44 protein-coding genes are annotated in these 57,671 nt (G+C 48.6%); 17 read left to right on the forward strand and 27 right to left on the reverse strand.

Annotated elements, in window-relative coordinates:
- Positions 1-20 precede the first annotated feature (20 nt).
- The 3 genes from dnaA to gyrB all read left to right on the forward strand — a co-directional run bounded on the left by dnaA (position 21) and on the right by gyrB (position 5,329).
- Positions 21-1,367: a chromosomal replication initiator protein DnaA gene (dnaA, locus tag DESTI_RS00015; RefSeq protein WP_014807912.1), complete on the forward strand. Its 1,347-nt coding sequence runs from the start codon at positions 21-23 to the stop codon at positions 1,365-1,367.
- 324 nt (positions 1,368-1,691) lie between these two features.
- Complete coding sequence (gene dnaN / locus DESTI_RS00025) at positions 1,692-2,786, forward strand: DNA polymerase III subunit beta (RefSeq protein WP_014807913.1); 1,095 nt, start codon at positions 1,692-1,694, stop codon at positions 2,784-2,786.
- A 113-nt stretch (positions 2,787-2,899) separates the two neighbouring features.
- Complete coding sequence (gene gyrB / locus DESTI_RS00030) at positions 2,900-5,329, forward strand: DNA topoisomerase (ATP-hydrolyzing) subunit B (RefSeq protein WP_014807914.1); 2,430 nt, start codon at positions 2,900-2,902, stop codon at positions 5,327-5,329.
- A 158-nt stretch (positions 5,330-5,487) separates the two neighbouring features.
- Here the strand turns inward: gyrB and DESTI_RS00035 are convergent, their stop codons facing one another.
- From DESTI_RS00035 to DESTI_RS00100, 12 genes are all read right to left on the reverse strand, one after another.
- Complete coding sequence (locus DESTI_RS00035) at positions 5,488-6,192, reverse strand: hypothetical protein (RefSeq protein ID WP_014807915.1); 705 nt, start codon at positions 6,190-6,192, stop codon at positions 5,488-5,490.
- 218 nt (positions 6,193-6,410) lie between these two features.
- Positions 6,411-7,124: a rhomboid family intramembrane serine protease gene (locus tag DESTI_RS00040; protein ID WP_014807916.1), complete on the reverse strand. Its 714-nt coding sequence runs from the start codon at positions 7,122-7,124 to the stop codon at positions 6,411-6,413.
- A 375-nt stretch (positions 7,125-7,499) separates the two neighbouring features.
- Positions 7,500-8,363 carry an Mrp/NBP35 family ATP-binding protein gene (locus DESTI_RS00045; protein WP_014807917.1) on the reverse strand — a complete coding sequence of 288 codons (864 nt, stop codon included), beginning with the start codon at positions 8,361-8,363 and terminating at the stop codon, positions 7,500-7,502.
- A gap of 340 nt (positions 8,364-8,703) precedes the next feature.
- The gene (locus DESTI_RS00055; RefSeq protein ID WP_014807919.1) at positions 8,704-9,597 is read right to left on the reverse strand and encodes a CoB--CoM heterodisulfide reductase iron-sulfur subunit B family protein; all 894 of its coding nucleotides are present in this window, start codon (positions 9,595-9,597) and stop codon (positions 8,704-8,706) included.
- A 36-nt stretch (positions 9,598-9,633) separates the two neighbouring features.
- Positions 9,634-10,095, reverse strand: a complete 462-nt coding sequence (locus tag DESTI_RS28145; RefSeq protein ID WP_014807920.1) for a 4Fe-4S dicluster domain-containing protein — start codon at positions 10,093-10,095, stop codon at positions 9,634-9,636.
- On the reverse strand, positions 10,092-12,533 hold the full coding sequence (hdrA2, locus tag DESTI_RS00065) for a CoB-CoM heterodisulfide reductase HdrA2 (RefSeq protein ID WP_014807921.1): 2,442 nt from the start codon (positions 12,531-12,533) through the stop codon (positions 10,092-10,094). Before hdrA2 ends, DESTI_RS28145 begins: the two co-directional genes overlap by 4 nt.
- A gap of 146 nt (positions 12,534-12,679) precedes the next feature.
- Positions 12,680-13,246, reverse strand: coding sequence for a 2-oxoacid:acceptor oxidoreductase family protein (locus DESTI_RS00070; RefSeq protein ID WP_014807922.1), 567 nt, complete (start codon positions 13,244-13,246; stop codon positions 12,680-12,682).
- On the reverse strand, positions 13,243-14,166 hold the full coding sequence (locus DESTI_RS00075; protein WP_014807923.1) for a thiamine pyrophosphate-dependent enzyme: 924 nt from the start codon (positions 14,164-14,166) through the stop codon (positions 13,243-13,245). The genes DESTI_RS00070 and DESTI_RS00075 overlap by 4 nt, the downstream gene beginning before the upstream one ends.
- Before the next feature lie 130 nt (positions 14,167-14,296).
- Positions 14,297-15,445, reverse strand: a complete 1,149-nt coding sequence (locus DESTI_RS00080; protein WP_014807924.1) for a 2-oxoacid:acceptor oxidoreductase subunit alpha — start codon at positions 15,443-15,445, stop codon at positions 14,297-14,299.
- 56 nt (positions 15,446-15,501) lie between these two features.
- Complete coding sequence (locus tag DESTI_RS00085) at positions 15,502-15,840, reverse strand: 4Fe-4S dicluster domain-containing protein (protein WP_014807925.1); 339 nt, start codon at positions 15,838-15,840, stop codon at positions 15,502-15,504.
- A gap of 565 nt (positions 15,841-16,405) precedes the next feature.
- Positions 16,406-16,615: a hypothetical protein gene (locus DESTI_RS00095; protein ID WP_014807927.1), complete on the reverse strand. Its 210-nt coding sequence runs from the start codon at positions 16,613-16,615 to the stop codon at positions 16,406-16,408.
- Between the two features lie 277 nt (positions 16,616-16,892).
- Positions 16,893-18,857 (reverse strand): magnesium chelatase subunit D family protein, encoded by a 1,965-nt coding sequence (locus DESTI_RS00100; protein WP_014807928.1) that lies wholly within the window; start codon positions 18,855-18,857, stop codon positions 16,893-16,895.
- 502 nt (positions 18,858-19,359) lie between these two features.
- On the opposite strand from DESTI_RS00100, the gene DESTI_RS00105 reads away from it, so the two are divergent.
- From DESTI_RS00105 to DESTI_RS28150, 3 genes are all read left to right on the forward strand, one after another.
- Complete coding sequence (locus tag DESTI_RS00105) at positions 19,360-19,929, forward strand: SGNH/GDSL hydrolase family protein (protein ID WP_014807929.1); 570 nt, start codon at positions 19,360-19,362, stop codon at positions 19,927-19,929.
- Between the two features lie 135 nt (positions 19,930-20,064).
- Positions 20,065-20,337: a hypothetical protein gene (locus tag DESTI_RS30510; RefSeq protein ID WP_157212057.1), complete on the forward strand. Its 273-nt coding sequence runs from the start codon at positions 20,065-20,067 to the stop codon at positions 20,335-20,337.
- A complete protein-coding gene (locus DESTI_RS28150; protein WP_014807931.1) occupies positions 20,330-21,100 on the forward strand; it encodes a YdcF family protein in 771 nt (256 codons plus the stop codon). Before DESTI_RS30510 ends, DESTI_RS28150 begins: the two co-directional genes overlap by 8 nt.
- A 70-nt stretch (positions 21,101-21,170) precedes the next feature.
- On the opposite strand, the gene DESTI_RS00120 is transcribed toward DESTI_RS28150, so the two are convergent.
- From DESTI_RS00120 to DESTI_RS00175, 12 genes are all read right to left on the reverse strand, one after another.
- A complete protein-coding gene (locus DESTI_RS00120; RefSeq protein WP_014807932.1) occupies positions 21,171-22,031 on the reverse strand; it encodes a formyltransferase family protein in 861 nt (286 codons plus the stop codon).
- 48 nt (positions 22,032-22,079) lie between these two features.
- Entirely contained in the window at positions 22,080-23,273 is a 1,194-nt protein-coding gene (locus tag DESTI_RS00125) for a glycosyltransferase (RefSeq protein WP_014807933.1), read from the reverse strand.
- 32 nt (positions 23,274-23,305) lie between these two features.
- Entirely contained in the window at positions 23,306-24,640 is a 1,335-nt protein-coding gene (locus DESTI_RS00130) for a glycosyltransferase family 4 protein (protein ID WP_014807934.1), read from the reverse strand.
- Positions 24,641-25,354: 714 nt separating this feature from the next.
- Positions 25,355-26,497, reverse strand: coding sequence for a glycosyltransferase family 9 protein (locus DESTI_RS00135; RefSeq protein ID WP_014807935.1), 1,143 nt, complete (start codon positions 26,495-26,497; stop codon positions 25,355-25,357).
- Positions 26,494-27,306, reverse strand: coding sequence for a DUF268 domain-containing protein (locus DESTI_RS00140; RefSeq protein WP_014807936.1), 813 nt, complete (start codon positions 27,304-27,306; stop codon positions 26,494-26,496). The genes DESTI_RS00135 and DESTI_RS00140 overlap by 4 nt, the downstream gene beginning before the upstream one ends.
- A gap of 33 nt (positions 27,307-27,339) precedes the next feature.
- Complete coding sequence (locus DESTI_RS00145) at positions 27,340-28,638, reverse strand: DUF8712 domain-containing protein (RefSeq protein WP_157212059.1); 1,299 nt, start codon at positions 28,636-28,638, stop codon at positions 27,340-27,342.
- 246 nt (positions 28,639-28,884) lie between these two features.
- Positions 28,885-29,814, reverse strand: a complete 930-nt coding sequence (locus DESTI_RS00150) for a CgeB family protein (RefSeq protein ID WP_157212060.1) — start codon at positions 29,812-29,814, stop codon at positions 28,885-28,887.
- A 201-nt stretch (positions 29,815-30,015) separates the two neighbouring features.
- The gene (locus tag DESTI_RS00155) at positions 30,016-30,744 is read right to left on the reverse strand and encodes a class I SAM-dependent methyltransferase (RefSeq protein ID WP_014807939.1); all 729 of its coding nucleotides are present in this window, start codon (positions 30,742-30,744) and stop codon (positions 30,016-30,018) included.
- A 6-nt stretch (positions 30,745-30,750) separates the two neighbouring features.
- On the reverse strand, positions 30,751-32,019 hold the full coding sequence (locus tag DESTI_RS00160) for a CgeB family protein (protein WP_041285842.1): 1,269 nt from the start codon (positions 32,017-32,019) through the stop codon (positions 30,751-30,753).
- Positions 32,020-32,102: 83 nt separating this feature from the next.
- A complete protein-coding gene (locus DESTI_RS00165) occupies positions 32,103-33,614 on the reverse strand; it encodes a lipopolysaccharide biosynthesis protein (RefSeq protein WP_014807941.1) in 1,512 nt (503 codons plus the stop codon).
- A 314-nt stretch (positions 33,615-33,928) separates the two neighbouring features.
- The gene (locus DESTI_RS29615; protein WP_014807942.1) at positions 33,929-35,344 is read right to left on the reverse strand and encodes a glycosyltransferase; all 1,416 of its coding nucleotides are present in this window, start codon (positions 35,342-35,344) and stop codon (positions 33,929-33,931) included.
- A gap of 778 nt (positions 35,345-36,122) precedes the next feature.
- The gene (locus DESTI_RS00175; RefSeq protein ID WP_157212061.1) at positions 36,123-36,734 is read right to left on the reverse strand and encodes a HAMP domain-containing protein; all 612 of its coding nucleotides are present in this window, start codon (positions 36,732-36,734) and stop codon (positions 36,123-36,125) included.
- Between the two features lie 579 nt (positions 36,735-37,313).
- Between DESTI_RS00175 and DESTI_RS00180 the strand changes: the two genes are divergently transcribed.
- Positions 37,314-39,878 (forward strand): hypothetical protein, encoded by a 2,565-nt coding sequence (locus DESTI_RS00180; protein WP_157212062.1) that lies wholly within the window; start codon positions 37,314-37,316, stop codon positions 39,876-39,878.
- A 218-nt stretch (positions 39,879-40,096) separates the two neighbouring features.
- Here the strand turns inward: DESTI_RS00180 and DESTI_RS31685 are convergent, their stop codons facing one another.
- The 3 genes from DESTI_RS31685 to DESTI_RS28155 form a co-directional block, all read right to left on the reverse strand.
- Positions 40,097-40,237 (reverse strand): ankyrin repeat domain-containing protein, encoded by a 141-nt coding sequence (locus tag DESTI_RS31685; RefSeq protein ID WP_353743191.1) that lies wholly within the window; start codon positions 40,235-40,237, stop codon positions 40,097-40,099.
- Between the two features lie 137 nt (positions 40,238-40,374).
- A complete protein-coding gene (locus tag DESTI_RS00185; protein ID WP_014807944.1) occupies positions 40,375-40,710 on the reverse strand; it encodes a hypothetical protein in 336 nt (111 codons plus the stop codon).
- A gap of 665 nt (positions 40,711-41,375) precedes the next feature.
- Positions 41,376-43,967 (reverse strand): FAD-binding and (Fe-S)-binding domain-containing protein, encoded by a 2,592-nt coding sequence (locus tag DESTI_RS28155; RefSeq protein ID WP_014807945.1) that lies wholly within the window; start codon positions 43,965-43,967, stop codon positions 41,376-41,378.
- 702 nt (positions 43,968-44,669) lie between these two features.
- On the opposite strand from DESTI_RS28155, the gene DESTI_RS00195 reads away from it, so the two are divergent.
- From DESTI_RS00195 to DESTI_RS28165, 10 genes are all read left to right on the forward strand, one after another.
- The gene (locus tag DESTI_RS00195) at positions 44,670-45,137 is read left to right on the forward strand and encodes a chemotaxis protein CheW (RefSeq protein WP_014807946.1); all 468 of its coding nucleotides are present in this window, start codon (positions 44,670-44,672) and stop codon (positions 45,135-45,137) included.
- Positions 45,130-46,680: a CheR family methyltransferase gene (locus tag DESTI_RS00200; RefSeq protein WP_014807947.1), complete on the forward strand. Its 1,551-nt coding sequence runs from the start codon at positions 45,130-45,132 to the stop codon at positions 46,678-46,680. The genes DESTI_RS00195 and DESTI_RS00200 overlap by 8 nt, the downstream gene beginning before the upstream one ends.
- Positions 46,677-47,330, forward strand: a complete 654-nt coding sequence (locus DESTI_RS00205; protein ID WP_014807948.1) for a chemotaxis protein CheW — start codon at positions 46,677-46,679, stop codon at positions 47,328-47,330. Before DESTI_RS00200 ends, DESTI_RS00205 begins: the two co-directional genes overlap by 4 nt.
- Positions 47,331-47,418: 88 nt before the next feature.
- Positions 47,419-49,806 carry a hybrid sensor histidine kinase/response regulator gene (locus DESTI_RS00210; protein WP_014807949.1) on the forward strand — a complete coding sequence of 796 codons (2,388 nt, stop codon included), beginning with the start codon at positions 47,419-47,421 and terminating at the stop codon, positions 49,804-49,806.
- A 17-nt stretch (positions 49,807-49,823) separates the two neighbouring features.
- Entirely contained in the window at positions 49,824-50,897 is a 1,074-nt protein-coding gene (cheB, locus tag DESTI_RS00215; protein ID WP_014807950.1) for a chemotaxis-specific protein-glutamate methyltransferase CheB, read from the forward strand.
- 20 nt (positions 50,898-50,917) lie between these two features.
- Positions 50,918-51,892, forward strand: coding sequence for a response regulator (locus DESTI_RS28160; RefSeq protein WP_014807951.1), 975 nt, complete (start codon positions 50,918-50,920; stop codon positions 51,890-51,892).
- A 358-nt stretch (positions 51,893-52,250) separates the two neighbouring features.
- Positions 52,251-52,973 (forward strand): response regulator, encoded by a 723-nt coding sequence (locus DESTI_RS00225; protein ID WP_014807952.1) that lies wholly within the window; start codon positions 52,251-52,253, stop codon positions 52,971-52,973.
- A 165-nt stretch (positions 52,974-53,138) separates the two neighbouring features.
- Entirely contained in the window at positions 53,139-53,747 is a 609-nt protein-coding gene (locus DESTI_RS00230) for a GTP-binding protein (RefSeq protein WP_014807953.1), read from the forward strand.
- A 42-nt stretch (positions 53,748-53,789) separates the two neighbouring features.
- Positions 53,790-56,123: a PAS domain S-box protein gene (locus tag DESTI_RS00235; protein ID WP_014807954.1), complete on the forward strand. Its 2,334-nt coding sequence runs from the start codon at positions 53,790-53,792 to the stop codon at positions 56,121-56,123.
- 443 nt (positions 56,124-56,566) lie between these two features.
- Entirely contained in the window at positions 56,567-57,589 is a 1,023-nt protein-coding gene (locus tag DESTI_RS28165) for a PRC-barrel domain-containing protein (protein ID WP_157212065.1), read from the forward strand.
- Positions 57,590-57,671 lie beyond the last annotated feature (82 nt).

The following is a 57,671-nucleotide window of genomic DNA, read 5'->3' on the forward strand; positions in this document are numbered from 1 at the left end:
TATTCTTTTAAAGAAACAGCATGAGCGCTATTTGGGCACGATGTAAAGAACTGCTTCGGACCAGGGTAAACGATCACACCGTGAATACCTGGTTCGAACCCATCATCTGCGAAGAAATATCGGACAATCGTTTGGTCCTGTCTGTTCCCAACAGTTTTTTTGTGGCCTGGATAAAAGAACGATATTCCAAAGTGTTATCAGAGTGTCTCGCTGAAGCAGCCGGAAAGGAATACGAGTTCGATTTTCAAAGCCGAGATGAAGTGTTGGACAACGCTATTGTCGTTCCCGATGAATTTGCTGATTCTATAAAGTGTGAAGACATAAGCGTTACTGCGGAATTGGCTCTGCAACGTAATCTGAATCCGCGATACAGCTTTGAGAGTTTCGTAGTGGGAGGGTGCAACCAGTTCGCACATGCCGCGGCAATGTCGGTCTCTGAGAACCTGGGAAAAAGCTATAACCCGCTTTTTATTTACGGCGGTGTCGGATTGGGCAAGACTCATCTCATGAGCGCCATTGGGTACGCTGTCCTTAAAAAGGACAAATCGAAAAAGATCTCGTTCAGTACGTCGGAAGAATTCACGAACGAATTGATCAATGCGATCCGTTTCGATCGAATGTTGGATTTTAGAGGCAAGTACCGGAATGTTGACTTGCTGCTCATTGACGACATTCAATTTATAGCGGGAAAAGAGAGGACTCAGGAAGAGTTTTTTCATACATTTAATAGTATTTATGAAGCCGGAAAGCAAATTGTTATCACATCTGATCGATTTCCCAGGGAAATCCCTGAACTTGAACATCGTCTCAAATCCCGTTTCAGTTGGGGACTCGTTGCAGATATGGGAGTCCCGGATTTGGAAACAAAAGTAGCAATTCTGAGACGAAAAGCTTCAGAAGACAAAATGGAGATTCCTGACGAAGTCTCCTATTTTCTTGCGGAACAAGTAGAATCGAATGTCCGTGAATTGGTCGGATATCTTGTGCGAGTCGTAGCCATGAGTACGCTTCAGGGGCTTCCTCTGACGAAGAGCCTTGCACAAACCGCTCTGAAGGAAATACTTCACCGACCGAGAAAGAACATTTCCGTTGATGATATAATCTCTGTCGTTTCAAAAGCTTATAATGTGAAACCTGCTGATATAAAATCAAAGAAGAGACATAAGTTGTACGCACAGCCAAGACAGGTGGGTATGTACCTGGCTCGAGAACTCACTGAGCTTTCGTATCCGGAAATTGGGGCATCTTTCGGCGGGAAAGATCATTCAACTGTCATTCATGCTACCAGAAAGATTGAAAAAAAGATGGAACAGGACAGCTCTCTCAAGAATTTCATCGATGGTTTGAAAAAGGATATTCGTCTGTGAACATCGTGTTGAAAACTTGTTCAAGAAAAGTGAACATCCCTGCTTCATGCAGTGACGCACTTTTTTCGCGAGTACTTATCAACATGTATTTCACAACCGGGAATCGCTGTCAGACTTCTCTGGAATGGGATTTCCACATTTTCACAAGACCTACTACGACTACTTCTTTATTTCTTTCTATGCAAAGAAAAAGAATAAACGGAGTCAAAGCACTCCAAAGTTTTTTGCAGAGAAAATTGAAGTCGATTTCACATATCCTCTTTCCATACAACAGATTTGAATCTCTCAACATATTTTGTTTCTAGGCACTATAAAGGAGCTTCCATGTTGTTTGAAATCGCTCGGGACATGTTTTTTGAAGGTTTATCCAAGACAGTTCCCATTACGGAAAAAAGATCCACTCTGCCCATCTTGTCTCACATTCTTCTGAATGCCAGTAATTCCAGTCTGTTGATTACAGCCACAGACCTGGAAGTCGGGCTTCAAATGATGTATACTTGTTCTATAAGCAAGGAAGGGATGATCACGGTCCCTGCCAAAAAAATCTTCGAAATTGTAAGGGAACTACCTTCCGGCGATCTCACCGTCGAACTTCAAGAGAATGGAAGGATAAAGATCAGTTCGGGAAGGAGTGTATTTGAGCTTGCCGGGATGGATGCATCGGAATATCCGGTTTGGCAGGCTGCGGAGGAAGTCGAAACTGCAACGATTCCAAGTGCTGACTTGATTTACTTGATCGACAAGACGTTATTCGCTTCTTCAAACGACGATTCCCGCTTCAACCTGAATGGAGTGCTCTTTGAACGAAATGAGGGAAAGACCAGATTGGTTGCAACGGATGGTCACAGGCTTGCACTGGCAGATGGTGAAGTTTTACTGCCTATCGAATCCAAGGTCTTGATCCCGAAGAAGAGCTTGATGGAGCTAAAACGATTGCTGGAAAGCGTGAAAGAAGATGTGAGCATTGGATTCGAACCGAAGAATATGGTGCTAAAAACGGACAAGTTTTTCATGACGCTTCGGCTCATCGAAGGAGATTATCCGGATTACCGGAAAGTGTTGCCTCCTCCCGGTGAAAAGAAGATAACAGTGCCGAAAACGAGTTTTCTCCATTCTTTGAGGAGAGTAGCCGTATTGGCTGCCGAACGGAATAAGGGCATAGTCTTGGACGTTCAACCAGGGAGAATCGAGCTCAGTGCAACGCATCCGGATCTCGGCACGGCCAGCGATGTAGTGGAAACAGAATATTCCGGAGATCCCATCACCGTGGTCGTGAATGTCGCGTATCTTATAGAGGCTCTGGGAGCCATCGATTCCGAGCAGGTTTCTCTCAATTTTCTCCAGGAAGGTGCGCCCATAGTAATCAGTCCGGAACCCGTTGCATCCTATTTTAACCTCGTCATGCCCATGCGGAAATGAATCCGCTATAGAGTTCCTGAAAAGAATACACCGGGTCAGCAAAATACGATCCGCAAGGTGGTTCAGAAGCCCGGGCAAATCAACCAATTTTACGTTGGAGAGGAAATTACGCTGTGGAACAACAACAGCAAGTTCATAGCTATGGTGCAGAACATATTAGAGTTTTGGAGGGCCTTGAGGCAGTCAGAAATACGCCGGGAATGTACATTGGCAACACCGGTACTGAAGGTCTTCATCAATTGGTTTGGGAAGTTGTTGACAATGCTGTCGATGAGGCCCTGGCAGGTTTCTGCCACAATATAGATGTCATCGTTCACCTGGATTCGTCAGTCACCATCGAAGATGACGGCCGCGGTATTCCCACGGAAATGCATCCGTCCGAAAAGATCCCCGCAGCGGAAGTAGTCATGACTATGCTGCATGCAGGGGGGAAATTCGATAGCAATACGTACAAAGTATCCGGAGGACTCCACGGGGTCGGTGTTTCGGTCGTGAATGCATTGTCCGAAGTGCTCAAACTCGAAATACGGCGAGGCGGCCAGGTTTATCGCCAAACATACCGGCGAGGAAAAAAAGACAGCGATCTTGAAGTCGTAGGCACTACCAAGAGAAACGGTACAAAAATAACTTTTAAAGCCGATTCGACAATATTCGGCAATCTCGAACTCGGCTATGACATTATAGCTGCCCGTTTACGAGAGCTTGCCTACCTGAATAAGGGCCTCAGGATCAGTTTTGAAGATGAGCGATCCCAAAAGGCGCCAGCCGTTTTTGAGTACGAAGGCGGAATAATCTCTTTCGTGGAACATCTTAACCGGGCCAAAAAGACAATGGATGGGAACCCCATCTATATTATCGGAGAAAAAGACTCCAATTTTATCGAATGCGCCATCCAGTACAACGACGGCTATTCAGAGACAGTATTTTCATACTGCAATAATATCAACACCTTCGAAGGTGGAACACACCTTTCCGGTTTTCGGGCCGCGTTAACGAGGACCGTGAATCAATATGCCAGTTCTAAAAACCTGCTAAAAAACGGAAAAAGTCAGGTGAGCATAAGCGGTGAGGATCTTCGGGAAGGGCTCACGGCTGTTCTCAGTGTCCGAATGCTGAATCCGCAATTTGACAGTCAGACCAAGTCAAAGCTCGGCAATATGGATATCCGCGGAATAGTCGAGCAGTTCGTCAATGACAAGCTTTCTCAATACCTGGAGGAAAATCCCGCTACAGCTCGATGGATAGTGCAAAAGGCTTTAGAAGCCGGTCGCGCCCGTGAGGCGGCCAAGAAAGCCAGAGAACTGACTCGCAGAAAGAGCGCTCTCGAAATATCGGCACTCCCCGGAAAACTGGCCGATTGCCAGGAAAAAGACCCTGAGCAAACAGAGCTTTTCATTGTGGAAGGCGAATCGGCCGGCGGTTCGGCCAAACAGGGTCGGGAGCGAAGAACCCAGGCTGTGCTACCGCTCAAAGGCAAGATTCTCAACGTGGAAAAGGCCCGATTTGACAAAATTATCCAAAGTCAGGAAATACGGACGCTTGTGACCGCTCTTGGAACGGGAATTGGTGAAGAAGATTTCGATGTCTCCAAAATCCGCTATCACAAAATCATCATTATGACTGATGCAGATGTGGATGGATCCCATATCCGAACACTCATCCTGACTTTCTTTTTCAGGTGGATGCCGGATGTTATCAACAGAGGATACCTGTATTTTGCGCAACCGCCTCTTTTTAAAGTGAAAAAGGGAAAACACGAATTCTATGTAAAGGATGAAAGCGATCTTGAGAATATTGTCCTGGATAACGGTTTGGAAAACGTCAGAATTGAAAAAAGCAACGGCGAGCTTCTCGAAGGCACCATACTCGTCAATATAATCAAGAACTTGATGAGAATGGAGAAGATCCTTGATATGTATGAACGAAAGAACATGGAAAGGATCGTTCTCAAAGCTTTTGTGAGAGAAGGGCTTACAGCGGATTCTCTGAGCAGTGAAGATACGGTGCGGGAACTGATGCAAAAAGTGCTCGCCAGACTGGAAACCAAACACCCGTACATCCGACCTGTGATTATGAATATGGAAAAAGACGAAGAAGAATCGAAATACTACGTGGATGTGCAATCGCGACACAATGGATTGACCAGACGTACGAGAATCGATTTTGATATGACCGAGTCCCCGTCCTTTGAAGAGATCGTTTCTATCAACAAACGAGTCACGCTGGTTGGAGAACCCCCCTTCATAATGAAGACGGATGAACGGAGAATCGAAGTCCCGTCATTTTCCAATCTTGTCGAGTTGATAGTGGAAAACGGAAGAAAGAAACTTGCTATTCAGCGTTACAAAGGTCTCGGCGAGATGAACGCCGATCAGTTGTGGGAAACCACCATGAATCCTGAAAACCGGAAGATTCTTCAAGTAGCCATTGAAGATGCGGTCAAAGCCAATGAGATTTTTTCTACACTTATGGGCGATCAAGTGGAGCCGAGACGGGAGTTCATAGAGAAAAACGCGCTGAATGTGGTGAATTTGGATTATTAAAGGCTGCAAAAAAAGGAGGTTGCCTGAGCAACCTCCTTCGATATCATATCCGATTGAAGATTAAAAATATTAGAAGATTAAGAAAATTAGTGGATGCCGGTCTCCACTAATATCTTGTCTTGGAGCTTCGGATAAACGTCAAAATTTCGACAATCGCTTTAACGTTTCGGTTTCTGTGCAAGAAAATCCTTCCAGAGCTTAAACCCGGATTCTGCAGGAGATCCTTTATCGTTCCACCACTGAATAAATTCTTGATAGGTTGTCAAAAACTCATTCCAGTTTCCTGAGGGAGAAACATTCTTTTTCCAATCGGGATACAAGTCATCGTTCGCAAGCGAAAATTCATCCTGACCGAAATTCGGAAATGCCCGCTTGAAAGCGCGTAATTTTTCTTCGGTAGTTAATTCCTTTGTTTCTTGAGGTTTGGTTTGTTGAACAGATGGCGTGCTTGGAATTTGGGTTTCTTTTTCCGCGAGGGGTTCCTCTTTACCAGAAGGAACCGGTACAGCCGCATCCGGAACATTCACAGAAGGCGGCATCATTCCGGGATGACCGCCGCCGGGCATTTGCATTGCCATAGAAGAAGGATCCATGCCCGACATTTGGGGAGGCTGCATCTGCTGGAGTTGTGCTGTAATCCATCCTTTGGAAGGATCGAATTCCTGAATACCTCCAAAAAGCTTGTCTATTCTATAAGCTTTTCCCAGGCCCAAGGGGCTCAAGTAGTGGTATCTATTCTGGATACCGATCATCAGAAGCCCTACTGCCACAATACCCAGGAATATCCATGAATGCAGCGTAGTCCATCCGCCTGTTTGGTTGTTTTCCGAAACGGGACGACGTGTTTCCTCGTTTCCCAGCATGCGGAAGCCTCCTTGTAAAAACGTTCTCGTTTAGATGTCTGGATAAATTAAAAATATCACATTTGATTTTGTTTGTAAACACCGTTACATGTACTGCTTTTCAGCTACGTGCACGGAAATTATCAGTAACTGTGCGAAGCACAGCATACACTTTTGCAGCGGGAATCTCTACGGCAAATGTCGGATAAAGGAAACAAATATCCGCAATCCTGATGCTGTCACCATCTGCGCGAGAGTGCAGGGCGTGAATGAGGCTGTGGAGCAGGTTTCTTGGGAAATAACAATAGCAGAACAATCCCCACCACGAATCCACCCATGTGAGCCCAATATGCTACCCCACCGGCGTCTTGCTGAACGGAGGCCAGCGATGCACTGCTTATGAACTGGAACACAAACCAGAATATCAGAAAAGCGAACGCAGGAATTTCAACAATACGAATAATGATGACGATAATGAAGAGCGTCAAAACTCGGGCATGAGGAAAGCTGATCAGGTACGCTCCCAGAACTCCGGATATCGCGCCGCTTGCCCCGATAGTAGGAATTCTGGACTCCGGACTGGACATTACGTGTATGACTGAAGCGCCTATTCCACAAAGGAGATAAAAGAGGAAAAATTTGAAATGTCCTAATCTACCTTCGATATTGTCACCGAAAATCCACAGGAACCACATATTCCCAATGATGTGCATCCATCCTCCATGCATGAAGATGGAGGTAAACATCGGGATCAAGGCATTTCCTATGAACCCTCCCCGAAAATGGTCGTAAGCAACCACGTGTAGGGGAATCAGACCATATTGCCAGAGAAAATTTTCGAGTCTCGGTCCGAGTGAAATTTCGTACATCCACATAAATGAATTGAGAATGATGATGAGAATAGTAACAAAGGGAAAACTCTCAGATTGAATGTCATCTCTCAGCGGAAACATGTATCATACCTCTTTATCCACTTACGAGTTGCTTCACAATTATTTGTATCGTTGATTGAGATTACAGTTCCGATTTACATCGTAATTCCATTATATGGATCATTTCGCAATTAGAACAAGTGTATAAAACAGTGTCCAATTGCGAAAAGCACTTCTCGACAATTGGTAGGTGCCGTGCCTCCGTGCCGGCACATTTTTCAAACACAAATCAATCTCTTCGGGCCAGCAGGGACGCCGGGCCCTTCCCGTTCATTAAAGCACAATGTGTTCAAAAGTAAGAAATTTCGTCAACTGCTGTAAAAATAGCGGGAGTCATTAAGAAGAGGTTCGGGGAAGCGGGGAAACCCTCCTGATAAGAAGGGTTTCTTCGCTAGATTAGTGCTTTTTCATTCTGGGCGGGGACAATGCCAGAATTGGCTCGATCATCCGGTCAAAGGCCTTTGCGGCAGCCGAAGTTGGATATTCCAACACAAACGGTTTTCCTTCATCCGAGGCAGTGACCAGTCGAGGATCCAACGGTATGCGTCCCAGGAATTTAAATCCCGTTTCTCTTGCAAGCCGTTCTCCACCACCACTCTTGAATAACTCGTGTTCCGTACCACAATTGGAACACACAAAACCGCTCATATTTTCGACTATGCCGAAAATAGGCATTTCCACGGCCCTGCAAAAACGAATGGATTTCTTCACATCCTGCAAAGCCAGCTTTTGCGGAGTGGTAACGATAATCGCCCGAGATCGCGGTGGAGCCATCTGACAAATTGAAAGCGGCTCGTCTCCAGTTCCGGGAGGAGCATCCACGATGAGAAAATCGAGATTGCCCCAGTCAACTTCAGCGATGAATTGCTTTATCAAACGATGTTTCATGGGGCCGCGCCATATGACTGCTTCATGGGCCTGGTCTTTGAGGACAAACTCCACGGACATAACCTTCAGATTGTTGTTGTACTGAATGGGACTCATGCCCCGTTGCGATTGTCCCTGGACAGAAGCGCCTTCCAACTTCAACAGAGTAGGTATGCTCGGCCCGTGAATGTCTATATCCAGCAACCCGACCTGCCTGTCGGATGCAGCCAGAGCTGCAGCAAGATTTACTGCGACAGTACTCTTTCCCACGCCTCCTTTTCCCGAAAGAATCATAAGCGTGTTTTCGATTCTGGTGAGACTGTCTGCAAGCATGAGTTCTTCGCGCAATTCCTGTAATTCTTCTTTGGATAAAGGGGGTTTCTTCTCTGCCATTCTACATTACCTTATTCTAAGACTGGTTCGTTCTGTATACCTTTAGGATTTTGCATCTCCTGGTCGGAAAAGTGTGTAGCAGTCGAAATAACACCTGACTTTTTGAACAACTTACCTTTTATGAGAAACAGTAGGGCCCAGCGTCCCTGCTGGGCTGAACTGATCGATTTGTTTGGACAAATGTGCCGGCACGGAGGCACGGCACCCACCAATTCTTGAATGTCGGCTACTGCCAACTAGACTACTCCGGCTGAATGCAGGAAGGGATTGGCAATATTTAAAGAACTGCATAACAGATTGAAAAATCTATCATGGTTCCTGTAAATATTTGCCATGGCATTCAAGCAATCTCAATGGCTTCCAGGATCTTTCTCGGTTTTACCCTGTGGACGTCCAGACCGATCTGCTTGGGATTGAAGCCGAGAGCCAGGCCGACAAGCTGAGTCAAATAGAAAGTGGGAACTTTCTCTTTCTCTTTCGTTTTGCGACCAAGCACGATTTGTCCCATGTCGAACTGCTCGAAACATGAAGGACAGATCACCGACAGTGCATGAATGTTGCGTTCCCGAATGTACGAGAGCTTTTGCCGTGTAATTTCGTATCCTGCATCCTGGTCCATATTAGCGCCCAGAGGAGATCCGCAACACAGGAATTTTCGGGAATACTCCACCGGTTCTACCCCGATGATCGACAAGAGATGATCCATCTTCACAGGAACGTACGATTCCGCATCGGACAATTCTCCGGGATACATGATCTTTGGAGGCCGGAAATAATGGCAGCCATAATGGCAGCCAATCCGTAGCGGAACATCCCGGACTCGTTCTTTCAACAGTCGTTCCACCACAGAATCCTGATAGAGCACATCCAGGATATGCGTTACATTGATTGTTCCCTTGAACTGATGATTGTACTCTTCCAGGATGCGATTGACCTTGCGTCGTTTCGAATCACTCTGTTTCAGGATGTGATTTGCTTCTTTCAATGTGTTCACGCATCCTGAACACAAGGTCAGCAAATCGACACCGGCTTCTTCCGCAAGACACAGGTTTCGAGCCGCAAGCGCCAGCCATGATTCGTAGTGCACCAGCTTCATGCTCGTCGGAGGAGGACAACACGAAAAGGGTAAGTCCAGCAGTTCAATACCTAATCGCTCACACACCAGCCGGGTTGCAGCTTCAAAGCCGGGATATTTTATCGGGATTGCACATCCCAGATACAGGGCATATTTCATGTTCACCTTTCAAAACCGGGCCGTAGCCTGGAATGCTCAAAACTCTATGATATCGTCCAATCCGCTTTTCTTCAGAAGATCTCGGATTTCTTCCACAGGAGCCGGAGGCAGAGGCGCCAGACCATGGTGTGCACGCATCTCGTCCAATTGATGAACGATCATCGAACGACCGGTCTTGGCAAGCAGTTCAATAGCCATGCTGAGCCTCATTGGAATGTTTCCCCGACGTGCCGCAGAATTGCGAAGGGCAACTAGCAGGTCCGAAATGGGAATTTTCTGAGGACATCTGTCTTCGCACACGTTGCAAGTGCAGCAAAGCCATATTTTCTCGTCTTCCACCACCTTGTCGTGACCCAGATTGAGGCACTTCAAAATAGTCTCTCTGGGACCGTACGCGGGAGCAACCTCCATAGCCGGACAGGAACCCGTACATCGAGCACACTGATAACATTCGTACAGATCTTCCCGAGAGAAGTGTTTCCAGACTTTTATCGTCATGCTTCACTCTTCTTGTTGAAAGACTTTGTCAGTTTTTCGGCTGCTTCTTCTATTTCCTGGGGTGTGAGTTTTCTCAAGCCCTCTTCCATTTCCTTTATGACCTTTGCGAACTGAGCCCCTTCAGCAGCCGACACCCAGGCTAATCTCAGACGATCCTTGTTAATCCCGAGCTTCTCCATGCGTTTCCAGAAACGATCTACTCTTCGTGCAGTATTCTGGTTCGCATTGTTGTAATGGCAGTCTGCAGGATGGCAACCTGAAACCAGGACGCCGCCGGCGCCCATGCTGAAGGCCTTTTCAATCCAGGATGGAGATACCCGAGCAGAACACATAGTGCGTATAATGCGAACATTATGCGGATACTGCATCCTCGACACTCCGGCAAAATCCGCACCGGCATACGAACACCAGTTGCACGCGAACGCCAAAATCTTGTTGTGCGGGTCAATAGCCAAAGCTGCATCGATTTGCGACACGATCTGTTCTTCTGTGAAGTGGGCCTGGTCAATGGCTCCAAACCTGCACTCAGGAACACAGGCCCCGCATCCCTGACACGCTGCTTCGATAACCCTGTAGAATCCCTGTTCTTTACTGCCTTCAATGGCATGATAGGGACAAACGCGAGCGCACAGACCACAGGCCGTACATTTTTCCGGATCGATGTGGGACGTTATGGCAGGTATCTGAACTTCACCCTTGGACATGAGAATGTTGGCTCTCGATGCCGCCGCAGAAGCCTGAGTCACGGAATCTTTAATATCTTTCGGACCTTCTGCCGCTCCCGCCAGAAATACCCCTCCAGTGGTAGTGTCTACCGGTCGGAGTTTCGGATGCGCTTCCATGTAAAAGCCGTCGGTATCTGTTGCGAGATTGAGTAGTCGTTGGATTTTTTCCGCGTCTTTGTGCGGCTTGATGCCTACGGAAAGGATCACCATATCCATATGGAATTTATAATGACTTCCCAAAAGGGTGTTCTCGCCTAAAAGTGTGAGGTCGCCGGTCTGAATATCCTCGATGATTTCACCGGGGATTCCGCGCATGAAAACGACGCCTTCTCGACGGGCTCTCTGAAAGAGATCCTCGAAACCTTTCCCGAATGCACGAATATCAATGTAGAAGACATGGATTTCCGTGTCCGGCCAGTGTTCCTTGATGAGCAGAGCGTCCTTTACCGTATTCATGCAACATACGTTGCTGCAGTACGGATTGCTTCTTTTACTCCTGGATCCGATGCACTGAAGAAACGCTACTTTTTTCGGTCTCTTGCGATCTGACGGTCGAATCAACTCGCCGCCGGAAGGCCCGCCAGCATTGATGAGTCGTTCGAATTCAAGAGTCGTGATGACATTCGGGAATTTACCGTACCCAAGCTCAGTCAATGCAGTGGGATCGTACACCTCAACGCCCGTGGCTACGACGATAGTACCGACTTCAAGCTCAAGGATTTGGTCTTTATCCGCGAAATCGATGCATTTGTGAGAACAGGATTGAAAACAGCGATCGCAGGCAACGATTCCCTGATTGTTCAAGCACCGGTCCATATCGATGAGAAAAGTGGACGGAACTGCTTGCGCGAAGGGGATATGAATGGCCCGGCGAATGGACAGCCCGGCATTAAATTCATCCGGTGAAAGCTGAGGACACGCCTGAATACAGTCCCCGCAGGCGGTGCATTCTTTCGTGACATATCGAGCCTTTTTGAGGATCTTTGCCTTGAAATTACCGATATGGCCTTGCACTTCCTGGATTTCCGAGAGAGTCAATAGTTCGATATTCGGATGTCTTCCCACTTCGCTCATTTTTGGCGCCAGGATACAGATGGAGCAATCCATAGTGGGAAAGGTCTTGTCTATCTGGGCCATACGGCCGCCGATACTGCCGGTACGTTCCACGAGATACACCTTGTATCCGGCATCGGCCATATCGAGAGCAGCCTGGATTCCTGCCACACCTCCACCGATGACCATCGCTTTCCGAGTGACTGGAACCGTAACCTCAATTTGCGGCTTCAGGCGTGCAGCTCTGTTTACCGCCATGGCGACCAGATCTTTGGCCTTTTCGGTGGCAGCGTCCTTATCGTGCAGGTGAACCCACGAACAGTGCTCCCGAATGTTTGCCATTTCCAGGAGATAGGGATTCAAACCGGCACTTTCACAGGCAGCTCTGAAAGTAGGCTCGTGCAGTCTCGGAGTGCAGGAGGCAACAACAACACGGTTTAGATCGTGCTCGCGTATATCGTGCTTTATCTGTTCCTGGCCGGGTTCCGAACAGGTGTATAGAGAGTCTTTCGCGAGGATAACGCCGGGCAAGTGACTGGCGTACTCAGCTACTTCGTCACATCGGACCGTGCCACCGATGTTCTTACCGCAATGGCAGACATAGACACCGATGCGAAGAGAACTCTTGATCGGCTCGATGGTTTCATTTATTTCTTTCAATGAACAGTATCCTCCAGCACATCCGCTTCAGAACTTTGTGAAACACTTTGTCGATGTGGATCTTCGGACAAAGGTGCTCACGACTTCCCCTCTTTGGATACAGCCGCACCTTTGTGCATTCGGAAATTCAGAGAGACTTGACGCCATCATGCATTGGCTTGCATGCGTTTCAACAGATCCACTCCATACTGATAACCCCTGTCGAAAGCGGAAATATTGAGTTCCTCCGTACCTGCCGGAATCGATGAGAGTACCGAATTCTTAAGAGATTCGTAAGCGACCACGTTTCCCAGAGCGCCAACCGCTCCCAGCATTACGATATTTGCCACAATCTTCTTGCCCATAGATTCCGCGAGACGAGTGGCCGGAACCCTGTAAACGGTGATTCCTTCAGGGTCCTTGTCGATAGTGACTAAATCTTCGTCGAGGATCAGGGTGCCTCCGGGAAGGATGGATTGACCGTACGTGGTCCAAGCTCCTTGACTCATGATCACGAGAACCGCAGGGCGGCCGACTTTCGGATAATGCACGACATCATCCGAGATGACCACATCTGCGCTGCACGAACCGCCTCTGGCTTCCGGGCCGTAACTCTGGGTGAAGACCGCATTTTTCTTCTCAAAAAGCGCTGCTGCTTTACCGAGGATATGACCGGACAAGATTATCCCCTGTCCTCCAAAACCTGCAAGCCTGATCTCCTGTTTCTCACTCATGCGGCTTTGCCCTTTTCTTTCCCTTTTCCCTTTGCTGCGGCTCGAGCGACCACTTTGCCCCGATAATTCTCCATGAAATCGGCTCGCTGCGTATTAACAAAGGTTCCAACGATGATTTTTTCTCTGAGGCGAATTCCGGTTTCTCTCAGATCGGCGCCATTCCTGATTTCAGACATCTCACGATAATAGCGCATCTCTTCCAATCCGGAGCCAAGCTTGTTCGGTCTGCCGTATCCCGTGGGACATGGTGTGATAGCCTCGATGAAGGTAAATCCCTTCTTATCGAATGTCTGGCTGATGGAATGCACGAGCTGCCGTGGATGGAACGTGGTCCAGCGGGCAACATAGACAGCTCCGGCTGCATGAGCCAAATACGGGAGATTAAAACCGGGTTCCGCATTGCCCGTGGGAGTGGTGGACGTTCGGGCCTCGAGCGGAGTTGTGGGAGCCACTTGCCCGCCCGTCATACCGAAATTGAAATTATTCACGCACAGCACTTTCAGATTCACATTGCGCCGGGCTGCGTGGATCAGATGATTCCCTCCGATGGCGAATAAGTCGCCGTCTCCCGAAAACACCGTCACATGGAGATCGGGTTTGGCCAGCGCTAACCCGGTAGCAAAAGGAATGGCTCTGCCATGGGTGGTATGGTACGTGTCCATGTCGAGGTATCCCGCGACCCTTCCCGTACAACCGATGCCGGACACTACAGCGCTTTGATCCACCGTGAGTCCCTTGCGGCGCATGGCTTCAATGAATGAGGTGAGGACAACTCCAAGCCCGCAACCGGGGCACCAGATATGCGGAATTCTTCCGGGTTTCAGGTACTTGTCATCCGGATGAAGGCCATGATCCTTTTGAATGAGCAGGTCCGCAGCTTCCTTGTTGAATGGAACGGTTTCTCTAAGCTTTACCTTCATGAATTCTCCACATATCGATCATCGAGATCGTTGTATGCAGGCCGACCAATGCTATTCATATTCGAGCCCGCACGTACAGTACGTCTGTTCGTAAACGCACCAGAGCGGGAAATCTTACCGGCTGCACGCATTACAAACATTCCAGGACGGTTTCCGTTATTTCTTCGGGAGTATGGATAGACCCGCCCATGAGAGCCATTAAAACCACTTCGGCATTTCCCTGGGCAGTTCGTTCGACTTCATACGCGATCTGCCCGTAGTTGATTTCGGGAACCACAAAAGCTTTTGCCTGTTTTGCAAGGCGTCGTATCACCTGAGAAGGAAAAGGCCACAAGGTAATCAGTCTAAGGAGCCCTGCCTTTACACCTTTTGCTCTCATGTCTTCCACCGATTGACGGGCAACCCGCGAGGTACAGCCGTATGCCACGACGACGACTTCAGCATCGTCAAGGAAAACCGCATCATATCGGATAATTTTTTCAGCGTTCTTGCGAATCTTATCCACAATGTGCCGGACATTCCGTTCCTGAACCGCATCCGTGATTACGGGATATCCTCGTTCATCGTGAGTCAGACCCGTCACATGCACGTGATACCCCTGGCCGGCAACAGCCATCGGTGCGGGCATCAAATCTTCCGTGGCGAACGGCAAGTACTCTTGTTTTGACACTTGAGGCTTCTTGCGATCGACGATCTTCAGCTTATCCCGCGGTGGAATAATGACCTTTTCGGTCATATGCCCCACAACTTCGTCACCAAGCACAAAAACAGGCTGGCGGTAGATTTCCGACAGATTGAATGCATCCACAGTAAAATCGAAGCATTCCTGGGGCGATGAAGGAGCCAAAGCAATGCAGCCGTAATCCCCATGAGAACCCCATCTCGCCTGCATAACATCCGCCTGGCCTACAAGTGTCGGAAGACCCGTGGAAGGGCCACCTCGCTGTATATTGACAACAACGCAGGGCGTTTCAGTCATCATCCCGAGACCGATATTCTCCATCATCAGAGAAAAACCCGGACCCGACGTGGAGGTCATTGATTTCACGCCTCCCCAGGAAGCACCCAGAATCGCGGCCATGGAGGCGATCTCGTCTTCCATCTGGATGTACACACCGCCTACCTGGGGCAGTCTTCTGGCCATGCGTTCGGCAACTTCCGTCGCAGGAGTTATGGGATATCCGGCAAAGAAACGGCATCCTGCAGCAATTCCGCCTTCCGCGCAGGCCGCATCTCCGTGAATAAAATGTTCACCGGTCAGAATATCTTTATCTGCCATCTAAAACCTGGGTTCCTTTAAAGAATAGTGGAGGAATGTTGTTATGCCACAGGCGGTTATCGTTTTTGGGATCGCTTATCTTTTCGAGAATACCGTGTGGTTACCTTCTGTATATCTTCTTCTGTAATCTTCTTCGCTTCCTTCAACTCCGTGAAGATCGCAAATTCCGGACAAATGAGACCGCACAGTCCGCATTCCACACAGTCTTCCGCTTGCATTACTACTTCCGGCGGATGATATCCCTTGGCGTTGAATCGTTTGCTTTCCTTCAAACAACCGTTAGGACAGAATTCGATACAGAATCCGCATCCTTTACAGCGATTTTCGATAATATTTACAATTCCTTGCGGAATCGAATGAGCCTCGGAATCAAGGGGTAGGCGCCAGAATTTCATGCGTTCGTCTCCGTATTCGGAATGCGCTGAAGTGTGAGTAGTATAGTCTATTTTTCCCAGGAGTCAATTGACGGAAAGGAAGCGGAGATGTCCTGCTTTGAAGACAGTGATGGATGCAAAACAGTAAATGATAATTGGTGATAATCCCCAGGGGTGCATCGAAGTAGTGTCAAGAAGGCCTGGAAAGATCTTATTAGTCAGACACATGAGTCTCCAACGGCTCAATCGTCTCGTGATCGGGCTTTCAAGGTTGAAATTGCTTCTGAAATTGCTAAATCCAGAGTTTGGATGGGAATATTCTTGTACGTAGCTTCATTTCTTCTTCGAACGTCAATTATGAAGACATGCCTGATATCGTCTGCTACGCCATAGATGACGCGGATATCCTGATGTTTTACCCTCAAAATATTCTTGTGCCCCATGACATTGTCACACCCGGAGGGCCTTGGGTCATTCTTCAACGGTTCAATTAATTCGCGCGCAACACTCTGTTCGTGTTTCTGAAATTTACGCAAGCTTCGTTTGGCTGGTCCGAGAATCTGAATTATGTAAGACAAGGATTAATCTATTCCGTTGCATCAAGTTCTTTTACAAACTCATCCCAATCAGAAATGTCTGCCGTTTCGCGTACTTCGTCTATAGCCTGAATTGCTGCGGCCATGTCCAGACAATCTTCCAATTTCTCGATTAGCTGCTCTCGATCAACTTCCTGGTCTTCTACAATAAAAGCAGCACAGACTTTTTGCATATCTTCTGTACTGGACTTGATCATCATATCTTCCCTTCTGTCTTCCGAGACTTCGTGCAGCAAACTCTTTCCAAAATCCAGAATCAAGGATCACATGAAACTGAAACGATCAGATTACTGCGTCCTTGATTCAGAATCTGAGAGTCCGGCAGCGTTACTCACCCCATAACACAAACCGAACTGATAATATCTTCATTTCTTAGAGACCACAATAATATTATCAAGTTCCAGAGGGCGAGACTCCCCGAATTGCGAGACTGCCAAGAGAAGGAACCGATCATAAGACAAGTACTACGAGTTACCTTCAGGTACCGCTGTTTCGAGCGATTCTCAAAAGTACGTCCGCCTTGAGATCCTTGATGCGAAAGTAATCTGCAGCCATTACTTTTGCCAGTCGCGCGGCCAATCCATCATGGAAAGTTCCTTCTTCCTCTGCGTCCACCACCACTGATTTGATCCGTTTATCAGAGGCAATGCTCTGTGCAATGGCAAGAGCCTCCCAGAAAGGGTCGCCTTTGCCGATACCTTCGTTAGCTTTTCCATCCGTAATCACAATTACAATCGGTCTGCAACCTGGATCTTTGATCATCATAGTGCGCAAGAGTTCGCCGCCTTTGCGCAGACCCGCGGCGAGAGGTGTTTTTCCGCCAACCGGGAGTTCTTTCAACAGCTTACCAGCCAAGTACATGGAAGAAGTAGGAGGAAGATTTACCACCGCCTCTTGTTTCCTGAACGATATCATCGCAATCCGATCTCGCTTCTGATATGCGTCATGCAACAATGACATGATTGCACCTTTAGAAGCGACCATTCTCCCTTTTGCCCCCATGGAGCCACTGGCATCCACAAGAAAAAGGAGAAAATTGCCAGTTCGTGTTTCCCGGATTTTTTCTCTGATATCTTCGTTTCTGATGACAACCGCCATTCCGGGCTTTTTTTCCCGATGAATCTGATGTGGAGCCGCGGCTCTCAACGTTGCATCCAGAGCCAGATCATGATTGCCGCGAGGTTCCGCAGCCCGAATATATTTGCCTCGCTTGTTCGCGGCTGTTGTGCGGGATCGTCTGCCTGTTGTTTGGCGCACACGTTTTTCAGGCGAATGCACTATTTCTCGAACCTTGAAGCTCTGTCCGATGTCGAAGATTGCCTCAGGGCTGTCGGTTCGCAGTGCACGTCTTTCTGTGGTCCCGTGTATCTCCTCCTCGAAATTCTCCGTGGGCGGTACAAGGTGACGAGGGCTGGAGTCTGGATACTCTTCCCATAAAAGGGGATTGACAACAGAAGATTGCGGAGAGTGACCCGATTTTTTCTTCTTGTTTTCAAAGGCTGCCAGTCTGGAACGATGCGGAAGAGCCAATGCAGCAGCTCTTTCGACATCTTGGTCCACAATCTCGGTTCGCTCTTCGAACGAAGCAAGTGCTCGAGCCGTATGAGCTATCACCACATCAGCTCTGTGTCCGGCGACATGGTGAACCGTGCAAATCTCGACAATGAAAGATCCGATTCGTCGGGTCAAACGGACATGCGGCAGAATGTGCGCAGCGCGGGAGAGCCGCTTTAAGAGTAATGAGTCTTCCTGTTCGAATCTTTTACAAAATAATTGGGGTTGCCGTTCAAACTCGTCTTTGCGACGAAGCACCTCGATTCGAGCTGCGATCTTGGTCTCTGCTTTGATTTCCACGCACAATCCGAAGCGGTCGAGCAATTGAGGTCTGAGCTCTCCTTCTTCCGGATTCATGGTTCCGACAAGCACAAACTTTGCAGGATGACGATAAAATATACCCTCCCGTTGGACCAGGTTCTCTCCCGAAGCGGTCACGTCAAGGATTGTGTTGACAAGATGATCTGAAAGCAAATTCACTTCATCTACATACAATATACCGCCATGCGCACGAGCCAGGAGACCCGGCTGGAACTCCGGTTTCCCGGCCTGGAGCGATTTTGAAAAATCCAATCCGCCAAGGACCATGTCTTCCGTTGCATGGAGAGGCAGAGTAACAACACGAGCTCGAGGGCCGCCGTTTTCATGGTCGATATGAGCAGGCGGCTGAAATTTGTCGGTCGAGAAAATCGAAGAATGATTGTTGGTGCGGACAGCGGGAAGAAAACGGACTAAAGCTCGGACTGCAGTGGATTTGGCTGTACCCTTTTCACCTCGAATCAACACGCCTCCTATGAGCGGGTTGATAATGGTGAGGAGCAACGCGAGCTTCATGGAATCCTGTCCGAAGATAGCAGAAAAAGGATACTGATGATTGAAGCTCGACAATTAGATCTCCACATCAACCTCTATGATTCAAGGGTTAACAATAGAACAGGATTCATGGAAGTTCAATAATCGTATTCCTCGTTTCTTTTGCGAGAATTCCATCTTCATGAGGATCACGGGGAACCGCTGTCCTGCATGATTGCTCCTCATACCGATTCGCTTTTCTTTTCATAATGTGGGAGGCTGGGGTATTCTTCGCTCCGGACGACGCAAAGCCATCTGATCACTTCGCTCAAAACACCCCAGCCTTCGCTATCTTATGTGCAGAGACTGCGAAATGGTATCACAGTCATGTCTGTACATCGTGCACCGGAGATAGAACTTTTTCACTTACGCATTTGTCAAAGGGAAAAAACAGCATATAAACATGAATATGTCTCTAAACGCACATTGCACTTGTTTGGTGCAAAGAAAGTACCGTAAAGTGCTGTTCCGGGCAGGTTTTTTCAATCCGAAGAACACGTGATATCCTGCAATACTGAAAAATGGCTGGAGTATTTCTTTGCTCAAAAGAGTCTTTGTCGTCGGTATTATTTTCGCGATTGCGGCACTGGTAGGCCTCGGAGTGGCAGAGATATATCTGCAGCGGCTCGGGTACGGAAATCCTCCGCTGTATTCATACGACCCGGCCATCGGATATGTGCTCAAGCCGAATCAGGCATTGAAACGGGTCAATAATTGCAGGGTATCTATCAATAGTCTGGGAATGAGGTCTCCAGATTACACCTCTGAAAAGCCTGCCAATGTGTTTCGCACACTCTTGGTCGGCGATTCGGTCCCATTCGGAGGAAGTTATATCGATCAGCAGGATACGTTTTGCTCTTTGGCCGAGCAGCTTCTTACGGAAGAAACCGGAAGGAAATACCAAATCTTGAATGCAGGGGTAAATGCGTACGGGCCGCAAAATGTGCTCAAGTATCTTGAAACACGAGGCACGTACGGAGCTGACCTCGTTGTGGTATATTTTCCATGGGGGAATTTAAGGCGGGATTTTACGAACTTTTATGTTCTACCTTTCTGGAGCACGAATCCGCAGTGGGCTCTCAATGAGTTCTTTCGCCATCTGGTATGAAGGTTTTTCGGAAATCTTTCTCAAAAATGGAAGCAAATCGATCATTTCAAAAATGAAAGATGTTTGACACAGAATCTCGAGGCCTTATGCCGAATTAGAGATTTGTGTGAGACGAAAGGCACTCCGGTGTTGTTTTTGTGGTCACCTTATCTCACTGTTTTGACAGGAGAAGTATCAGATCCTCAAGCCAACGACAAACGAAGTCTTTATGAAGTGCTACCAGAACCACTGACTGTAGATCTGAGTCCTGAATTCGGACGTCTCGCTAATATTCAGTCGCTCTTTGTAGATGGTTGCCATTATTCTAAAGAAGGACATGCTTTCGCAGCCACACTGCTCTGCAAATATATTCTGGAGACTCAGAAAAAACACAATCTCATTACCAAACCTGGAAGATTCGATGAATGAGCTCCTCTTTGTCGGGAAAAAATTAGTCTCACTCGTGCTATATCCTGTCGGCGCAGCGCTGGTACTCTGCACAATAGGACTGATCCTTACTCGTACTCGCCTGAGAATCGGACAATTTTTGATAGGAATCGGAATTCTGACTCTGGCCGCAACCGCTTCTCCGTTAACCGCTTACGTTTTGATGAAACCGCTCCAGGAATGGGCAGGATCGTATGCAGATGCAGAGGAACTTTCTCGCAAAGGAATAGTGTTTATAGTGGTTTTAGGCGGTGGGGTAAAAGACGATAATTTGACCCCTGCGGATGGGGTCGGAGGAGTGCTCAGGGTATTGGAAGGAGCAAGACTGGTGCGCCGTATTCGTGGGAGCAAACTCGTGCTTTTGCGGCCGGGATTTCCTCGTGCGTATGCTTCTCAGGAAAAAATGACTGAATTCCCCATGGAACTCGGAGTTCCGAGAGAATCTCTTGTTCTGGAAAGCGGTGCAAAAGATACGTCTGAAGAAGCGGCTCTCGTAAAAAGAATCGTAGCCGATGAACCTTTTGCTCTTGTGACTTCCGCCTATCACATGACCCGGGCGATGGAAACCTTTAGAAGAGCAGGCCTCAAACCCGTGCCCGCTCCCTGCGAGTTCATCTCAACCAAATCTCCGAGTTTCATAAAATGGTTCATGCTTAATACTGAACCTCTCCTTGCATCTCAGGTGGCGATTCATGAATATGCCGGATTAGCCTGGATTCGGATAAAAGGCGCGTTATGGAACTGATGGGAAAGCAATAGTGTTGAATCGGCGAGAGCCGTATACGAGCACGTAATATGGAATCCTTGCCGCTCCTTCATCGCACCGAAGTAAGATGGCGGTTGCGGGAGCCATCATCAAGCATTGTTTCCAGATCGGACAAAGGGACTCTCGGTTTGCAGGGGCCCAACGCTCTCAGGATCTCTGAAAATTTTATGAATTTTCTGCCGGAAGCTCTCATCATGGTCTTGTGGCGAGCATCCGGCCATCCAAAATAGTTCGGTCTTATATCCAGGGATTGTGGCCTGAAAATGGCTGTCCCGTCCCGCAAATCTTCAATAGCTTTGACAAGCTCTTCACCTGCTTGTGCACAAACTCTCTCGTAAATGGAAAATGCCGTGTCGGCTCGGTCTATCCCAACCTTCACCTGTTTATAAATCGGTCCGGCATCGAAGCCTGTAGTCATTTTGTAAATAGTGAACCATATTGAATCGTCGCCTCTGGCAAATGCCCATAAGGCCGGCGAGATTCCTTTGTCTTTCGGAAGTTTGGATGCATGACAATTCAAGATGCCGTATTTGAACGATTTCAGGACAGAGTCTCCAATTTTTTGATCGAAGTTTATAGCCACGCCTAGATCTGCTGGAAAGAATTGGCTCAAGGTATCACTTACATTAATGTCACCTTCATTGAATGAGACCAGCCCATTCTTGCGAACAAGCGATGAAATACCGTTGCCGCCTGTCAATCGGGCCATTTTATTGCACGCATCTACCGTTGCTCGGTAAAGAAAATACCTTGGATACGTCTGTCGATAGATCTTGAAGATTGTAGGCAAGGAACTCTTTATTTTTGTCGAGAAAACTACCGCTTTTATTGACTTGCAGAATGTGTAGAAAATCGGTTCAGCCAACAAATAGGCAAAGTAGCTGTCATTACAGAAAAGAACGATATCCATAACTCATACCTCAATGATAACTCTTCTCAAATGGATTATGCCGTGAGATCAGGTCCGAACTGGCATTGCGCAACGTTTATAGACCTGGAGCATCCTGGTTGCGGTACCGTGGGGACTAAATTCTTCCCGTGCCAGCTCGGCAGATTTTATGGCATGTGCTTTATGAGAAGGGTAATTGTCTATGATTGAAAGCATAGCTTCAGTTATTCTTGAAACATCCTGGGGTACAACGAGTCCGGCCTGGTGTCGAAGGACCCAATCAGCGAGGCCCGTCTGATCGGACACGATCACCGGTAATCCGCAGATGATGGCCTCAGCGCATGATATCCCAAAGTTTTCCGAGTATGAATTTAACAGGAAAGCATCGGCACCAGTGAAACACTGTAGTTTTCGCTTTCCTGCAACTTGTCCGAGAAAGTGCACGCGATCCGACACACCACTGGAATCAGCCAAATTTCTCCATTGTCTATCAGTTCCCGCTTCCGTGCCTCCGGCTATTATGAGCTGAACGTTCGCATGTTTTTCGGCGAGTTCTGCGAATGCTTTTATGCTGAGGTCGATTCCTTTATGTGGATGTAGTCTTCCAAGGTAAAGAAAAACGAAGGCCGATTCACTGATGTTCAACTCCTGTCTGAACAGATTTCCTTCGGACACGGGGGTAAATGTGTCTACACTGACTTGATTGGGTATCACAAAGGTTTTGACTCCCGGAAAATATCTGAGTACTGCCTTTTCTTCCATTTCCGTCATGCAATGAACGCCAGAAGCTCGTTCCAGGACCCGAGATTCCACCAGAACTCGATAGAGCTCTTTCTTGATATTCTTGAGGAATTCTCTCTTCATTGCATTTGACATGAATGCTCCACGAGGAGACACAACAAAAGGAATTTGGGTGTTCCGAAGACAAAGAGCCCAGGCCATGTGAAAGAACGTGAAGGTTCCTGATATGTGGACCAGATCGAATTCAGGGACCCTTTGTTTCAGCAGCGAAATGAGCGATGGGGCAAAAAAGAAGCGCCAGTATCCTTGGCCGCGCAAATAGGTCACCTTTACGGAATCGATGTTGCACGGCACTCCAGGTGAGACGCGCAGACGTTCGTTCTTCCCGCCGATATCTGTGGTGAAAACCTCGACGTCATGACCGAGTCGAATCAGTGATTCGCACAAACCGCTTACCGCGAATACCGGTCCGCCAAGTTTCCAGGCGGGCTTGTAATAGGGAGCCAAATAAAGAATTTTCATCGGATTGTGTTATCGGTTTTTTACCACGGAGATTACGACTCGATTGTTGAAGAGGTTTTCCGATCTTCTTTTTCAGCATTTAACAGACTTTCAACCGTGGAACCGCGGGTTTTCGGCATTTGCTGCATGGTTGATAACTGCGATAACAGCAGCTCGAATCTCTTCATGGCTGCAGGCATATCGTAATATTCCTGAAAATAAGAGCGGCCGGAGGCACCGAAAAAGGCACGCTCGCTATTGCTCTTTTTGAGGTTCAGGATCTGCGAAGCTATGGCTTTGGCATCTCCGGGCGGAACCACATGTCCGCATTTCGCCTGTGCAACCGTTTCTGCTACGGCCGAATTTTCATCGGTTGCACAGATAATCGGCCTTCCCATGGCAAGGTACGTTACCAGCTTGCTGGGAACGGATGAGTTTACGTGAGACTTGTCCATGGTCAGGAGAAAGACGTCCGCAGTCGATTGCATCTCGGAGAGCATTGCAGCGGGTTGGAAAGGGAGAAATAGGATATTATCCAATCCCAGCGATTCTGAACGCCGGATCATGGGTTCTTTAAGTACTCCTTCCCCGACACTTAATATTAATACGTCATGTAGTTCAGACGTCTTTAGCTCCTGAGCCACATCAACCAAAACCTCGGCTCCGCTGACAATTCCCAGGGTGCCGGCAAACATAGCGACGAACTTATCGCGTGGAATTCCGGCTTGAGCACGCCACAGATTTAGACGGCTGGTCGGCCTGATCTCGGATCCATCTATCCAATTATGAAGTACGAAAATCTTGTTATCCGGCACTCCTCTTGAATTCAACAATGCTCTTCTGAAGGACTCAGAAATGACAATATTCGCACCCGCAGCTCTACAGGTAAGCGCATCGATCATGAGAGCGATTCGCATGGCAACACCTTGCCGACGAATCATGCCTGCAGATGCAACTGCCTCGGGAAAGAGATCCTGAATGTAGTTCACGACTGGAATCCCGAGGAGTTTCGCAAGAAATACAATGAAAGGGCTGCTTATAACCGGGACCATGTCCGCTACGATAACATCCGGCTTTTTTTCAAACAACAGCCGAAGTGCGGCAACAAGGCCGAAGGAAATATGGGAGAGTGCCCGCCATACTCTCTTTCTTTTTGTCCCGACAGTAAAAGAGAAGCACCTGATAAGTCTCAAGGTTTGGGTATCGGTTATCTTCCAAAAGCGTCTTCTGTAACCTTTAAAAATTTTCCCCCCAGGCAGGCTGGGAAAACAGGTGATCATCGTCACTTTATGCCCTGTGAGGCCCAGATGTCGGGTCAGTTGATCGAGCATCACTGAGGAAGGGACGATTTCCGGCGGAAAAACAGGACAGACGAATAGAATGTTCATACGTGTGCTATCTTCTTTCAAGCGGGTTAATACTGGGGAAAACCCTTCTTATAAGAAGAGTCAAAAGTTTCTTTGCACGAGTCCAGGAATTGTTGCTTTAGCTCACACTCAGCTCCGGTGTTGACGGCCGGAGCCCCAACGGGGCGATCCAAATGTAGCCATGGGTGGAACCCATGGAAAGAATTGCAGCCAAACCGATCAGTGAGGACCCTGACGGGGTCGACTATCGTTCAACTTGAACTCAGATGGACCAATGGTGGACCCTTTCAGGGTCAAAACCTTTACATGTAGCCGCTGACCACGGGTTCGCGAGACTGTCTCAAAAGTCGAATTTTATCCCAGATCGTGGCACGATTTCGTTGCTCCAAATAGTTTTGAGACAGTTTCTCGCACCCGTGGCTACTCATGGTTCGTCTCTTCGGGACTTCACAGCAATTAGCTAAGTTAAGGGCACAACCCATTTGCAGAAAAGGTTCCTCGAGTATTGCTTCTTTGAAGTTGATTGTTTTCGATTGGCTGATTGTCTGGGCGGAATCGGTAAACGGAAATACTATACCGATTCTCGAAAGTAATCACGGATTGTGAAGAGCAGTTCCCAGCAATTGGTAGCGCCGGCCTCCGTGCCGGCGAACAATTCACCAAACAAAGCAATAAGTTATTGCCGGCAGGGACGCCGGCGCTACTGATTCTTCCCATTGCAGGCATTGGATTCCGTCAAGACTTTCGATAACAGCTATACGCACGAGCCACGAGTTTTCTGTCTGAAACAGAGTTGTGTTGAAAAAGAGAAATAACGCCCTCAACTACTTTGTCTACCGTTATGCCCTGGAGACAAGGGGTATCACCATGTCTACACGTTTCCAGCATACAGCCTTCACAAGGAACCCAATGCCTGAGTATCACATGATCGTGTCCGATAGGGTCCCATCTGCCCGGAGCATCTCTGGACGAAAAAATGCCGATACACGGCACTCCCATGGTTGCAGCCAGGTGCATGGTTCCGGTGTCGTTTCCGATATACAGTCTGCAACGCCTCAGAACTTCGGCAGATTCTGACAGAGAGGTACCGCAGAGGTTTATACCTTCTCCGTTCCACTCCTCGATCAACTCTTCTCCCACCGATCCCTCGTTTGCACCGCCAAGCACTAGGGGAATCATGTTTCGATCTGTAATACAGAATCTTCCAACTTCAGCAAACCGTTCCAGGGGCCATCTCTTGCAGGGCATCTTGCTCCAGGCCCCGAACGCGACGAATTCTCGGTCAGATCCCGACTGCATCAGATGTTTGGCAAAAATTTGCGCGCTTGCATCCGGGTGGATGAGAGAATCGGACTTGAAGCTCAGGGTTCGCTCTATGTTACTCTGAACCATATCGAATAATCGGCGATAGCGCGGTTGCTGAGGAAGAAGACGACCGTCCGGACCTTTTTCAAAATAAGGATTCAAGGCATTTGATACGCCTAACATCTGCGATCCGCACAAGGATTCAAAGAAAAATTTGTGTCGCCCGACCATAGAAGATTTCGCTCCATCATTGATCAAATAGAAAAGCGGACCGGAGCCTAATCGTCTCATTTTGTAGGCAGTGCCGGAGAGTTCCAGAAGAGAAGAGAAAAGAGAGCGGTTCATGGCCGTATAGTGGAGCGCTCGTGAAAAAACACCCGAAAGTCGAAAAACTTCCCAGGACATCAGATATTGTTCCCCAGGAACCTTATCGCTCACGAGAATTATCTCACTGTCCGGAAAGGCTTCTCGAATAGCGTGTACAGCCGGAAGAGCGACCAGAGAATCACCCAAATGGCCGACACTGAACACGTAAATGGGCGTTCCGGGCTTCAGTTCATGCGGTCTTATCATCTCGTGATCCCTTTAAACCAGAAGCAGCCGCATCCTGACCGAAAAGATGCGATCAGTTCTGGAGAGGGCTTCCTTATCAGGTGCCCGTCTGCGGCTGAATCCGGAATAAACGCAAATTCTTTCAGTTCAAGTTCTGCAAAGTAATCTTTGATCAAATCGAATGAATAGACTCGTTGTCCGTTGAACATCACCTTCGGTGTCCCGAGCGGAACCACGATGAGGAGATCTCCTCCGGGAGCGAGAATCCGCTTCAATTCTGCTATGCCGACCAGATCGGCATTGGGATCGAGGGGATCGCCGTATCTACCGAGACCGAGATGTTCGATAACGTGCATGCACGATAGCGACACCACGCTATGGTCGGGGATGTCCAATTTTTCTAGAGTGTTTACTTTAACCGCCAGGTTCGTCAATTCCAGATCAGGAGGTCGCACATCGTGAAATTCCATTGGGATGAATCCGGACACCATTGAGCAGAAATACAGACTGGACCCTATGTCGACATGGAGAGCAGGTTTCGTCTCTTTCAAAATTCGAGCAGCCCAGGCACAATGATACACATAATGTCGGTCGAAATGAGTAACGGAAGTGTTGTCCTCCAGGCAAGGATAGTGGTCCAGGAAACTGACAGACAATCTCGAGCGCTCTTTCGACATTTTGCGAAATTCAAGAAAATCCCTGAAAAACCGCACGTATCGACGCCAACAGCTCGGCCGTAAGACCGGGCGCAGGTGGAGAAATAGTAACGCAATTCTGGTCAGAAAGGGGGACTTCTTAATATATGCTTTAATGGAAGTCGTTAGTTTCATGAAGATCTCAGAATGAGGAAAGTCGGCGAAAGGTTAGATTCTTTTAAACTCGTCAACAAAGAAACCAGGAACCCGGCGCGGCGAAGATTTTCTTGAAAAAAAGTGTGCACAGACAAGACCTATGCCCACACTGATGGCCCAATTGATGAATAATTCACGACTCAGAAGAACGGTAGCGGTGAAGAGTCCAGCTGACACCAAACTAGCGCTATACTGGACATACAAAGCGTAAAAGCAGACGCTCGTCACCGTCCAACCCTGCAAAGTGAGTGCTGACAAAGCTGCCAGAACAATCCCCAGAATGAACATTCCTCCTACAATTCCGCTCCATCCCCATCTGCTGTACAGATCTCCAATGAACATGGGCGGCGCGCTACCGCCGCCTTGAAACGTGCGAGTTACACCATACGTATCCATGCTAGCATCCCATAATTGCAGAGAAGGTCTTTCATGAACGAACACCTTCGGAATCATCATGGTATATAGTTCATCAAGACCCTCTGATTCCCTGAAAGGTATGATACTGGGCGTATCCTGGAGAATACGTCCGGCGAATGCAAAATCTGAAAGGCGTGAAACTACTATCTCAAGGGACGATTTTCCGGAGGCGTCCACCCTTTCACCGAGGGCAATTTCGGATATTGTCTCCAAACGATCAGAGAACGATCTGTTTAACTGATCGATATTACGATACACTTGTACTAAGGCCGTGGTGAATGTGAAGAGACTCAACAGACACAAAAAAACGAGCCCTGCCCGCCAGATTTTTCTCTCTAAAGTCAAATAGAAAAGAAGAAACCACGGAACCCAGCCGTAAGCGGCCATCCTGCTACCTGTCGGAAGAAAAACCAGAACCGAGACAGAAGCCATCAACCCAAACAAAGTAAAATCCTTCCATGAACGAGTGGTAATAGCTCTGTACAACTGAAGGAGCATACCCATTTGCGAAAAGCGGCTCAGGTAACCTAGAATATTATTATATTGACCTGTCCGCTCAATGAGACTCAGGATATCAGGGTCGAATCGCGCGTCGTACATACCCAAATTGAAGCGCAGAATTACAGCCGGGAGTAAAAATAGAAAAAAAGCGACATTCAATAAAACAGGAGGCGGGTTGAAGAAACTCTGTGAGCTTTGGTCCCTTCTCTTGGAATAAAGAGTTTGAAAAAGAGCCGCACCTGCGGCCATAGCTGTACAGCCTAGCGTACATGCCCACATGGCAATTGGAGTACCAGTCCATAAGTCTTGAGAAATTGCAGGTTCGGGAAGTATAAGATTCAGTACCGCAGGTATTGGATAGTACATCATGTACGCAAGTACAAGAATACTCATGAAAGAGTTAATTCGATAACCTGCAGTCATAAGGCATAGCATACAACTTACCGATGCGAAAAAAGCTGATATGGCAACTGAAAACTCGAACGGATTATCAGGACTGGAGACTAATAATAGCAAACAGAGTATTATTATTAGCAGAGGAAACAGCCATAATGGTTTCAAATTAAAGTAAGAAGCTTTTGGTAGAAGAAGACGCATTAGCAGAAATCCTGTGCATACATCAGCTTAACGAACCATTGTCTAATATTGCGCACAATATTTTTCAAAAATTGGGAGAACACTCTTCATGTCAGATGAGACTCTATCGAAATAGGTGTAGCCTGATGTCATTGCCCTACGATGGCCCGCAAGAGCAATCTGCTGTCGCTCTTCGTGGTTCTTGAGGTATAAGTTCAATTTCGTCATGAATTCGTTAGGTTTTGAGAAGAATTCTGCTTCTTCTCCTTCTTTATAAAAGGAAAGGTGTTCTTCGGTTCTCTCCGCAAGCATGAATGTACCCACGGCGGGGATTTCAAAGGATCTACCTGTGGAAGTATTCCGATTTGCATGTGACAAGAAGCAGAGTGCAATTTTAGCACTGGCCAGAATGCTTGCGTAATCCTTATCCGATACCGATCTGAATAGCGCATTTTTTACGTAAAACAACTTGTTGGGGGATTTTTTCCAACCATCACCCCAGATTTTAACATCAATTCCAGCTTTTATTGCAGGTAAAACAAAATCATCAATATGCTTTCGCCAGTGTCCGATAAAAACAACATCCGATCTGAATTCTTCTCGCTGCACCGGGGCTTGACCGCCAGGTCGGCATAATTCAGGATCAAAACCGAGATGGGTTTGTACAGCATGGGGAGCGCCCAAATTTATCAATTCTTGAACATTATAGATGTTTGACGTGAGATGTACGTGAATCAGAGGAATGGCTTTACGATAATGTCTCAACGGCTGATCCGGATTCAGGAGATCATCCGTCATATGATGCACCAGAAAGAGGCCTCTGTCAGCGAGTTTTCTTATCGTACCAGGAAAGGCAAACACGTTCTTGTCTATCCAGATCCAGTCAAATGTATTTTTAACAGCGATGTCAAGTAAACGTTTATTGAAAAGAATTGTTCCGGGGCCGAATTGCAGTTTGGTCTCAACACGGTATAACAAACCGGAATCACGCATAAAATTATCAGGATTGAGCACCTGGACTGCGTGCCCTAACTTTACAAGCGCATCCTTTCGGGATCTGCAGGTACCAGTGTGAGCTGGGCCAACGTAAAGAATTCGGAGCTTTCGTCCTTTCATAGTAGACCTGTTAAATTTGCCGTGATAATGTTGATCTTACAATGAGATCCGAATGTATGTCATTCTAAAGGATGTCGACTATCGATAGTTCTTAGTTGCTGAGGCCAAAAACACCCGCGTGTACACAGGGTGTTTTTGGCCTCCCATCTCCACGAAATCGTAGACCAGGAATCCGGTTCGGATAATTTGCCACAAACCAAAACGTATCGTTGATAGAAAGCCATGCGGAGCAGGCCCCAGTTCCCAGGCTTCATAATTCGTAAATCCGGTAAGCCGGAGAATGTTTTCAAGGCAACCGGGAGTAAATCCGATCTCATGAGTGAAATCTCCGAACTGCATGGCAGCTCCTGCTAACGATGCGGAATTGGGAGTTTGTAGAACCAGGCGGCCATTTTCTTTCAATGCACTTCTGATTGCCTGAAGAAAGGTAAGCACTTCTTCTTTTCTGAAATGTTCTACAATATCCAGCCCAACGATAAAATCGAACTCTGCTTCATGTGCTTTGAGATACTCGACAGCATCCGACAAAGTCACATCAGAACATACTTGCCTGGCAAGGGTCACCTGCTCCGGACTGATATCCACGCCTTTGACATTCGAGTATCCCATGGATTTGAAGAGATGGAGAAGCTTACCCCCTCCACAGGCAAGGTCCAGAATTGCTGCATTCTTATTTTCCGGAAGGACCCGTCTCAGAAAAAATCTGTATGCTCTTCCCCATCGTCGGCTGGCTTCTTCATCGAACGATGAAGCTCCGTTTTGCCATAGAGAAACATAACAATCATAAATCTGTTTCCGGTAATCCATAGATCCTCAAATCGTGTCAGCGGAGGGATCGGGTACGGAAGCTTTGCATTCCAACAGCGCTCGTACGCGTATCTCTCTCGTATGTCTTCTAAGGCCGGCTTCTCGTACAGCCGATCTCATGCGGGCGCATCGATCAGGGTCAGCAAGTAGCTTCCCGATCTGCCGCAGGCAATCCTGGAAATCGGTGTACACGGCAATTTCTTCGCCAATTCGATAGACTCTGCCCAAATCCTCATTCATGGAGGTGAGATATAAGGCACCGCACATAGGCACTTCGAAATCACGCCCCTTCAGACACTGGTAAGAACTGTATCCGACATAGCTAATGCCCAGATTTATCCTGCTCTTCGAGTAGATATCAATCATCCGGTCATCACTGACACGGCCGTTCTTCCACCCAGGGCCGAAGCACTCAACGTGTATTCCATTGGACTTGAGATAATGCACAAGGGACGACCGCACGCCGTATTTTGCGCCGATAAACGAAACATCGTACTCAAAAGGCAGATCCCTCGGAACACAGAAATCACGGTTTGCTGCTGAAGGCCAGAAGAGAGCGTTTCCTCCTTCCACCCGATATTTGATGAGTGATTTCGGACAATTCGTCAGATTTAAATCGTAAGAGGCACACACATCTGCCGGACCGGTCCACTGATCGCCAATTTTGCGACCCCGAAAGTACAGTCGGTCGTCCTGATGAAAGAGAAAAGTCGCAATGCCCATGTCGTTGATTCGAATAATCGTGTCTCTGGAAATACTCGAGCCGCTGAGATAAGAAAGGACTATGTCAACAGGGCTTTCCTTTGCGATTTGCTCGAGGAAAACCGGCAAATCGCGGTCAACGAATGTCCTTTCCCGAAGTCGATCTTGATTTGGGTTCTTCCAGCGTCTGTCCACGTAATAGCATGTTACTTTAACTATTCGTTCCAATTCAGGAGGAATGTTAGCTTGCTCCAGTTCATTCGACTTGGTCGTGCAGAATACTATGTGAAGATCTCTACCTGCCGGATCAGGCGGCCAGGAAATGCCTCTTGTCGCGAGTCGGTCCCTTAGTCGCTGAAACACAATTTGTGCTGATTCTTCTTCGAGGGACAGGCCCATCTCAAGAGCTCGCTTTTCGTACTCATATTGTTCTTTTTCGATTATTACGTTGTGATGCCGGTTACGAAAATCGGACCAAAGCGTGTGGACAAAGCGATTGTCTTTCAGTTTTTTCTTTACGGATTGCAGCATGTTGGTTTTGATCTGTGTTGCAGTTCTCGAAATTTCAGCCAATCCATTAGCATTCGTGCAGAATAATCAGCAGCGCTCGGCAGGGACATCGGGACATTAGCTATTGAGATTCCCTCAAACGTAGATTAGGGTCTTCCGAAAACATGATGGAGCACCAACTGTCTGATTTCTCTAAATAAGACGGTGTACACAACCAGTGCGCATAGAGTGGATATTCCAGCCAATGTGATCAGTTGTATAAGATCCGACGGATTCCAAACAGCTCTCAACGTTAATGTGATCCCGAGTGGGACAGCGAAAAGGAAAACGGTTTGTCGCAAGCCATATGTCAGTTCCGAAGAAGTGATCTGAAATCTCCGAGCGAGGACTCTTGCTTGCATAGGCATTGCCGCAAAAAGTATGGACAGTAAAGAAGCTAAAGCTATGCCCGTTATCCCATACATGTATCCCAGCACCGCCATAAGCGGCAGTTGAACACAGGCCTGGACTGCCACAGCAGTTCCGGAGGTCCTGAAATCGCCAAAAGCAGCGAGCATGTTACGGAATATGGAGAAAAAAATGGTCGATACAGCGCTCGCAAAAAACACGACATTCAGGAGAGGACCGCCGTAAAATTGCGGTCCCACCCAGATACTGACCACGGTTTCATTCAGGACCAATGCTCCGGATAATAAGAGAGCTCCCATAACGGTCGCATATTTCAGGATTTCCGCGGCAACCCTCTTTGTTCGAACTGTGTCTCCCTCTCCGACAATATGGGCCAGTGACGGCATGCTGGCATGAGAGATGTACCCCGCAAGCGTGGCCGACATTTTGTGTGCCATGCCCGTAAAGGTGAATACGGTACACGTTTCCGGGCTAATCGCGGCTGCGATGATCAGGTTATCCGAGTAGGTGCTCAATGCTCCTGCTGCATTCCCTGTGAACTCGTAGGAAGAAGCTGAAAAAATCTCTTTCCATACTTTTCTTTGGAAAGGAGATTTCCATACGAACTGTATATCTCTCTTCAGGATTACGAGTAGATATCCATAGTTTCCTATAACGGTCACAGCAGCGTGCACCAGAGCTCCGAGAGGGATTGAGATCAAACCGTATCCTGCAAAGAGCAAGACAATGGTTGTCCCCACACTCAGTGCGAGTCCTCCAGTGTAGCAGACATTCGTCAGAATCTGTCGCTGTAATCCCTGGAGAATGGATGCAGGCGTGAAAGACGCAAGCATCAGGGACATCGCTGCAGTACCGACAATGAAAGCATTCCTCAGTTCAAGGGATTCCGGGCCCGAAATTTGCACGAAGTGCGGAAAAAAGGGAGAGACTATCAGTCCGGCAATGAACGATAGGCTCGAAAGTCCGCATCCAAGAAGAATTCCTGTCGACACTGTAGATGCAAGCTGCTCGTTTTTTGACGAAGCGGCACAAGCTGCCACTTTCTGTATTATTACTCGGCTGATTCCCAGATCGAACAAGCCCAGAAAGCCGATCATGCTTCCACACGCGAGCCAAGCACCATAGAGCCGAGGCTCCATGTATGTCAGATACAGCGGGACAACGAGCACTCCCTTTATGAGATTCAGGAAGAAATTGACATAAAGAAAAGAAAGATACCATTGTGAGGCTCTTCTCAGGCTAGGTGCCAAGATGCCTCCCTCGCAAGCTCTTGGACATTTGCAGCCCGGGCATTTGATGAAATAGTATAATTAGTCAATATCCTTGAAGAATCTTATACCGATTCGCTTTTCTTCCGTAATCTGGCAGGCTGGAGGTATCCTTCGCTCCGGACGACGCAAAGCCGTCTAATCACTCCGCTCAGAACACCTCAGCCTGCGTCATCTTATATGCATAATTGCGAAATGGTATTAGTTGTCCCGTTTTGTTTGGCGCAGCAAAGACGGTGAGTGAAAAGATCTCTTGAAAAAATCGCCATGATCGCGGCATCCAACGCACAGTCCGATCAAATATCTCGTCCGCCGCTTCCGCCGGCAACAGATCGCAACTTGGGATGGGGTGATTCAGATGCAGTGGCAAAATTACCCATATCCGGCAATTTCCAGAGAGCAGCGGGGCTCAAGAAGTCTGTCACTGCGGCTCTCGCACATTTTTGGCGCACGTCTCTCAGGGTTTCCGGTGATGGAGGTCGGAAGGCAATAACCACTCCATCAACACCGTACAGGATCTTCAACTGAGGTAAATCATTGCCGGATCCCAGGACCGTTGTTCCCAGAATGCTCTTTCCTTTCATCCGTGCATCGTCATCCACGAAACCGATCACTGCAATTCCCGGCTGGAACTGAAGGTGTTTGTACGTTTCCATGCCGAGTCTTCCGGCTCCATAAATAATCACCCGATTGGAAAGAGATTCGCGGTTCGTGCACTCGCGGCGCTCGATCGTGCTTCTGATGACTACTCGGCTGGCACCCAGGAGCAGCACCATGATAACCGGGTACAGAATGTACACCATACGTGAATGCCCGGGCACCAACATCAAAAGGTAATTGCAGGTAACCAGCCATCCACCCGACAACAGGCAAATCTTGCCCATGAGCAGAAGATCGGGTACCGAGAAGAAGCGCAAGCTGCACCTGTACAATCCCATGAGTACAAAAATAACAGGATTGGAGATCATGATCACGGCTATCCCGCCGGAAATTTGATGGATCATCGGAAGTGTCTCGTGACGCAACATGTTGGCAAGGATATATGCAGTGACGGAAATAATAAGGTCCAAGCAGAGAAGCTGCATCACGCGAACCCGTGATCGCAGCATATCCAGGCGCAATGCTTTGAAAACGGTTACGTAGACGCCTTGATACAGGATGCGAAGATCCTTTGCCAATCCTCGGGTCCTCACGTATTCGATATCTCTTTTCAACTTTTCCGGTAATAGACTGTGAATGTAGTATTCTTCCGGATCCTCCGCGGCACCGAGAAGCTCGTCTTCATTACGATTTGAAATCTGATTCGGGCCGACAATACCCGGTTCCACGGACAAGACAATTTCCCAGAGTTCCGCGTAATACTTTACAAATTTAGGATCTTCCGGCCGGGGACCGACGAGACTCATGTCACCCAGAAGCACGTTTATGAGTTGCGGCAGCTCATTCAGCTTTGTTCGTCTGAGCAGTGCCCCAAAAGGCGTAACTCGCACGTCATGGTTGCTACACAAGCTGCAGCCTACCGAATCGGCGTTGTTCACCATGGTCCTGAATTTAAGCATGCCGAAAAGCCGCGAGCCTTTTCCTACCCGGGTGCACCGGTAGAATACAGGTCCAGGCGACTCAATTTTGATGAGACCGGCAATCATCAACATGAAAGGCCCGGCAAGCACCAAACCTAAAGAAGACAAGACGACATCGAATAATCGTTTCATAGACAAGCTTCGCTCTTATTGGATGTCTATATCCAACTAATAATACTGGTTAAATGTGAAAATCGGCGGCTCATCGTCTTGCCAAAATACTCGTAAGCAGCTTCGTGCGACACGACGTTGAGCGCAAATTACTCGCGATTCAGCTCATATTAGAGTTGGAATAATTCGGAAAGGCGCAAATAGGGAATTAAGCTCTCTCACCCAGGGGAACAATTCACCGTCCAGAAGACCGACCACTTCTGAACAAAATCAAATCTACCTGATTTTGATATTGCACGATTGGTAGCTTATCAGGAAAGTTTGAGAAAATCAATGGGAATTTTACCATTTCAGTGTTAATCACTTGTTTTGCTGTCAGTCGTTCTTCAAAGAACCAATAAAGTGAATTTTTAAGCCACTTTTTATTAAAAACTTTATCAATTATGATTGATTAAAATATGGAAGTGTTGAATATAAGTCTTCTAAATACGTACCCTCCGAACACATATTTGCATTTTGGTTTCGTCAGCACTCCATGAAAACCCGTTTGAATCCACGGGTATTCCCTGGATCCACAGGATGCCAGGAAGTAAGAAGATCCGGCCAGTATTTTATAGTCAGTGCCAAAAATTCTGTCTTTTATCTCGCGTGTGAATTACTAGGATACTGGTAGGGACCGGCGTCCCTGCCGGTCCATTCTACTGATATCATTGATTATATTTAAGATGTGCTGGCACGGAGGCACGGCACCCACCAATATTCCTACAATCTTCAATCGGTCACTACTCCGTGAATGACATTATGCAGCGTTTACATTTTCACTGACATTTGAAGGCGGCGGCAACAACTTGAACTCCTGGAGAAAATCTTTCAACAAATCCAATTTGGATTCCATATGCGAGATTGACCGCTGCACTTCAGCATTGCCATTTATCTGTTCTTTCAATCCTTCCAACGATGACCTCATAGACTCATCATTCATCAATGCAAGTTGTACAATTTCTTGGATATTACTCGTCAACCCGTTTATCGTTTCGGCAAGCAACGCGATCTCGTCGGTTCCCGGCACATGAACAGTCTGAGTCAGGTCTCCTGCCGATATGATCTCCGCGGTTTCCACCATATCCTGAAGCGGCCCCGTAATGCGCCGAATAAACATTATCAATACGATGAACGTCACCACAACCTGAACTCCGCACATGAGAAGAGCCTTGCTTCCAAGCCATTCCAGTCCCTGGATCACCGCTGCAATCGTTTCTCGCGGTCCCTGGTTGAGAGTCGAAAAAGTGTTTGCATTGATTTCCGCTTGTCGGATTGCGAGGATAAACTCTATGCTGATGAGCAGGGATGCAGCCGCTATCAGGCCGAAATAAGAAAGCATTTTTCGTTCGAGAGAAGAGCGCTTTTTCATGAGAAGTACCCGAAAAACCATTTAGATGATACATTCCATGCAGTTCTGCTGCCGGAAGAAATAAACCGGAGTCTCCGTAGCTTATGACGAACAATCGAGAGACCCGCCATTCGCGGAGAATCCTTCACAACCGGGCGAGATTGTGCTCGCCATACTATGTTCGCGGTCTAGCTGTCTGAACGTTGCTACTGTACTCAATTCGTGAAAGCGATCGCAAGAAAGAATTATCCTGCCTGCCGTGAGAATATCTTTGAAAAGCACAGACGCGAGTAATAATCTGACAGTTGATACGTGATATCATCTCGCAGTTGTGCACATAAGACAGCGAAGGCTGGAGCATGTCCTGAGCGGACAGATTAGACGGCTTGGCTTACAGCCAACATGAATCCTGAACTCTTTGAGGATTGACCTCTCAAGATAAAAACCTGGATTATTCCGCAGACAAGCAAATAAAGGTATGTTCTTCCAGTCAACCATATGATATGGTGAAGGAAATAGACCGGTATCGAGGGTGATCAGATGGTTGGGTGTGGTGAAAAGAAAAGAGAGACAATCCGCCCTGAATTTGATCGTTCAATCATGATCGATGTGATTAGCAGCAGCCATCGCCTGAAAGCAATCGAACGAATCACCGCCATTGCAGTCATCCTCGTATTCCTTTGCCCGGCTCTTGCAGCCGCGGACGGAATGGCGTTCAGATATGGTCCGGCATCGTCTTTGGAACCGCTCAGAGTGGATGAACAGAGAGCTGTCATAGCCCATAAAGACGGCGTGCAAAGGATGTTCATCGCCATCAACACGGCCGCCGATGACCCTGCGCATGCTGCGGTTTGGATATTCCCGGTTCCGGGCAGTCCTGATCGGGCCGATGTTGATGTGGCGGCCTTCATTCCTGAACTGACGGGACGGGATGTTCAGCAAGAATTTGATGAAATAATGGAACTGGCGTGGTGGATTCCCTTGATCACTCAACCACACTTCGTCCCTCTTCCTTTCTTTGCCCAATTCGCAGCCGGTCCAATGGGAGTTCGTATGGGCCGTTTTCAAGGAGCCGAAGGTATAACCACTCACAAAGAAATTGACAGGTGGGGCATCCATGCGGAATTGATCACAGCGGATTCCGTGGATCGTCTCGCCGACTACCTTCGCAAGAAGAACGTTCCCGTAGATCAGGATCGCTTGGCTCCGTTCGTAGCCTACCTGTCGGATAAGTATAGCCTGGTGGTGGCGTGGATCAGCTCCTATGAGGAGCTGACAAAGCGCTTTCCTCAACACAGTCAAATCCGAGCAGCAAAGCGCCCGTCTCTCTATGTAGAATTTCCCACAGAAAAGCCTTTCTATCCCATGCGCCCCACCAGCGCATACGGCAAGAACAAGATGGAGGTTTCTCTGTATATAGTTGGCTGGGTAGCCCCTGATATGTCCTCATGGGAAGAATCCGACAAAAAGGGTATGACCCCTCGCGTGAGGTATTACGCAGGCGACAAGGAAGCTATTCATAAGAGCTATCAGAGCTATCGCTCGGTTCTTTCTGCCAGGGAAAAAGACCGCACGACATCACTCTCAGAAGACGCTGCGCAACGGAAAGCGGGAGAAAGGTTCTTTGCCGCCGTCCCGGAAGGAGACATGCACTTCACTCGCGTCCGAATTTACGGCCCCGCGGGGAATTTCACCCAGGACCTTCAGTTTTCTCCCAACCCGAATGTGAGCATCAAGCACTTTATCGCGTCTAACGCGTGGGTGCTCTCGGGGCCGGTAATCCTTTTGATTTTAGCTTTGTCCTACATTAGCGGCGGAATTAGCGGCAAGCTGGTGTTCGGAGAATGGAAGCCCTGGGCACGGACCGGTCTCTGGAACTGTTTCAGCATTGTCACGCTTGTCGTTGTGACTTGGTTGCGAAGGAGGAACCTGCCTGCTGAAAGCAAACGAGCCGCAATGTCAGGACGATGGCAAACATTTGTTCTCGGACTTGTAATTAGCGTACCTTTGACAAAGTCTGTCATATTCTTTCTGCCTGACAATCGATATCTCCCTTCAGGAGGGCTTCTGCTTCTATTTTATGGCATAGTCGCTGTGGAACTGCTGATAGCGGCATGGATCGCGATGACAGCAGGACAGTCGCTGCTGGCTGGTACAGAGCGGAAGCTTGACCCTATGATTCCGAATCGTGCAGAATATATCATTCGGGTTTTTTTGATTTTTTTGCCCACGGTAGCGATCCTGGCAATGCGCAACACTCCTGAAGTGCTAGGCGTATTTCCAACCGAAGTTTTGCTGTTTAACATGACAATCCGCATTCCCATATCCTGTCTAATTATAGTGGCGCTGAGTTTGATGTCCGGCCTGATCGCAGTGGCAATGTTCGCAAGCGCATGGATCTTGCGCGGGTTAGGCACAGCCTGGAAAGCCGGAAGGGCCTCAAATTCCAATGACATAGCCGTCGCTGGCCCCGGTCGCAAACCAGAAACACTGATCCTCGGTGTTTTGGTGTGCATAACAGCGTTTCTTGCTATCCTGTCTTTTCCTTTTGATCTATTTGGGGAGTCCTTTGTCGGTTTTTGCCGACTTATGTGGTTCAGCGTGATTACGGTAGAACTCTACATTGCAAAGGTGCTTTGGAAAAGCGCTTCAACCCCGGTATCATCCAAGCCCAGGGTGTCGCCCGCGTGGCCCGCAACGATTGGCATCCTGTTGCCAATCTGGACTCTCATCCTGTGCTTCGTTCATTATTCTGACGGCCCGCTGAAGTGGGCTCTTGCTGCTGTCCTGCCTCTCACGGTCATCGGGTGTGTCAGTATCGTCCCACTGAGACGGGTCTTTCGTGACATGACCGATAAAAGGGCCCTTGCCTCTATCGTCGTCGTTCTCGGTGTCCTATCTTATCTTGCCGTCCTGGTGCAAGTGCCGATAGCGATTCAGGGGAGGGGAGTGGACCGAGATGCTTTTGCCGTTCTAGCGCTAATCCTGGCGACATGGATCGTCAAGCGAGCACTGAAAGAACCCCCCACGAAAGCCTTGCGATTCGGCATTCTATTTTCGATGGTGTTCACAATTCTGGTGGTTGGGGCCTCTTTTGGCTCGAGATACCTGTTTGTTTCGATGGGAATTCAGGAGCCACCCAAGTTCGGGTGGTTCATTTACTGATGCCGTATACATGAACAGCAGTCCAAGCAAGCATGAAAATGTAAGAATGTCAGCTAAATCTGGTCCTGGTTCATCTTCGTCTAATTCAGCTAATTCCTTTTGTGGTTAATTGACCCTTTAACAAGATAACCAGTTCCTCTGGCCATTTCAAAGGCTGTTCTGAAATTTCGATGTTGAAGATTTGGATCGGCACCATGGTCAAGCAAAATTCTGACAGCTCACTCATGTCCTTTTTTAGAAGCCAGAATCAATGGTGTGTTTCCATCGGGATCTCTTGTATTAACATCAGTGCCAAGCGATAAAAGAGTCTTCACCTCATTCAGAAGAAAATGGAGAGGGGTGACATTCCCGGACAACACCCTCTCCAGTCCCTGTCTGAACAATCACAGTACTGTTGCATGAACGCTCAGGTTTCTTGTAAAAGAAAACCGGCATGAATGCTTAAATCACGCAATCCATAAGGCGTCACGTAGTTTGAGAGCCGTTACCCGGTCGATCAGCGGTACGCTCTATAACAGTTATAATCATAACCGCTCCAGACGCATACTCGTTTTCCGTCTCTATAGTATCCTTCGCCATCACCATAGGACGAGTACGGGCCTGCGCCTAACCCATACAAACTATACGGCGCATAAGGGGCTCCGTAATATATACCGCCGGAAAAGCCTCTGTTACCAAAGGAACCCCCGAAGTACTGAACCGGCTGGTACAGACTTGAGCCGGGAACAACCTGAAGAGCCGAAACACTATCGGCATTGGCTGACCCGCTCAAGATCACTCCTGTTCCCAGTGCTATAATTCCCACTGCAAGCATAATGTATAGAGTTTTCATGAAATTCTCCTATTTGTTATCCTGATTCAGGACAAAATCGGCAGCAGGCGCATCTCGCGACAACTCCATGTCCTTATTGATCAAGATGCATGAGGATGGCGAGTGATTCAAAAAGAGAGGAGAGAAAGGCATAGGCGCTAAAAATAAGCTCTTCATGCGTCCGTAGGATGTCGGTGAGCGAAGCGAACCGCTTCGCTCGTGGAACAGGGTCGATGCTTTGATTTCAAGCAATACAAGACAATTACCTCTATTCCGGAGGTGTTTGTAAGGCGATTGCCACGTCGCTTCGCTCCTCGCAATGACAATCATGAATCGTGTTGCTGAATGATTAGTTCCGATACTGTTTGCCCACGTTTTGCGCCAAACTTGTGTTGGCAGGAATTCCGCACCACCAAGAGGAGCGGCGCAGCGATGACCTTGTTTTGACCCGTGTAGGAAAGATAGGTCTGGTACTAACAAGGTGTCGATCTTGCATCATGAGCGTCGAAAGTAATCGCGGATTATCAGGGAGCCATTCTTTGAAATTAGTAGCCACCGGCCTCCGTGCCGGTGGACGATATTTAAATAAATCAATTAATTGTGCCCGGCAGGGAGACCGGGCACTATGATACTTTTCAGTACAGAGATACTTCAAAATGTATGAGAAGTCCTATAATGCCCCCCAATCAGGCTAATCGGCTCGCAACCAGTTCCGTGATATCCATCACTTTGATTTTGGCTTTCTTCTCTTTCCTTGCTCTGGCTGCCGCCTGATTAAACGAGCCTTTACACGACGGACACGCAGACACAATCATCTCAGCTCCAAGATCGACAGCGGACAGCAGACGTTTGTACCCGATGTCCCCGGCCATTTCATTGTCGAATCCCTTCATTCCGCCGCCGCCTCCGCAGCACTTGGCCAGATTGCGATTCAGAGGAAATTCCAGGAGATCCACACCGGGGATAGCTTTGAGCACATTGCGCGGGGGTTCGTACACCCCCATGTGCCGGCCCATATCGCAAGGATCGTGGTAGACAACCTTGATAGGCGGAACATCGGTCTTGAACGTGAGCTTGCCGTCTGCAATCAGCTTCTCCATGAGCTCGACAGCATGGACGACGGAAAGACCGTTCTGTAGTCCACCGTAGGATGGATAAATATCGCGGAAGGTCTTCAAGCACCCGGCACAGGAAGTAATTAGTTGGCTGGGATGATATGTTTCCAGTTTCCCACTGTATTTTGCCATCGCCTGTTTGAAGGTTTGCATGTCGCCAACGAGATAGGCCAGGTATCCGCAACAGGATTCGTCCTCTCCCAGCGCTCCGTAATTTACACCGGCCTTGTCCAGGACCTGCATGAGAGCCGGTATGATCTTAATATCCTGGAAGCTGGTGACGCAGCCGAGGTGCAGGATGGCATCAGTGTTTCCCGGAATCGCTTTCTTGTATTCCGAAGGATAACTGTCACAACGTTTGGCAGGATCTGCAAGCAGCGGATTTGCCGCATCGATCATGGCCGCGAGCGCGGGTTTGAATATTTCCGGGAGATAGCCCTTGTTCACGAGCTTTTCGCGTGCACTTCGCACGATAGTGGAGACTTTCACCTGTGCCGGACAGACAGATTTACAGTTGAGACAGAGCATGCACTGATACAAGCGTTTTGCAAGCTCTGGAGATGCCTCGATATTGCCCATTAACATATTGTATGCGAGAGTAACGCGACCTTTTGCATTCAGCGATTCCAGGGTGGTCTCTCCAAAGGTGGGGCAGCCAGCCCGGCAGAAGCCGCACTGAATGCAAGCCATGATCTCGTTATCAACACCTTCCGGGAAGTGAAAAACTTCTTCAGGGGCTTTGAGAAATTTCTGAAAACTGTTTTCGTCCAGGATATCCTTGATTGAATCGTCAAAGCCCATTTTGCCGGGATTGAGCACATTGTTCGGGTCCAGGGTCTTCTTGATATCCTTCATTATCTCCAGAGATTCACCCAGTTGCCGGTTAATGTACGGAGACTTTGCCATCCCCACGCCATGCTCTGCAGATACGGTTCCGCTGTGCTTCAAGGTCATGTCTATGAATTCCAGGGCTATTCCTTTGACCTTTTCCCACTCTTCCGGAATGGTGGGATTCATGATGAAGGTAGCGTGAAGATTGCCGTCGCCTATATGGCCGAACGTGGCGACGGGAAATCCGTACTTGGCTCCAATTTGCTGAATTTCAGCAATTGTCTGGGGAATTTTGCTGATGGGGACTCCGAAATCCTCTACAAGGGGCACGAGTCGATATCCGGGCTTCAGTCTGCTCATGGCAGGAACGAGTCCTCCCCGAGCAGCGAAGAGTTTTGCCTTTTCGACCGGATTGTCAGACCAGATGTTTTCGATTCCGCCTACGGACTTGCAGATTTCGTCTATTTTCTTTATCTGTTCCTGAACTGCTGTTTTCGGGCCGTCTATTCCCATGAAGAGCTGACAATTGACCTCTCTGGGAATATCCATTTTCAATGCGTCCCGACAAACCTGCAGGCAGATGTTGTCCAGAATTTCGCATGTCGCCAGCTCCAATCCTGAAGTAAAAATCTTCTCCACTGCCAGGCCGGCGGTATCGACGTCAGGGAACGACGCTTTGGCGAAAGCTTCGTACTCCGGCATGGGTAAAATCTTGACGACTGCTCGCGTGATAATACCCAAGGTTCCCTCAGAGCTGGAGAAAAGGTGAGTCAAATCATATCCTGCGGAACTCTTCGGTGCCATGTCGCCGGTTTCAAGTATTCTGCCGTCTGCCAGTACAACAGTGAGAGTCTTTACGTAATCTTTGGTTGTTCCATACTTTGCAGCTCTCACTCCACTGGCGTTGGTTGCGATCATTCCGCCGATAGTTGCGATTGCAGCACTACCCGGGTCCGGAGGGAAAAAGTGAGATGGAGCAAGCTTCGCATTGAGTGCGTTGCATATGACTCCCGGCTCTATCACAGCGTATCCGTCAGCCTTGTTGATTTCCAAAACCGCATTCATCCTGGTGAAGTCGAGGATTATTCCTCCCTTTGGAGCAAGAACTGCTCCGGTAACTGACGATCCCGTGCCTCGGGCAGTGACGGGAATCTTTTCGGAATTCGCGAACTGGAGGATTTCACTCACCTGTTCAGTGCTTTTGGCGAACACAATAGCGTGGGGCACTCCCACGTGGATGGACATGTCTCTGGAGTATGCGAGGCAGTCTACGGGTGAAGCCGTTATGTTTTCCGCCCCGACAAGGCCGGTCAGACGCTGAACGAAATCCATGGGTATCCTCCTGGAGGGAACTGGGCGATAGTGCCACGATCGGCCAACTCGATTGTGGCTGTCGGTTTTGGTGGTTTGTTCATCATAGCGTATGTTTTGGCATAAATCAAACGGTAACGAATGTGGAAGCTCTTTCACTGTAGCGCAGAAGTCTGCTCGGAGAAATCCTGACGAAGTTCATTATCGTGAACGCTGAAGATATGATTTAAGACCGGGGGCTCGCAAGAGAAGATCCTGAAGGGCAAAAGATACTATGACGCTGTTTTCTGAGAACCACAGTCTCTACGACACGGTTTTCTTCAAAGCCCTTTAGGAATAGGTTTTTTTCCTTTACTTCATGAAGGGTGAAGCATTAAAATGAATCGGACGAATAGCTCTTAATCTTGGGTATCTTGCATGGTTCAGAGACTTTTCGAGCTCTGTGCCATACAAGATTGATGTGTTTTCCCTTTTCTATGCATGAGACACACAGAAGTTTGATGCATGTTTCGCACCTTCCGAGCACACTCAGACGTTGCGATTAGGGAGAGCATGTAAAGGGTCATCCTTTGTTAAACAGAGAAGTGGTGTTCTAAACTCACCATTTTAAAACAGAAATGCGCTTTTATACAGTACGGGCGTTCTTTGCGGACATCAACGAGGTAGTGCTTATCTGTGCCTGCTTCTGTTCAAGGACATACTCCACTGTACAGGGAGATGTTAATGGCAGCCAATAATCAACTTGTAGTATTTACTCTGGATGAGCAGAGTTTTGCGTTGAACCTCTCTAATGTAGAGCGAATAGTGCGAGCGGTCGAGGTCACGCCTTTGCCCGACGCTCCTGAAGTCATTTTGGGCGTAATAAACATCGAGGGCCGAGTCGTTCCCGTGGTGAACACTCGAAAGCGGCTCGGCATGGCCGAAAAGGAAATAGAACTCCAGGACCTCTTTATCATAGTACGTGAGAACGGTCACAGTCTGGCATTGTTGGCCGATCAGGTGAAACCCGTAATGGAAGTCCCGGACGAGGAATTGGTCCGGCCTGACCGGGTGCTGCCCGGAATCGGCTATGTCCAGGGTGTTGCGAAAGTCGATGACGGGATGCTTGTGGTACTCAGGCTGGAGACCATTATGTCGCTCGCGGATCAAAAGCTCGTGCTTGCCGCTCTGGAGGGGGTCCCGAGTGACTAATGCTTTTTCCGAAATCTCGGGATCGACTTTACAAATATTGAGTCAGTCCATCGGGCAGAACCTGGGATTACATTTTCCCGAGGGAAAATGGCCGGATCTGAGACGAGCATTGGAAAAGGCTGCTCCGTCCTTGGGATTCGATTCCATTCAGTCCTGCGCGAATTGGTTTATAGGTACGAACGATCCTTCCAGGATCGAGCGTCTCATTCAATTCCTCACCGTAGGTGAAACACATTTCTTTCGGGACACCAAGCTTTTCCAGGCTCTTGAGGAGAAATTTCTGCCGGAAATAGTGAACCTGCGCAGGCTTGACAGTCGAAGTCTGAAGATCTGGAGTGCCGGATGCGCAACCGGTGAAGAGCCGTACTCTCTGGCGATTGTACTGTCCCGAATGCTTCCGGATTTGTTCGGCTGGAACGTCACCATCCTCGCCACGGATATAAACCGGGAATTCCTGAGCAAAGCAGAGAAAGGCGTATACAGCGATTGGTCTTTTCGATCGGTTCCTCAGGATATTAGAAGAGATTTCTTCGAATCCAAAGGCGATCATTCGGTCCTGAATCCGGATATCAAGAAAATGGTTACGTTCACCGAGCATAATCTGGCCAAAGATCCTTATCCGTCCACGCTCCCATATGTGGGGTCTATGGACCTGATTTTCTGTCGTAACGTGATCATGTATTTTTCGATGGAACGTCAAGAACAGATAATCAGTAAACTCGCAGATTGTCTTGTAGACGGCGGCTTGTTGGTGGTGAGCCCTGCGGAAGCATCCAGCGTAACACGTTCGGATCTTATACCGGTAAATTATCCTGGCATCGTGCTGTTCAGGAAGAGCACCTCAGAATCAAGGGCCAAGCCACTGAATCCGCTGTTGTTTTCTTCCTTAGTGGAGACCCCCGAACCGGTGCAGAATTCTGATGACAACCCTTTTGTATGGAATTTTGTGCCGCCTACTTTAACTATCCCTGACTTTGTACAGCCAGAGGCTTTTGTACCGTATCCGGAAGAAACCCCTGAAGCCGCGGAACAAGAATTAAGCCCCTATGTGGAAGGGCTGAACTTGTACGATCAGGGGAGGTATGCGGAAGCAATCGAGGTTCTTCTTGGATACGTGTCTTTCAACGGTAATCAACATTCAGGAACCGCATTATCTCTTCTCAGCCGGGCGTACGCTAATCTTGGCAAACTGGATGAGGCGCTGGATTGGGCTCAGAAATCTGTAAATGCCGATAAACTGAATGCCGAGTATCATTATCTCGAAGCAACGATTCTGCAGGAAATGGGCAGGAACCAAGAAACGGCAACGTGTCTTCAGAAGGCGGTATTTCTCAACCCCGATCTTGCAGCAGCCCATTTTGCCCTGGCAAATGTGAGCCTGAGGATGAATAATCGCAAACTTTCAGATCGTCATTTCCGAATAGCCCTCAGCGTTCTGGGGAATTACGATCACGAGGACGCTGTTCCTTCGACCGAAGGAATGAGTGCAGGCAAACTGATTGAAATTATCACGTCCATGCTTCGTAAGGAGAAATCCGCATGACGACTCCGGAAAACCTTCAATCTTCTGCAGCCGAGACTGCCGATGGACAATCGTCCGCAAGCTACGGACCTGCAGGGCAAAGTGCAGACTCTTCCTTGCAGGCAATGCAGAGTCGCACCCTGACTCCTGCGGAGAAGAAAAGGATATTGAAAGAGCGGGCGAGAAAGCTCGCACAGCGCGCCGAAACCCAGGAAAAGGAAGAGGAGAGTCTTCAGATAATAGAATTCATGTTGGCGCATGAACGGTATGGGGTAGATGTGGAATACGTAAAAGAGGTGTATCCACTCAAGGACTTGACCGCAATTCCGTGCACGCCTTCATTTGTGCTCGGTATTATAAACGTGCGGGGACAAGTCTTTTCGGTTGTGGACATCAGGGATTTTTTCGATTTGCCCAAGCACGAGATAACGGCATCCTTCAGAATTATTATCGTGAAAAATGAGAATATGGAATTCGGCATTCTGGCGGATTCGGTGATCGGTGAACAGAAGATTCCTCTCAACAAAATTCAAGTGGACATGCCGAGCCTCAAGGGAATCCGCTCTCATTATGTAAAAGGAGTGACTTCCGAACGGCTGATCATTATGGACGTGGAAAAGCTTCTGTCCGATGAGAGTATCATTGTACATGAAGAGGTCGGCAGTTCGTAAGTCGATTGAGAGCCTCGTCGCAGAGCGTCCAGGCACGAGTTGAGATCGTCAAAAAGCAACAAAGTGATTCAAGTTTCTGGAGTGTGTTATGGCGAACAAAGACGATGAATTCCTCCAAAAACTGCTTGCAGCTTTCAGAATAGAGGCTGAAGAGCATCTCCGGGCTATAGCCAATGGGCTGCTGGAAGCTGAAAAAGACCCGACCGGCAGCGAGAAAATTATAGAATCTATGTATCGGGAGGCTCACAGCCTGAAAGGCGCTGCTCGTTCCGTGAATCTGACTCGGATCGAAGCTGTCTGCCAGGGGGTAGAAAGTGTTTTCGCAGCGCTGAAGGCTTCCCGGATACCGACATCTACAGAACTCTTCGATTCCCTGCACAGGGCTACCAATATAATGACGGAATTGCTGGAAGAATCTGACGTTGAGATTCAGCCGGTTATCGATGAACTTAGTGCTCTCGAACGACATAGTGGTTCCAATGTAACGCAACGAACTGCAAAATCACCGCAGAAAAAAGAAGAGACAGTGCCGGAGCAAATCGTGGAAGACCAGAATGTCGAGACTTCGCTCGAACCCGTTCGTGAAGATTTGCAGAACGCGCATGAAAGTAGTGATCCCCCAATGCAAGATGAACAACCGGAGATTTCAGATTTCACAGGCCCGGGAAAGAAGAGGGAACGGCATCTTTCCACAGAGACCGTGAGAATAGCAGTCAGTAAGCTCGATCCTCTCCTGAGACAAGTAGGAGAGATGGTATCGGTTAAACTCACGGCCAGCCAACGAGTGTCGGACCTGTTGTCCGTTGTAGCCGCCATCGATCAATGGAAACAAAAGTGGTCGAATGTTTCGTCTCAGGAGAAGGCGATCGGTTCGATTTTGACGCAGAAACGCAAGGGCAACGGATCTGCGCGAAGAGAAGCCGATATCGCGAAGATTACCGACTTTCTCGAATGGAACCAGAGCTGTATGAAAAGTCTGGAGAGCAAAATTCGTGAGCTGGTGAAATCTGCTGAAGGCGATGCTCGACTGCACGGCTCGATGGTGGATGACCTTCTGGACGACATGATGAACGTTCTCATGCTTCCGTGCTCGTCACTCCTGGAGATCTTCCCCAAGCTGGTCCGCGATTTGTCCCGGGATGCGGGTAAAGAGGTGAGGCTGGAAATTCTCGGTGCGGATCTGGAAATCGACCGTCGCATCCTGGAGGAGATGAAAGACCCTTTAATCCACCTGGTACGGAACTGCATCGATCATGGAATCGAACTGCCCAATGAACGTGTCCAGAACGGTAAACCAAGGTATGGAACCATTACGATAGCCATTTCTCAGATATCCGGAAATCAGATCGAGCTGTTGATATCCGATGACGGAGCCGGAATCGACGAATCAAAGGTCCGCGAAGCAGCTCGACGACGAGGGATGATTTCCGAACAGGAGAAACAGCGGCTGGAAAGCCAGGACGCGGTGGCCCTGGTCTTTCGATCTGAAGTATCCACGAGTCCTGTAGTCAGCAATATTTCGGGCCGCGGTCTGGGGCTGGCTATTGTTCGGGAAAAAGTCGAAAATCTTGGCGGAAATGTTTCCGTAGCCACTGCACGTCAAAGGGGAGTTTCCTTCCGAATCCTGCTGCCTGTGACCTTGGCAACATTTCGAGGGATTCTTGTCAGGGCGAACGACCAGTTGTTCGTTATCCCTACTGCGAACGTGGAGCGGGTCATACGCGTTAATCGGGAAACCGTCAGAACAGTCGGAAACCGCGACACGATTGAAGTGAACGGAAAGACCATGCCTTTTGTGGGCCTGGGCGATGCCCTGGAACTGCCGCGGACTGTAAAAAAAGGCGATGATGGCGAGTTGGCGCTGGCGCTTGTGCTTCGGTCCGGAGAAACCCTGGTCGGGTTTAGGGTGGACGCGATTCTCCATGAGCAAGAGGTCTTGGTCAAGGGATTGGGAAAACAACTAAGCAGAGTGAAGAATGTCGCAGGAGCCACGGTGCTGGGCGACGGCAGTCTCGCTCCGATACTCAATGTGCAGGATCTGGTCAAGTCCGCAACGCGACATGCCGCCTCGCGACTGGGACCGACGGTGAAGATGGAAGAACTGGAGTCCGGAAACAGGTCCATTCTTGTGGTGGAAGATTCGATCACATCGAGAATGCTCCTTAAGAATATCCTCGAGTCATCCGGATATCAGGTGACTACAACCATAGATGGAATGGAGGCGTGGAATCTCCTGAAGCAGGAGACTTTCGATCTGGTCGTTTCAGACGTGGAAATGCCGCGCATGGATGGTTTCGAGCTTACCACAACCATCAGGCAAGATGAAAAACTATCGAGCTTACCGGTTGTTCTCGTGACCTCCCTCGGTTCCCGGGAGGACAGGGAACGCGGTATCGATGTGGGCGCCAGTGCCTACATCGTAAAAGGTAGTTTCGATCAGAATAATCTTCTTGAAACAGTCGAAAGATTGATCTGAATCTCGGGTTGCCTACTATGATCAAAGTCTTGGTGGTTGAAGACTCACCGGTGGCGTTGGAACTGCTGAAGCATATTCTTTCGTCCGATCCCGAGATAACCGTAGTCGGCACAGCGACGAACGGTCTCGAAGCCGTTGAATTCGTGCAGCGCGAGCGGCCCGACGTGGTTACGATGGACATCATCATGCCCAAAATGGACGGTTTTGAAGCCACTCGTCAGATCATGGGAACTTGTCCCGTTCCCATAGTCATAGTCAGTGCAAGCCTGGTGCGTGAAGAAGTGGAGAAAACCTGGCGCGCAGTAGAAGCGGGTGCTGTGGCAGTCCTCGAAAAACCCCGGTACGTCGGTTTGGGGCGAACCACGGAAGAAGGGGAGCGACTCGTCCAAACAGTAAAGCTCATGTCCCAGGTCAAAGTGGTCAGGAGATGGAACAAGGCTTCTTCTGCTGTGCCGGCACCCAAGACGAGCCTGCCGTCCCCTCGTCCGATTGCGAAACCCGATCGACAAATCGTCCCTGTTTCCGAACAAAAAATTAAACTGGTGGCGATAGGAGCTTCTACCGGCGGTCCACCCGTGCTGCAACAGATCTTCTCCAGTTTACCGCTGTCCTTTCCAGCTCCCATACTCCTGGTTCAGCACATATCCCCGGGATTCACCCACGGATTTGTAGATTGGCTTAACCGAACTGCCACGCTGCAGGCTCGCCTTGCGGATGACGGCGAGCGAATTATCCCGGGCAACATATATGTGGCACCTGACGGTCACCAGATGAAGGTCGATGCCGGAGGTCGGATTATCCTCACCACGGAAGAAGCTGAAAACGGTATCCGCCCTTCAATTTCGTATCTATTCCGCTCTGTGGCGCATGCTTTCGGTGCTAAATCCATGGGTATCCTGCTCACAGGAATGGGGAGAGACGGGGCGGACGAGTTGAAGACCATGCGCGACAAAGGAGCGCTTACAATCGCTCAAGACAAGGAAAGTAGTATTGTTTACGGTATGCCGATGGAAGCGGTGAGACTGGGGGCAGCCCAGTATTCGCTCCCACCGGACAAGATTATTGACATGTTGATGAAGATCTCCTCGTAGGGATTTCATCAGGAGGACCTATGGATGCACAATACGCTGCAACTCCGGGAACTCAAATATTGGTGGTCGAAGACAGTCCCACTCAAGCCATGCTGTTAGAACATCTCTTGGAGAAAAACGGCTATGAAGTTGTAGTGGCCTCTTCGGGAAAACAGGCCCTGGAAGTGCTGGAGTCCTTCAGGCCTGCCCTCATCATCAGCGACATCGTGATGCCCGAAATGGACGGCTTCGAGATGTCCAAAGCAGTCAAAGGCGACCCGAGGCTTCGAGATATTCCCGTAATTCTTTTGACCGCGCTTTCCGATCCGGAGGATGTGATCAGAGGCATGGAAGCGCGTGTGGATTTCTATCTCACCAAACCGTACGATGAGGATTTCCTTCTGTCCAAGGTAGCCTCTATCATATCTCGGCCAGTGGAAAGGACAAAAGCGAACGGCTGTCAATCCATGAAGATCAACCTGTGGGGAAAGATTTATGAAGTCTCGGTAATCCCGGAACTTTCCCTCAGCTTGTTGGCATCTACGTATGAAAATACGATCCAGATCAACCGTGAGTTGCATCGTGAAATAGCCGAACGCAAGCGGATTGAAGAAGAACTGCGAGTCACGGTGAAGAGACTCAAGGAAATGGAATCTATCATTGAGATCAGTCCCGCTGTTGCTTTTGTGCGCAAGGCTGAAGACGGATGGCCTATCGAATTCGTTTCGGATAATGTGCTTCAATTCGATTACGAATCTGAAGACTTGCTGAGCGGAAACATAAAGTATTTCGATATCATTCACCCCGAGGACAGGGACAGCGTGATTGAGGAAGTGGAAAGAAGCCTCAAGGATAAGGACCTTGAGGAGTTCAGTCGTGAATACAGGATTCTTACAGGTTATGGCGAAACACGGTGGGTGGACGATCGAACATTTGTGAGAAGAAATTCCAAAGGCATTGTTACTCATTATCAGGGAATCATCTTGGATGTCACGCATCGCAGAGATGAAATTTGACAGGGGTTGGCAATCAAAGAAATAACAAGAAGGTGTTTTCTCATTTCTTGACAACGCATCGGGAGCACAGATTCCGACCCCGACACAGTGTCTCTCAGATTGGACACTACATCTGCATATGCGCGTTTTATGGATGTTTCGTCCGATTCATGTGATGTCTCATATGCCTTATAGTGTTTGCCAAAAGTTTTGTCCGATTCAAATCCCCCCAGCCCCCCTTTACGAAAGGGGGGGTAAGATGCAATAGCGTAATTCCCCCCTTGTTAAAAGGGGGGCTGGGGGGATTTTTCGACTAACATCTGCATTGAGTTTCGGTCATTTCTTCTGGCAATGACTATAACGGTAGGAAGGACCGTATATGGTAAAGACTACCTGTTCCATACTCATAGTTGATGCGGATCACAGCGAGGCCAAATCTTTGGCCGGAATACTGAAAGAGAACGGGCATTCCGTCCTGGTGGCCAGAGATGCAGGTCACGCTGTTTCTATCCTGGAATTTAGAGGGTTTGACGTCTTGATAGTCGATTTGGCTGCTTCTCACGCACAAGACCTGGATCTGATCAGTTGGGCGTGCTGCATCTGCCCCAAACCCAGGATAGTAGCTACCGGTTACCCGTCCTTAAAAGACGAACAATCGGTGTCCGATCGCGGAGCAGACTTGTTCCTGCGCAAACCTGTCGATACAAATAAACTGACCCGATTTCTCGTGCAGTCCCGCAGCAGAAGCTCGTTTTCAGGCAAAGTGAACGATGTGGATATCATCGAATACGTGCAATTTGTGCTTCTGTGTGGTGGCAAGACAATCCTGGAGGTTACTTCCACAATGGGGACCACGAGCAGATTATTTATCTCGGAAGGCCATGTGGTTCATGCCGAATGCGGTGTTCTCCAGGGAGAACAGGCTCTCTATCGGTGCCTTGGTTGGCGGGAAGGATCTTTCAGCCATGCACCATGGAGCGAACCCGAACGTGTCACTATCAGGAAACCCGGAGAATTCATTCTCGTAGAGGCTGTTCGTAAAAGGGATGATGCCTGGACCGGTAATAACGTTGGCGCTCCTGTTGATGACGAGCAGGACTGAACTTTCAAATGCCGAGGTTTAAACCCGCTAAGCCTTGAATCCTCTGCGCGAATGACAACAGAAGTAGTTTTTTGATACAAAATTGGAGAAAAAACCGGTAAACTTGGTGCACCAACTGTACCAGTGGAATGAAAAAGCGGTGGAAGTGAGCAGGGATAAGTCTCTATGGCCATTATCCGCGCCAAATCCAATGAGATTCAATGCAAAATCGTGTACTACGGTCCCGGAAGAGGCGGAAAAACAACTAATCTGATTATGATTCACAAGGCAATTGGAGCCAAGATTCGCGGCGAGTTGATTTCGATCAATACCGCGGGAGACCGTACGATATTTTTCGATTTTCTGCCCATGGATTTGGGGATGATTCGGAATTTGAACATAAAGATTTCGGTGTATACCGTTCCCGGTCAAGTGCGCTATAACGATACGCGCAAGCTCGTGCTCAGAGGAGTTGACGGAGTCGTCTTTGTGGCTGATTCCATGGAAATCCGTCGTGCGCAGAATATCGAGAGCTTTCAAAACTTTCGAGAAAATCTCGATTTGCTGAATGTGAAATCTTCGTCGATCTCAGTCGTGCTTCAGTACAACAAACGCGACCTGGAGTCGCAAAACGGAACGCGGATAATGCCCATCGAACAAATGGAAGAGGATCTGAACCCTAATGGCGAATGGCCCTGGATAGGAGCCAGCGCGGTGTCCGGTCAGGGAGTCAAGGAAACGTTTAAGCGCATTTGCATGCTTACGGTTGCAAACGTTGGTAAACAACTGATATGACGTTCGTAGCTGACACCTTGGAGCGAAAGCAGGAGAGCTTACATGGCTGAAAGTCGCGTTCATGAACTGCTCTCGGGACTCACGGTAGTATTGCGCTCCAATGGAGATGCGAGAAAAACAGACAAAAAACGCGTCGATAAGAGAAAGCTGCTGAAATCTCGCGGTCCGGCGCCGCAGGTGATCATCTATACGCGCCATCCTGACGGAGATTTCGGCCCCACATTCATCAGCGACAATATCATCTCCCAACTTGGATATGCACCTCAGGAACTCATAGAGAATCCTTCCGCCTGGGAAGCTGCTCTCCATCCCGACGACAAGGAGCGGGTGTTATCTTCAAGAGGCGAACTTTTCGGTCTCGGTCACCTGGTCCAGGAGTACCGGCTCAGACATAAAAATAAAGAATTTCGCTGGATAAGAGATGAACTGAACCTGGTCAGGGACTCCTCGGGGAAACCTTCCGAAATTCTAGGTTCCTGGATTGACATCACCGAACGGAGGCAGGTCGAACAGGCCCTGAGGGAGAGTGAAGCGAGATATCGATCGCTCGTGGATAGATCTCCCATGGGAATGATTTCTTTCGATACCAACGGAGAAATCACCGAATTCAATCCTGCAGTCCTGAGCATACTCGGAGCATCTCATCTCGATATTGAAGACGCGATGGACTTGTTTTCGCTTCTCCCTCTGGTGGAGGCGGGTATATCCGAAGCCATAGTCCATTGTCTCGAATCGGGCGAATCCGGCGTAGGTGAGTTCCAGTACAAAGCCAAATCGGACAGGCAGGTCCATACCCAGGTCCATGTTGTTCCTATTCGTGATGGAGATAATCACATTTCGGGGGCGCATGGGTTCCTGCTGGACATATCCGACCAGAAGCGGGCTGAAGAGCTCATCATTGGTTCCGAGCGGCTTAAAGTGTTGGGTCAGATTTCTACAGGAGTGGGCCACACGTTCAGCAACCTGCTGCAGGTTGTTTCCGGTAACGTGAACATGGCGCTGACAAACCTGGATCTGAAAGACTCCGAAGCGGTGAAAGGTAATCTCGAGCAAATCATGGAGGGTGTTCGGTCTGCAACCGAAGCAGTGAGATGGATGCAGCAATTCGCCCGACGGAAATCGGACAGTTCGCAGAAACACGAGATCTTCGACCTTTCGGAAGCGGTGGAAGAAGCCGTAGAAATGTGTAAGCTCTGGTCCAAGACATTGCTGGACCGTAGGAAAATCCACATCAAACATGAAGTTGAACTGGCTCCGGGATGCCACATACTGGGGGTCCAGGACCAGGTAGCATGGGTCGCTCTCAACCTTCTCAAGAATGCCGTTGAAGCGATGCCCAGAGGGGGTACGATCAGGACCAAGACGTACGTGAAGGACCGACTCGCGGTTCTGAGCGTTCAGGACAGCGGAATCGGGATTCCTCCGGAAAATATGAAACACATTACAACCGCTTTCTGGACCTCGAAAGAGGCTCATGCCGGCATGGGTTTGCCTTTCAGTTGTGGAATACTGAGATCGCACAATGGGACCATGGGCGTAAAACGGGTCAGACCCAGAGGCAGCCTGTTTCTCATTCGGTTCCCGTACGTGAATCCCCTGCTGAAAAAGACCGAAAGCAGGGATCCCCTGAACAAAGGACTCAGAATACTCTTCATCGATGATGACGAGAGAATCGTTAGAGTCTTTGAGCGGGGCTTGAGAGTGCTCGGTCATTCACTGGTTCCGGCTTATTCAGGCCAGCAGGGACTGAAGTTGTTTGCTCAAACGCCAATTGATGCTGTCGTTTGCGACCTGGCCATGTCTGAGATAAGCGGTTGGGAAGTGGCCAAGAGTGTGGCCAAATACTGCAAAGAAAACGAGAGACAAAAACCTCCTTTCATTATGCTCACCGGATGGGCGCGCCAGCTTGATGAAGATGAGGTGCAAATGCACCCGGAAGTCGATCGAATACTTCAGAAACCGGTTAAAGTCCCGCATCTGGTGGAAATGGTCCAGGAAGAAATAGGGCGAATTCAGTCACAAGAAGATTTCTCCGGTCGTATCGGAGGAATCGACATACTCGAGTACATGCAGCTTCTTCTTCTCAACGGCCGGGAGATGCTTGTGTCTATCCAGTCCAGAGAAGGGGAGAAAGGGCTTATCTTTGTCCATAAAGGCGAGATAGTCCATGCCGTGACCGGTGCCATGGAAGGGGAAGAGGCACTCTACCACTGCCTGTTATTCAAAGGTGGAAGCTTTTCCAGCTTGCCGTGGCGTGACCCGGATCACAAAAGTATCACCAAACCCGGTGTATTCCTTCTTATAGAGGCTGCTCGCAAGAGAGACGAACGCAAGGACAGCCTCAGTCAAGACATCCCGCTGTTGCAATCCGAGTAAAAGGTTTTTAAACAAGGGCAAAAACTCACCTCTCTTCCTGCCGTAAGGGTGTTTCTTTTCCTATATAACTTGTCAAGAAATCTCAGAAAATGAGGTACTCGTGTTTTGTTGGTGTTTTTTGCCCAGTCTCGGACCATAAAACCGATACGCGACAGAGAGCATTTGTTGTCGCTAAAATTGGAAAACGGCGAGAATGCGGTGTCTTGGTCAAGTGTCATGAACCGTCATGAAACGTGTCCTTTCTTGGCATGAGCCTTGCACAGTTGAACTTCAGTTGCGTTGACTTGTTTAGGGTGTGAAATTGAATGCTTATCACGCAACGGGCTGAGGCCGATGACAATTGTCGAGGTCCTGATTGGTCACGATGTCGTCGTCGGAGGAAGATTTGTACACGTATCAGAGAGGAAGCCCGGAAAGTGATGGTTCCTTGCAAGAGCCACTTCGTGGATGTGAATAAAATTCTGCTGACTCATGCTGCATTGGCCGATGCTGAATGCCAATGCTACGATGGTGAAGAACGCCCGGATGTCTCTTCAGGAGATTTTCGCGCATTTTTTCGTAGACATGACTGCATCAGAAGAATCGCCTTAGTAGCAGAGACGACGTATTTTGCCCGAAGCTTTGGCTCGGGCTTGAGGCTGCCGGTGGTGGAGAGCCGACTTGAGAATCGGTCTTTGGACCGTACAGATATGAATGGCATTTCGTCCCTCCCCGGGATGAAACTTGAGTATGGAATCGAAACAGGCAATTGGTACGGATTCCCGCCTCAAGATCGAACACGGGCACGAACAAAAGCGGCAAATGTGTACGGGGAGATGATTGACCCGGTGAAAGCAGAGCCGTTCGGGCCCGGTTCCCTATTTCTCCCATGCGCGTCGAAGCGGCGTGCTGTTAAAAAGAGACTCATGGAGATTACAATGAAGAAGATTAACATCCTTATGATGATACTGTCGTTTGTTCTTGTTGCATTCGTTTCGGGGCAGGCACTTGCACAAAGCGATGTAGGCAAGATGACTGCTCCGGGCGCCCAAAGTCCGGCAGACAGACCTGGTGGCACAATGGATCGTGAGATGCAAAAAGATGTATCCTCAATGCCTCACGTATCGAAGGCCGAGATGCCCATGCGCGTATCCAAGTTAATCGGTAGGGATGTTGTGAACAAGAACGATGAGAAGCTTGGAGAGGTACACGATTTTATCCTGGATAAAGACGGGAAGATCAGTTACATGATCATTAGCCACGGCGGTCTGTTGGGGATCGGTGACAAGCTGACTCCTGTCCCGTGGAATAAGGTCGCTTCTGCAGGTGAAGTCCAAATGGATACCAGAGACAATCTGGTGCTAAACATCGCAAAGGCGACATTGGATCAAGCTCCAACTTTTAGCAGCACCGATTATATGAACTTCGCACAACGCGATTTCCAAAATAAGATAGACCAGCATTTTGCTGGTACGACCGGCCCGTAAGAGCTGAGTCCCGAACGAATAGCGAGTTGCCGCGGACGCACGGGAGCGTCCTGGATGCAACTTGCTGAGGTCCGCCCGTGGA

It is taken from the genome of Desulfomonile tiedjei DSM 6799 (assembly GCF_000266945.1).
GTDB classification, from domain to species: Bacteria; Desulfobacterota; Desulfomonilia; order Desulfomonilales; family Desulfomonilaceae; genus Desulfomonile; species Desulfomonile tiedjei.

Coding starts and splice junctions, on each gene's coding strand:
- dnaA (WP_014807912.1), top strand. CDS start 21: ATGAGCGCTATTTGGGCACGATGTAAAGAACTGCTTCGGACCAGGGTA.
- dnaN (WP_014807913.1), top strand. CDS start 1,692: ATGTTGTTTGAAATCGCTCGGGACATGTTTTTTGAAGGTTTATCCAAG.
- DESTI_RS00035 (WP_014807915.1), bottom strand. CDS start 6,192: ATGCTGGGAAACGAGGAAACACGTCGTCCCGTTTCGGAAAACAACCAA.
- DESTI_RS00040 (WP_014807916.1), bottom strand. CDS start 7,124: ATGTTTCCGCTGAGAGATGACATTCAATCTGAGAGTTTTCCCTTTGTT.
- DESTI_RS00045 (WP_014807917.1), bottom strand. CDS start 8,363: ATGGCAGAGAAGAAACCCCCTTTATCCAAAGAAGAATTACAGGAATTG.
- DESTI_RS00055 (WP_014807919.1), bottom strand. CDS start 9,597: ATGAAATATGCCCTGTATCTGGGATGTGCAATCCCGATAAAATATCCC.
- DESTI_RS28145 (WP_014807920.1), bottom strand. CDS start 10,095: ATGACGATAAAAGTCTGGAAACACTTCTCTCGGGAAGATCTGTACGAA.
- DESTI_RS00070 (WP_014807922.1), bottom strand. CDS start 13,246: ATGAGTGAGAAACAGGAGATCAGGCTTGCAGGTTTTGGAGGACAGGGG.
- DESTI_RS00075 (WP_014807923.1), bottom strand. CDS start 14,166: ATGAAGGTAAAGCTTAGAGAAACCGTTCCATTCAACAAGGAAGCTGCG.
- DESTI_RS00080 (WP_014807924.1), bottom strand. CDS start 15,445: ATGGCAGATAAAGATATTCTGACCGGTGAACATTTTATTCACGGAGAT.
- DESTI_RS00085 (WP_014807925.1), bottom strand. CDS start 15,840: ATGAAATTCTGGCGCCTACCCCTTGATTCCGAGGCTCATTCGATTCCG.
- DESTI_RS00095 (WP_014807927.1), bottom strand. CDS start 16,615: ATGATGATCAAGTCCAGTACAGAAGATATGCAAAAAGTCTGTGCTGCT.
- DESTI_RS28150 (WP_014807931.1), top strand. CDS start 20,330: ATGAATGAGCTCCTCTTTGTCGGGAAAAAATTAGTCTCACTCGTGCTA.
- DESTI_RS00120 (WP_014807932.1), bottom strand. CDS start 22,031: ATGGATATCGTTCTTTTCTGTAATGACAGCTACTTTGCCTATTTGTTG.
- DESTI_RS00125 (WP_014807933.1), bottom strand. CDS start 23,273: ATGAAAATTCTTTATTTGGCTCCCTATTACAAGCCCGCCTGGAAACTT.
- DESTI_RS00130 (WP_014807934.1), bottom strand. CDS start 24,640: ATGAACATTCTATTCGTCTGTCCTGTTTTTCCGCCGGAAATCGTCCCT.
- DESTI_RS00135 (WP_014807935.1), bottom strand. CDS start 26,497: ATGATAAGACCGCATGAACTGAAGCCCGGAACGCCCATTTACGTGTTC.
- DESTI_RS00140 (WP_014807936.1), bottom strand. CDS start 27,306: ATGAAACTAACGACTTCCATTAAAGCATATATTAAGAAGTCCCCCTTT.
- DESTI_RS00145 (WP_157212059.1), bottom strand. CDS start 28,638: ATGAGTATTCTTGTACTTGCGTACATGATGTACTATCCAATACCTGCG.
- DESTI_RS00150 (WP_157212060.1), bottom strand. CDS start 29,814: ATGCGTGATTCCGGTTTGTTATACCGTGTTGAGACCAAACTGCAATTC.
- DESTI_RS00155 (WP_014807939.1), bottom strand. CDS start 30,744: ATGGATTACCGGAAACAGATTTATGATTGTTATGTTTCTCTATGGCAA.
- DESTI_RS29615 (WP_014807942.1), bottom strand. CDS start 35,344: ATGAAACGATTATTCGATGTCGTCTTGTCTTCTTTAGGTTTGGTGCTT.
- DESTI_RS00175 (WP_157212061.1), bottom strand. CDS start 36,734: ATGAAAAAGCGCTCTTCTCTCGAACGAAAAATGCTTTCTTATTTCGGC.
- DESTI_RS00180 (WP_157212062.1), top strand. CDS start 37,314: ATGATCGATGTGATTAGCAGCAGCCATCGCCTGAAAGCAATCGAACGA.
- DESTI_RS00185 (WP_014807944.1), bottom strand. CDS start 40,710: ATGAAAACTCTATACATTATGCTTGCAGTGGGAATTATAGCACTGGGA.
- DESTI_RS28155 (WP_014807945.1), bottom strand. CDS start 43,967: ATGGATTTCGTTCAGCGTCTGACCGGCCTTGTCGGGGCGGAAAACATA.
- DESTI_RS00195 (WP_014807946.1), top strand. CDS start 44,670: ATGGCAGCCAATAATCAACTTGTAGTATTTACTCTGGATGAGCAGAGT.
- DESTI_RS00205 (WP_014807948.1), top strand. CDS start 46,677: ATGACGACTCCGGAAAACCTTCAATCTTCTGCAGCCGAGACTGCCGAT.
- DESTI_RS00210 (WP_014807949.1), top strand. CDS start 47,419: ATGGCGAACAAAGACGATGAATTCCTCCAAAAACTGCTTGCAGCTTTC.
- cheB (WP_014807950.1), top strand. CDS start 49,824: ATGATCAAAGTCTTGGTGGTTGAAGACTCACCGGTGGCGTTGGAACTG.
- DESTI_RS28160 (WP_014807951.1), top strand. CDS start 50,918: ATGGATGCACAATACGCTGCAACTCCGGGAACTCAAATATTGGTGGTC.
- DESTI_RS00225 (WP_014807952.1), top strand. CDS start 52,251: ATGGTAAAGACTACCTGTTCCATACTCATAGTTGATGCGGATCACAGC.
- DESTI_RS00230 (WP_014807953.1), top strand. CDS start 53,139: ATGGCCATTATCCGCGCCAAATCCAATGAGATTCAATGCAAAATCGTG.
- DESTI_RS00235 (WP_014807954.1), top strand. CDS start 53,790: ATGGCTGAAAGTCGCGTTCATGAACTGCTCTCGGGACTCACGGTAGTA.